Origin of the sequence: Micromonospora sp. NPDC047793 (assembly GCF_040642635.1) — a bacterium.
Taxonomy (GTDB): Bacteria; Actinomycetota; Actinomycetes; order Mycobacteriales; family Micromonosporaceae; genus Micromonospora.
In genome coordinates, this window is record NZ_JBEYSG010000002.1 from 680,082 (window position 1) to 734,332 (window position 54,251).

General features: G+C 72.7%; 47 protein-coding genes and 1 tRNA gene (1 of these 48 only partly in view). 31 read left to right on the top strand and 17 right to left on the bottom strand.

The window, feature by feature from the left end:
• A protein-coding gene (locus ABZ738_RS07495) for a nucleoside triphosphate pyrophosphohydrolase (RefSeq protein WP_131051953.1) crosses the window boundary here: on the top strand, positions 1-830 show its 3' portion. The gene continues 151 nt to the left of window position 1, outside the view; 830 of the gene's 981 nt are visible here — the last part of the coding sequence; its start codon lies beyond the left edge, outside the window; the stop codon is at positions 828-830.
• 272 nt (positions 831-1,102) lie between these two features.
• Positions 1,103-2,722, top strand: coding sequence for a DUF885 domain-containing protein (locus ABZ738_RS07500; protein ID WP_357211724.1), 1,620 nt, complete (start codon positions 1,103-1,105; stop codon positions 2,720-2,722).
• 66 nt (positions 2,723-2,788) lie between these two features.
• Here the strand turns inward: ABZ738_RS07500 and ABZ738_RS07505 are convergent, their stop codons facing one another.
• Both ABZ738_RS07505 and ABZ738_RS07510 read right to left on the bottom strand, forming a co-directional pair.
• A complete protein-coding gene (locus ABZ738_RS07505) occupies positions 2,789-3,145 on the bottom strand; it encodes a hypothetical protein (protein ID WP_357211726.1) in 357 nt (118 codons plus the stop codon).
• An 83-nt stretch (positions 3,146-3,228) separates the two neighbouring features.
• Entirely contained in the window at positions 3,229-3,921 is a 693-nt protein-coding gene (locus tag ABZ738_RS07510) for a hypothetical protein (protein WP_357211727.1), read from the bottom strand.
• 221 nt (positions 3,922-4,142) lie between these two features.
• Between ABZ738_RS07510 and eno the strand changes: the two genes are divergently transcribed.
• The 13 genes from eno to ABZ738_RS07575 all read left to right on the top strand — a co-directional run bounded on the left by eno (position 4,143) and on the right by ABZ738_RS07575 (position 15,636).
• Entirely contained in the window at positions 4,143-5,426 is a 1,284-nt protein-coding gene (gene eno / locus ABZ738_RS07515; RefSeq protein WP_131056616.1) for a phosphopyruvate hydratase, read from the top strand.
• Positions 5,427-5,455: 29 nt separating this feature from the next.
• Positions 5,456-6,073: a septum formation initiator family protein gene (locus tag ABZ738_RS07520; protein WP_176092581.1), complete on the top strand. Its 618-nt coding sequence runs from the start codon at positions 5,456-5,458 to the stop codon at positions 6,071-6,073.
• A gap of 37 nt (positions 6,074-6,110) precedes the next feature.
• Complete coding sequence (locus ABZ738_RS07525) at positions 6,111-6,668, top strand: DUF501 domain-containing protein (RefSeq protein WP_176092582.1); 558 nt, start codon at positions 6,111-6,113, stop codon at positions 6,666-6,668.
• Positions 6,665-7,198: an amino-acid N-acetyltransferase gene (locus ABZ738_RS07530; RefSeq protein ID WP_176092583.1), complete on the top strand. Its 534-nt coding sequence runs from the start codon at positions 6,665-6,667 to the stop codon at positions 7,196-7,198. The genes ABZ738_RS07525 and ABZ738_RS07530 overlap by 4 nt, the downstream gene beginning before the upstream one ends.
• A 53-nt stretch (positions 7,199-7,251) precedes the next feature.
• Positions 7,252-8,193 (top strand): Ppx/GppA phosphatase family protein, encoded by a 942-nt coding sequence (locus ABZ738_RS07535; RefSeq protein ID WP_131055444.1) that lies wholly within the window; start codon positions 7,252-7,254, stop codon positions 8,191-8,193.
• A 131-nt stretch (positions 8,194-8,324) separates the two neighbouring features.
• Positions 8,325-9,011: a dienelactone hydrolase family protein gene (locus ABZ738_RS07540; RefSeq protein WP_131055438.1), complete on the top strand. Its 687-nt coding sequence runs from the start codon at positions 8,325-8,327 to the stop codon at positions 9,009-9,011.
• 19 nt (positions 9,012-9,030) lie between these two features.
• Positions 9,031-9,744, top strand: coding sequence for a uracil-DNA glycosylase (locus ABZ738_RS07545; RefSeq protein ID WP_131055446.1), 714 nt, complete (start codon positions 9,031-9,033; stop codon positions 9,742-9,744).
• Positions 9,745-9,828: 84 nt separating this feature from the next.
• On the top strand, positions 9,829-10,554 hold the full coding sequence (locus ABZ738_RS07550) for a DUF4129 domain-containing protein (RefSeq protein WP_357211795.1): 726 nt from the start codon (positions 9,829-9,831) through the stop codon (positions 10,552-10,554).
• Positions 10,555-10,630: 76 nt separating this feature from the next.
• Complete coding sequence (locus ABZ738_RS07555; RefSeq protein ID WP_131055440.1) at positions 10,631-11,221, top strand: hypothetical protein; 591 nt, start codon at positions 10,631-10,633, stop codon at positions 11,219-11,221.
• Positions 11,221-12,228, top strand: coding sequence for a MoxR family ATPase (locus ABZ738_RS07560; RefSeq protein WP_131055442.1), 1,008 nt, complete (start codon positions 11,221-11,223; stop codon positions 12,226-12,228). Before ABZ738_RS07555 ends, ABZ738_RS07560 begins: the two co-directional genes overlap by 1 nt.
• Positions 12,229-12,234: 6 nt before the next feature.
• The gene (locus ABZ738_RS07565; RefSeq protein WP_357211731.1) at positions 12,235-13,605 is read left to right on the top strand and encodes a DUF58 domain-containing protein; all 1,371 of its coding nucleotides are present in this window, start codon (positions 12,235-12,237) and stop codon (positions 13,603-13,605) included.
• Complete coding sequence (locus ABZ738_RS07570; protein ID WP_131056743.1) at positions 13,602-14,156, top strand: hypothetical protein; 555 nt, start codon at positions 13,602-13,604, stop codon at positions 14,154-14,156. Before ABZ738_RS07565 ends, ABZ738_RS07570 begins: the two co-directional genes overlap by 4 nt.
• Before the next feature lie 154 nt (positions 14,157-14,310).
• The gene (locus tag ABZ738_RS07575) at positions 14,311-15,636 is read left to right on the top strand and encodes an NAD(P)/FAD-dependent oxidoreductase (RefSeq protein ID WP_357211733.1); all 1,326 of its coding nucleotides are present in this window, start codon (positions 14,311-14,313) and stop codon (positions 15,634-15,636) included.
• Between the two features lie 36 nt (positions 15,637-15,672).
• Here ABZ738_RS07575 and ABZ738_RS07580 read toward each other — a convergent pair whose 3' ends face one another.
• The gene (locus tag ABZ738_RS07580) at positions 15,673-17,499 is read right to left on the bottom strand and encodes a hypothetical protein (protein ID WP_357211735.1); all 1,827 of its coding nucleotides are present in this window, start codon (positions 17,497-17,499) and stop codon (positions 15,673-15,675) included.
• 101 nt (positions 17,500-17,600) lie between these two features.
• On the opposite strand from ABZ738_RS07580, the gene ABZ738_RS07585 reads away from it, so the two are divergent.
• From ABZ738_RS07585 to ABZ738_RS07595, 3 genes are all read left to right on the top strand, one after another.
• A tRNA-Leu gene (locus tag ABZ738_RS07585) sits at positions 17,601-17,681 on the top strand.
• A gap of 103 nt (positions 17,682-17,784) precedes the next feature.
• On the top strand, positions 17,785-18,621 hold the full coding sequence (locus ABZ738_RS07590; protein WP_131055973.1) for a Bax inhibitor-1/YccA family protein: 837 nt from the start codon (positions 17,785-17,787) through the stop codon (positions 18,619-18,621).
• A 122-nt stretch (positions 18,622-18,743) separates the two neighbouring features.
• Positions 18,744-19,076, top strand: coding sequence for a hypothetical protein (locus ABZ738_RS07595; RefSeq protein ID WP_357211738.1), 333 nt, complete (start codon positions 18,744-18,746; stop codon positions 19,074-19,076).
• Positions 19,077-19,084: 8 nt separating this feature from the next.
• On the opposite strand, the gene ABZ738_RS07600 is transcribed toward ABZ738_RS07595, so the two are convergent.
• The 3 genes from ABZ738_RS07600 to ABZ738_RS07610 all read right to left on the bottom strand — a co-directional run bounded on the left by ABZ738_RS07600 (position 19,085) and on the right by ABZ738_RS07610 (position 22,339).
• Positions 19,085-20,344 (bottom strand): acetyl-CoA C-acetyltransferase, encoded by a 1,260-nt coding sequence (locus ABZ738_RS07600; RefSeq protein WP_357211739.1) that lies wholly within the window; start codon positions 20,342-20,344, stop codon positions 19,085-19,087.
• 89 nt (positions 20,345-20,433) lie between these two features.
• Positions 20,434-21,225, bottom strand: coding sequence for an SGNH/GDSL hydrolase family protein (locus ABZ738_RS07605; RefSeq protein ID WP_131055979.1), 792 nt, complete (start codon positions 21,223-21,225; stop codon positions 20,434-20,436).
• Between the two features lie 61 nt (positions 21,226-21,286).
• Positions 21,287-22,339: an SGNH/GDSL hydrolase family protein gene (locus ABZ738_RS07610; RefSeq protein ID WP_176092589.1), complete on the bottom strand. Its 1,053-nt coding sequence runs from the start codon at positions 22,337-22,339 to the stop codon at positions 21,287-21,289.
• A gap of 162 nt (positions 22,340-22,501) precedes the next feature.
• Between ABZ738_RS07610 and ABZ738_RS07615 the strand changes: the two genes are divergently transcribed.
• Entirely contained in the window at positions 22,502-22,858 is a 357-nt protein-coding gene (locus tag ABZ738_RS07615; protein WP_131053540.1) for a YkvA family protein, read from the top strand.
• A gap of 82 nt (positions 22,859-22,940) precedes the next feature.
• A complete protein-coding gene (locus ABZ738_RS07620) occupies positions 22,941-24,311 on the top strand; it encodes a cystathionine beta-synthase (protein WP_131053541.1) in 1,371 nt (456 codons plus the stop codon).
• Positions 24,312-24,483: 172 nt separating this feature from the next.
• On the opposite strand, the gene ABZ738_RS07625 is transcribed toward ABZ738_RS07620, so the two are convergent.
• The 7 genes from ABZ738_RS07625 to ABZ738_RS07655 all read right to left on the bottom strand — a co-directional run bounded on the left by ABZ738_RS07625 (position 24,484) and on the right by ABZ738_RS07655 (position 32,538).
• Positions 24,484-24,993, bottom strand: a complete 510-nt coding sequence (locus ABZ738_RS07625) for a GNAT family N-acetyltransferase (protein WP_357211742.1) — start codon at positions 24,991-24,993, stop codon at positions 24,484-24,486.
• Entirely contained in the window at positions 24,990-25,919 is a 930-nt protein-coding gene (locus ABZ738_RS07630) for a ribonuclease Z (RefSeq protein WP_176092591.1), read from the bottom strand. The genes ABZ738_RS07625 and ABZ738_RS07630 overlap by 4 nt, the downstream gene beginning before the upstream one ends.
• 333 nt (positions 25,920-26,252) lie before the next feature.
• Positions 26,253-27,443 (bottom strand): osmoprotectant NAGGN system M42 family peptidase, encoded by a 1,191-nt coding sequence (locus tag ABZ738_RS07635; protein ID WP_131053544.1) that lies wholly within the window; start codon positions 27,441-27,443, stop codon positions 26,253-26,255.
• Positions 27,440-29,335: an N-acetylglutaminylglutamine synthetase gene (ngg, locus tag ABZ738_RS07640; RefSeq protein ID WP_131053545.1), complete on the bottom strand. Its 1,896-nt coding sequence runs from the start codon at positions 29,333-29,335 to the stop codon at positions 27,440-27,442. The genes ABZ738_RS07635 and ngg overlap by 4 nt, the downstream gene beginning before the upstream one ends.
• A 2-nt stretch (positions 29,336-29,337) precedes the next feature.
• On the bottom strand, positions 29,338-31,122 hold the full coding sequence (locus tag ABZ738_RS07645) for an N-acetylglutaminylglutamine amidotransferase (RefSeq protein WP_131053546.1): 1,785 nt from the start codon (positions 31,120-31,122) through the stop codon (positions 29,338-29,340).
• A gap of 258 nt (positions 31,123-31,380) precedes the next feature.
• Positions 31,381-32,043, bottom strand: coding sequence for a peptide-methionine (S)-S-oxide reductase MsrA (gene msrA, locus ABZ738_RS07650; RefSeq protein WP_131053547.1), 663 nt, complete (start codon positions 32,041-32,043; stop codon positions 31,381-31,383).
• Between the two features lie 72 nt (positions 32,044-32,115).
• Positions 32,116-32,538 carry an HIT family protein gene (locus ABZ738_RS07655; RefSeq protein WP_131053548.1) on the bottom strand — a complete coding sequence of 141 codons (423 nt, stop codon included), beginning with the start codon at positions 32,536-32,538 and terminating at the stop codon, positions 32,116-32,118.
• A gap of 157 nt (positions 32,539-32,695) precedes the next feature.
• Here ABZ738_RS07655 and ABZ738_RS07660 point away from each other — a divergent pair, with 157 nt between their 5' ends.
• Genes ABZ738_RS07660 through ilvA form a run of 4 tightly spaced genes read left to right on the top strand, consistent with a single transcriptional unit; the run spans position 32,696 to position 36,651 of the window.
• Positions 32,696-33,838, top strand: a complete 1,143-nt coding sequence (locus tag ABZ738_RS07660; RefSeq protein ID WP_357211746.1) for a cystathionine gamma-synthase — start codon at positions 32,696-32,698, stop codon at positions 33,836-33,838.
• A 16-nt stretch (positions 33,839-33,854) separates the two neighbouring features.
• Entirely contained in the window at positions 33,855-35,264 is a 1,410-nt protein-coding gene (locus tag ABZ738_RS07665) for an amidase family protein (protein WP_357211748.1), read from the top strand.
• Positions 35,261-35,434 carry a hypothetical protein gene (locus ABZ738_RS07670; protein WP_161594964.1) on the top strand — a complete coding sequence of 58 codons (174 nt, stop codon included), beginning with the start codon at positions 35,261-35,263 and terminating at the stop codon, positions 35,432-35,434. The genes ABZ738_RS07665 and ABZ738_RS07670 overlap by 4 nt, the downstream gene beginning before the upstream one ends.
• On the top strand, positions 35,431-36,651 hold the full coding sequence (gene ilvA / locus ABZ738_RS07675) for a threonine ammonia-lyase (RefSeq protein WP_357211750.1): 1,221 nt from the start codon (positions 35,431-35,433) through the stop codon (positions 36,649-36,651). Before ABZ738_RS07670 ends, ilvA begins: the two co-directional genes overlap by 4 nt.
• Positions 36,652-36,714: 63 nt before the next feature.
• Here the strand turns inward: ilvA and greA are convergent, their stop codons facing one another.
• Both greA and ABZ738_RS07685 read right to left on the bottom strand, forming a co-directional pair.
• Positions 36,715-37,212, bottom strand: a complete 498-nt coding sequence (gene greA, locus ABZ738_RS07680) for a transcription elongation factor GreA (protein WP_131053387.1) — start codon at positions 37,210-37,212, stop codon at positions 36,715-36,717.
• A gap of 235 nt (positions 37,213-37,447) precedes the next feature.
• Positions 37,448-37,882 carry a DUF4307 domain-containing protein gene (locus tag ABZ738_RS07685; RefSeq protein ID WP_131053388.1) on the bottom strand — a complete coding sequence of 145 codons (435 nt, stop codon included), beginning with the start codon at positions 37,880-37,882 and terminating at the stop codon, positions 37,448-37,450.
• Between the two features lie 271 nt (positions 37,883-38,153).
• On the opposite strand from ABZ738_RS07685, the gene mca reads away from it, so the two are divergent.
• From mca to purE, 6 genes are all read left to right on the top strand, one after another.
• Positions 38,154-39,038, top strand: a complete 885-nt coding sequence (gene mca / locus ABZ738_RS07690) for a mycothiol conjugate amidase Mca (RefSeq protein WP_131053389.1) — start codon at positions 38,154-38,156, stop codon at positions 39,036-39,038.
• A 48-nt stretch (positions 39,039-39,086) separates the two neighbouring features.
• The gene (locus tag ABZ738_RS07695) at positions 39,087-39,380 is read left to right on the top strand and encodes a hypothetical protein (RefSeq protein ID WP_131053390.1); all 294 of its coding nucleotides are present in this window, start codon (positions 39,087-39,089) and stop codon (positions 39,378-39,380) included.
• A gap of 179 nt (positions 39,381-39,559) precedes the next feature.
• Entirely contained in the window at positions 39,560-42,100 is a 2,541-nt protein-coding gene (locus ABZ738_RS07700) for an EAL domain-containing protein (RefSeq protein ID WP_357211754.1), read from the top strand.
• Between the two features lie 36 nt (positions 42,101-42,136).
• A complete protein-coding gene (locus ABZ738_RS07705; RefSeq protein WP_357211756.1) occupies positions 42,137-44,176 on the top strand; it encodes a thioredoxin domain-containing protein in 2,040 nt (679 codons plus the stop codon).
• Positions 44,177-44,229: 53 nt separating this feature from the next.
• On the top strand, positions 44,230-45,411 hold the full coding sequence (locus tag ABZ738_RS07710) for a 5-(carboxyamino)imidazole ribonucleotide synthase (protein WP_131053393.1): 1,182 nt from the start codon (positions 44,230-44,232) through the stop codon (positions 45,409-45,411).
• A gap of 40 nt (positions 45,412-45,451) precedes the next feature.
• Positions 45,452-45,940, top strand: a complete 489-nt coding sequence (gene purE, locus ABZ738_RS07715; protein WP_131053394.1) for a 5-(carboxyamino)imidazole ribonucleotide mutase — start codon at positions 45,452-45,454, stop codon at positions 45,938-45,940.
• Positions 45,941-46,018: 78 nt separating this feature from the next.
• Here purE and ABZ738_RS07720 read toward each other — a convergent pair whose 3' ends face one another.
• Complete coding sequence (locus tag ABZ738_RS07720) at positions 46,019-51,268, bottom strand: permease (protein ID WP_357211758.1); 5,250 nt, start codon at positions 51,266-51,268, stop codon at positions 46,019-46,021.
• A gap of 526 nt (positions 51,269-51,794) precedes the next feature.
• Complete coding sequence (locus ABZ738_RS07725) at positions 51,795-53,222, bottom strand: UDP-glucose/GDP-mannose dehydrogenase family protein (protein ID WP_131057222.1); 1,428 nt, start codon at positions 53,220-53,222, stop codon at positions 51,795-51,797.
• A gap of 253 nt (positions 53,223-53,475) precedes the next feature.
• Here ABZ738_RS07725 and ABZ738_RS07730 point away from each other — a divergent pair.
• Positions 53,476-54,251 (top strand): acyl-CoA dehydrogenase family protein (locus ABZ738_RS07730; RefSeq protein ID WP_357211761.1); only part of this gene is annotated, 776 nt, incomplete at its 3' end.

Sequence of the window (54,251 nt, forward strand, 5' to 3'; positions counted from 1 at the left end):
GGGTCCTCGACGGGCCGGCGGTGCCCGCGTTGCTGGAGGCGTCGGCGACGCACGAGACCGTGGTGTGGTTGGCCGGTCCGGCCGGCGACGAGTCGCTTGCCCGGGAGCTGGGGTTGCGGCTGGCCCGCGAGCCGGGGCTGGCGGAGCTGGAGCTGATGTACGGCTCGTGGGATCCGCCGGGTGCCCGGCTGCTCGACGCGGTCGCGGTGCTGGACCGGCTGCTCTCGCCGGGCGGCGATCCGTGGAAGCGGGCGCAGACCCATCAGAGTCTGGCCGGTTTCCTGCTGGAGGAGTGCTACGAGGCGTACGACGCGATCGGCGCCGGGGACACCGACGCGCTGCGCGAGGAACTGGGTGACGTGCTGCTCCAGGTGGTGCTGCACGCCCGGTTGGCCGAGGAACTGCCCGAGGGTGAGCGGTGGACCGTCGACGACGTGGCCGGTGGCCTGGTCGACAAGATGGTCCGGCGTAACCCGCACGTCTTCGCGGACGCCCAGGCGGGCAGCCTGGAGGAGATCACCGCGAGCTGGGAGCGGATCAAGCAGGCCGAAAAGTCCCGCGACTCGGTGCTCGACGGCATCGCGGTGAGTCAGCCCGCGCTGGCGCTGGCCGCCCAGATCCTGGAACGCGCCGCCCGAGCCGGGCTCGGTGTCGCGCTGCCGTCGCCGGACGCCCAGCCGGATGCCGAGGCCGCCCTGGGTGCCGCCCTGCTGACCGCCGTCGCCGAGGCCCGTGACGCCGGGCTGGACCCGGAGACCGCCCTGCGTCGCGTCACCCTCGCCCACGCCGAGGTCATCCGCGACACCGAGTCCCCCTCCCGCCCGAGCTGACGCACCGCCCGAGCTGGCGCATGGCCGGATCGTGGCAGTGTGGCTGGCGCTGCCCCGGCGTGTCGAACAGCTACGCTGCCACCCCCACCCCCACCCCCACCGGTGGCATGGCTTTGTGATCAAGAGGTTTGCGTCCGAGAGACCGTGTCGACACGATGCAAACTCCTTGATCACCGGGGTGGGGTGGGGCCCGTGCGCGGTGGGCGGGGCTCACCGGTTGGGGCGGGGCGGCTCCAGCGGCGGGGGGTGGGTCGGGTGGTTAGGGTCGGGGGGTGGAGAAGTTCGAGGTGGTGGCGGAGCGGATCGTCGAGGCGTTGCTGGTCAGTCGGCCGGGGGTGGCCACCTCGGTCGGGGACCACCGGTACGACGACCGGTTGCCGGATCTCTCCGCCGACGCGGTGGCGGCCGACCGGGCCATGCTCGTGGACGCGGCCAGCGTGCTGTGCGAGATCGACCCGGACCCGGGTGACGTCGAGGAGCAGGTGGATCACGGACTGCTCGCGGCGGCTGTCGACCGGGAACTCTTCGAGCTGACCGAGATCCGGGCGCACGAGTGGGACCCGCTCGCGCACAATCCCGGTCCGTTGCTGCACGCCCTCGTCGCCCGGCCGTACGCGCCGATCGAGGAGCGGCTGACCGCGCTCGCCGGCCGGCTCGGCGCCGTACCGGACGCGTTGGCGACCGCGCGGGCGACGCTGCGCGACATGCCCCGGATCCACGCCGAGACGGCGGTCGGGCAGTTCACCGGTGCCGCCGCGCTGGTCCGGGACGAGGTGCCGGAACTGCTCGCGCAGGCTCCGGCACTGGCCGACCGGATCGAGCCGGCGGCGACTGCGGCGATCGCCGCGCTGGAGGAGTTCGTCGCCTGGCTGCGTCTCGGGTTGGCCGCCGACGACGGGTCGGGGCGGGATCCCCGGTTGGGGCGGCGGCGCTGGGAGGCGCGCCTGTGGCACACGCTCGACACCGAGTTGGGCGCGGCCGAGATCCAGCGGCGGGCCTGGGCAAACCTGGACCGGGTCGGCGAGGAGATCCGCGCGGCGGCGGTCGAGCTAGTCGGTGGTCCGGCCGACGACGAGACGGTACGCCGCGCGTTGGACCTGCTCGCCGCCGAGCACCCGGACGACCACACCATCGTCGACCTGGCCTCGATCACGATGGACGAGGCGAGTGACTTCGTCCGCGCGTACGACCTGGTGAGCGTGCCGGAGGACCCCTGCGTGATCCAGGTGATGCCGCAGTTCGCGCGCGGCGTGGCGGTGGCCTACTGCGACGCGCCGGGCGCGCTGGAGATCGCCGACCTGCCCACGTTCTACTGCATCGCGCCGGCTCCGACGGACTGGTCGGCGCACCGGGTGGAGTCGTTCTACCGCGAGTACAACGATCACATGATCAGGAACCTGACCGTGCACGAGGCGATGCCGGGTCACTTCCTCCAGCTCGCCCACGCCCGTCGGCACCGGGGCACGACCCGGGTCCGGGCGCTGACCCGGTCGGGTCCGTTCGTCGAGGGTTGGGCGGTCTACGCCGAGGAGCTGATGGCCGGGCACGGGTTCGGCGGGCTACCGGTGCGGTTGCAGCAGCTCAAGATGCAGTTGCGGATGACCCTCAACGCGTTGCTGGACCAGTTGGTGCACGCCGAGGAGGTGCCCGAGGCGGAGGCGATGGCGCTGCTGACCGGGCGGGGCTTCCAGGAGGAGGGTGAGGCGGCCGGCAAGTGGCGCCGCTCGCTGCTCACCTCGGCCCAGCTCTCCACCTACTTCGTCGGGTACGCGGAGGTCGCCGACATCGCCGGGGCCCGCCCGTCCGAGGTGCCCCTGCGGGACTGGCACGACGAGATGCTGGCGCACAACTGCCCGCCGCCGCGCCACCTGCGTACCCTCCTGGGGGTGTGAGGCCGCCGTGGTGGGACCAGCCGAGCTGTCACCGCTCAGCCCGTCCGCAGCAGCCCACCCGGCGGATCATCGATCCAGGAGCCGGATGGCCAGGGCGACCAGGGCGCAGCCGGCCAGCCCGATCAACGCGGCGACGGTACCGGAGAGGATCGGGCCGGCGGTCCACGCGGCGCTGCGTGCCCGGATCGCCATGGTCCCCATGCCGATCGCGCTGCTCAGGACGAACACGAGCGCCCCGAAAGCGATGGCGGCGAAGAGGATCAGGTCTTCCCAACCGTCCACGCCGGTTCGGGACTGCCAGGCGACCCAGCCGACGAAGGCGATGTAGAGCACCGCGTACCACGCTGGCACGGTGACGATCGCGACGACCCGGTCGCGGCGGCTGCGGAGCTGGCCGGGGGCCGGACGCTGAGTTTCGGTCATGGTGTCACTGTGGCCACCGCGGGCCGGTCGGCGCGTGAGTAGCACTACTCAGGCGCGCTTCTGGGGTGAGAAGTGCGAAATGCTTAGGAATCGCTCGGTCGGCGGTCCACCACGCCGGCGCCCGGCGGCAGCTCGAACGCCGCGCCGTCGACCTGCTCCTGGTAGCGGCTCAACGCCAGCTCCACCGGTACGCCGTCGATCTGGCCGGTGAAGCTGCCGAGCACGCCCTCTCCGGTCACGCAGGCGGTGAAGCTCCCGGCCGTCTGGCGGACGTCGACGCAGGTGGCGTGGTGTCCGGCGACGGTGGTCTCGCTCTGGGTGATGACCGCTCCGGGGTCCAGCGCGGCACTGGTCAGCAGGCCCATCACCAGCGGCGGCGTGACCAGGCCCTCGCGTTCGGCGGCGGCGAAGACGACCACCGGCGGCTTGCTGTTCGGGGCGGGCGGCGCTTCGAGCGTGCAGACCGTGCGCCCGTCGTCGGCCTCGCAGCGGGTGGTCGCCTCGGCGGTGGCGGTCAGCTTGCCGTCCGGCCACTCGTACGCGGACCGGGCCGGGTCCTGGGACTGGTTGATCGACGCGGTGCGTCCGCCCGCGAGTTGGTACTGCGCCGAGTAGGTCAACTCCAGCGCCCGGTCGATCCGGGCGGCGAGGTCGTTGACCACGTCGGCCCGTCCCATGGCCCGTCCGGCGTCGTCCAGAGCCTGACAGCCGGTGACGGTGAGCAACGCAATGACCGACACGGCGAGCGTACGGAGGGTGGTCGAAGCGGCGGGCATGGCGCCAAGCCTGATCGATCAGGTCCCGCTCGTGCAAACCCGTTGCCGGTTGACGCACGAGAATTCGGGAATGTCCGACCCGTCGGCGCTCACGGAGCGGGTCGCGGCCCGCCCGGTCGCGGTGCGGCGGAACGGGGACCGATACGCTGCGTTCAACACCTGCCTCAGCCGCACCGTCGCGGCCCATACCGCACGAGACGACACGAACGAGGAGCGACTCAGTGGCAACCATCGAGGTAATCGAGGCTCGGGAGATCCTGGACTCGCGGGGTAACCCGACGGTCGAGGTCGAGGTCGGGCTGGACGACGGCACGATCTCCCGAGCGGCGGTGCCCTCCGGCGCCTCCACCGGCGCCTTCGAGGCGGTCGAGCTGCGCGACGGTGACAAGGGCCGCTACCTGGGCAAGGGAGTGGAAAAGGCGGTCGCCAACATCGAGGACCGCATCGTCGACCAGCTCATCGGGTACGACGCCAGCGAACAGCGGGTGATCGACCAGAAGATGCTGGACATCGACGGCTCCGACAACAAGGGCGAGCTGGGCGCGAACGCCATCCTCGGCGTCTCGCTGGCGGTGGCCAAGGCGGCGGCCGGCAGTGCCGGGCTGAGCCTCTTCCGTTACCTGGGCGGGCCGAACGCGCACCTGCTCCCGGTGCCGATGATGAACATCCTCAACGGCGGGGCGCACGCCGACAGCAACGTCGACATCCAGGAGTTCATGATCGCGCCGATCGGCGCGCCGAGCTTCCGGGAGGCGCTGCGCTCGGGTGCCGAGGTCTACCACGCGCTCAAGACCGTGCTGAAGAAGAAGGACCTGTCGACCGGGCTCGGTGACGAGGGCGGCTTCGCCCCGAACCTGCCCACCAACGCCGCCGCGCTCGACCTGATCGCCGAGGCGGTGGAGAAGGCCGGCTACACGCTCGGCACCGACATCGTCTTCGCCCTGGACGTGGCCGCCACCGAGTTCTTCTCCGACGGGCGGTACACGTTCGAGGGTGTCGCCAAGAGCGCCGAGGAGATGAGCGAGTACTACACCAAGCTCGCCGACGCGTACCCGATCGTGTCGATCGAGGACCCGCTGGCCGAGGACGACTGGACCGGCTGGCAGACGCTGACCACCGCGATCGGTGACCGGGTCCAGATCGTCGGCGACGACCTGTTCGTCACCAACCCGCAGCGCATCGCCCGGGGCATCGCCGAGCGGGCGGCGAACGCGGTGCTGGTGAAGGTCAACCAGATCGGCTCGCTGACCGAGACCCTGGACGCGGTCGACCTGGCCCACCGGGCCGGCTTCATGTGCATGATGAGCCACCGGTCCGGCGAGACCGAGGACACCACCATCGCCGACCTCGCGGTGGCCACCGGCTGCGGCCAGATCAAGACCGGTGCCCCGGCCCGCTCCGACCGGGTGGCCAAGTACAACCAGCTCCTGCGCATCGAGGAGGAGCTGGGCGACGCGGCGCGGTACGCCGGTGCGGGCGCCTTCCCGCGTTACCGTTCCGCCTGACGGGTGGTGAACCTCGGGGGAGGGGTGTGATGCAGCAGCGCCGCACGCCGGGTGGTCAACGTCCGGCCCGCCGGCCGGGACGCACCGGTCGGCCCGGCGTCGGCCGGGAGGGCGGAGGAGTCCGCGCCGAGTCGCGTACCACCGCCGGCCGGTCGCCGTCGGCTGCCCGCGGTGCCGAGGGCGTACGCTCCGCGAAGCGGCCCGCCGCCGCCCGGCGTACCGCCGCAGGCGGCGTCACCCGGCTCTCCGCACCCCGATCCCGAGGTCTCACCGGCCGGGCCACCGTGCTCGTCGCGGTGCTGATCGCGCTCGCCCTCGCCTACACGTATCCGGTCCGGGTCTACCTCGACCAGCAGGCCGACATCGAGCGGATGGAGTCCTCGCAGGACGCCCAGCGCAAGCTGATCGCCGAGCTGACCGAGGAGGCCGAGAAGTGGCAGGACGACGCGTTCATCGAGGCCAAGGCGCGGGAGCGGTTCTTCATGACCCGGCCCGGTGAGAAATTGGTGGTGCTGCTCGACGACCCGGCCGGCGCCGCCCGGGACGCCGGCACCGCCGAGCCCGGCACCCCGTCCGTGCCGGACCGCTGGTACGACACGCTCTGGTCGAGCGTGCGCGCCGCCGACGCGACCCCGACCGCCGACTGAGCACCGACCCACCCCGCACGAACGAGAGATGGCACCCGTGACTGTCGTACCACCGCAGGAGCCGGCGGCGGCCTCCGTACCCCCACCGAAGCGGGAACCGGCCACGGAGGCCGACCTCGCCGCGGTGGCCGCGCAGCTCGGACGCCCGCCGCGCGGCACCCGGGCGGTGGCGCACCGCTGCCCGTGCGGCCTGCCCGACGTGGTGGAGACGACGCCCCGACTGGCCGACGGCACTCCCTTCCCGACGCTGTACTACCTCACCTGCCCCCGCGCGACCGCAGCGTGCAGCCGGCTGGAGTCGGCCGGGTTGATGCGGGAGATGGCCGACCGGCTGGCCGACGACCCGGAGCTGGCCGACCGCTACCGGGCCGCGCACGAGGACTACCTCGCCCGGCGGGAGTCGATCGGCCAGGTCCCCGAGATCGCCGGCATCTCGGCCGGCGGGATGCCCGGCCGGGTGAAGTGCCTGCACGTCCATCTCGGTCACGCGCTCGGCGCCGGGTCCGGCGTGAACCCGTTCGGTGACGAGACGCTGGACCTGGTCGAGCCCTGGTGGGCGGCCGGCCGGTGCGTCGACGTGCCGGACGCCGAGTGAGCGGCGCGCCCGCTCCGGACGGGTCCGACGACATCCTGGTCCGGCCCGCCCGCACCGCCGACGTACGCGCCATCCGCCGGCTGGTGGACACCTACACCGACGACCGGCGGCTGCTCAGCAAGGCCACCGTCACGCTCTACGAACACGTGCAGGAGTTCCGGGTCGCCAGCCGGGTCGCCGACGGCGCGGTGGTGGGCTGCGGCGCGCTGCACGTGATGTGGGAGGACCTGGCCGAGATCCGGACGGTGGCGGTCGACCCGACCTGTCGGGGCCGCCGGATCGGGCACCGGATCGTGGCCGAGCTGATCGAGGCGGCGCGGGACCTGGGCATCGCCCGGATCTTCGTCCTCACCTTCGAGACCCGGTTCTTCGGCTCGTTCGGCTTCACCGAGATCGACGGCGCCCCGGTGCCGAACCCGGTCTACGAGCAGTTGCTGCGCTCGTACGACGAGGGGGTCGCCGAGTTCCTCGACCTGGAACGGGTCAAGCCGAACACGCTGGGCAACACCCGGATGCTGCTGCGCCTCTGAGGCCGGGTGCCCGGTCGGCACGCCACTGTAGGGTGACCGTCGTGACGACGCGTGTGGCCGCCATCGACTGTGGCACCAACTCGATCCGGTTGCTGGTCGCCGACCTGCCTGACCCGTCGGACGGGTCGTCCGCGCCGCTGCGCGACGTGTCCCGGCGGATGGAGATCGTCCGGCTGGGTCAGGGTGTCGACGCCATCGGCCGGCTCGCCCCCGAGGCGATCGAGCGGACCCGGGTCGCGCTCGCCGACTACGCCGCCGAGATCGAGAAGCTCGGTGTGGAGCGGGTGCGGATGTGCGCCACCTCGGCCAGTCGGGACGCGGAGAACGCCGCCGAGTTCCGGGACATGGTGCAGCAGACGCTGGGCGTGGCGCCGGAGGTGGTCAGCGGCGACGAGGAGGCCCGGCTCTCCTTCACCGGCGCGGTACGCGGCCTGCCCTCCGACGCCCGGTCGCCGTTCCTCGTGGTGGACATCGGCGGCGGCTCCACCGAGTTCGTGGTGGGCAGCCGGGAGGGCGGCGTCGACGCGGCGATCTCGATGGATATCGGCTGCGTCCGGATGACCGAGCGGCACCTGCACGGTGACCCGCCCGGGCTGGACGAGATCGCCGCCGCGCAGGCCGACATCGCGGTGGCGGTCGACCGCGCGCTGACGGTGGTGCCGGGACGTGGGGCGGCCACGCTGGTCGGGCTCGCCGGGTCGGTCACCACCGTGGTCGCGATCGCCCAGGGCCTCACCGGGTACGACCCGACCCGCATCCACCACGCCCGGGTGTCCTACGACCGGGTGGCGCAGGTGACCGCCGAGCTGCTGGCGGCGGATCGGGAGCAGCGGTTGGCGATCCCGGTGATGCATCCGGGCCGGGCCGACGTGATCGGTGCGGGCGCGCTCGTCCTCCGAGTGATCATGGAACGGGCCGGCATGGACTCGGTCGTCGCCTCCGAGCACGACATCCTCGACGGCATCGCGTGGAGCCTGGCGCAGCCCACGACCTGAGGCACGCGAACGGGAGGTGAACACCACTGCTCCCGCATCTTCCTAGCGACGGTCACCGCGTGGCAGGCTACCGACACGTACGACCACTGGGCGACCAGCCAGCGTTGACTGACCGCTAGGAGGATGGGCCGATGGGCGAGATGGTTACTTATCGTGGCGACGGAGGTACCGGCGAGGGGTACCTCGCGGTGCCCGCCAGTGGCACGGCCAGCCCTGCGGTCATCGTCATCCAGGACTGGTGGGGCCTGGTGCCGCAGATCCGGTCGGTGGTGGACCGCTTCGCCGAGGCGGGTTTCGTCGCGCTGGCGCCGGACTTCCGGCACGGCGAGCCGGCGGGCAAGCCGAGCGAGCCCCGACGGCTGTTGAACGGCCCGCAGATGGACGAGGCGGCACGCGAGATCGCGGTGGCCGCCGAGTACCTCGCCGGGCGTTCCGAGGTGACCGGGAAGGTCGGCTGCGCGGGTTTCTGCGCCGGGGCGAGCCTTGCGCTCTGGGCGGCCAGCCACTCCGAGCGGATCGTCGCCGCCGCCGCGTTCTATCCCCGGCTGCCCTGGGAGGGCATGCGTCCGGAGTGGACCGACTACGCCGGCAAGGACGCCCTCGTGCACTGCTCCGAGGCGGACGGCACCTCCACCGACCCGGGGGTCCAGACGGTACGCCGGGCGATCGAGAACGCCGGTGGCACCTGCCAGTTGCACGACTACCCGGGCACCGCGCACGCCTTCTTCAACGAGGACCGGCCGGAGAAGTTCGACCTGCGTGCCGCCACCAGCGCCTGGGCCCGCACCCTCGAACTGTTCCGGGCCAAGCTTGGCTGAGTCGCGTACCCCGGCGGACGTGGTCGCCCGCGCCGCGCGGGCGACCGATCTCGCCGACCTCGACGCGGCCGTCGCCGACTGCTTCGCCTGCCCCCGGCTGGTCGACTGGCGGGAGGAGGTGGCGCGGACCAGACGTGCCGCCTTCCGCGACCAGGAGTACTGGGGTCGACCGGTGCCCGGTTTCGGCGCCCCCGAGGCCCGGATCGCCGTGCTCGGGCTCGCGCCGGCGGCGCACGGCGGCAACCGCACCGGCCGGGTCTTCACCGGCGACCGCTCCGGCGACGTGCTCTTCGCCGCGCTGCACCGCGCCGGCCTGGCCAACCAGCCGACCAGCGTGTCCGCCGACGACGGACTGACCCTGCGGGACACCCGGATCTTCGCGGCGGTGCGGTGCGCCCCGCCGGAGAACAAGCCGCTCCCGGCCGAGCGGGACACCTGCGCGCCCTGGTCGTACCGGGAGGTCGACCTGATCCGGCCGACGCTGCGGGTGGTGGTCGCGTTGGGTGCCTTCGCCTGGGCCGCGTGGTGGCCGATGTTGCGCCACGTGTACGGCGTCCGTCCGCCCAGCCCGCGACCGTCGTTCGGCCATGGGGCACACTGGTCCGGCACGGCCGTACCGGAACTGCTCGGTTGCTACCACGTCAGCCAGCAGAACACCTTCACCGGACGGCTGACACCAGGAATGCTTGACGATGTGTTCGCCCGGGCGAGACAACTGGCCGGGCTGGACTGACGCTGCGGGGTGGTGGAGATGGCGGACGTGACGCAGACGAGCCCGCCGTACGCCCTGGTGGAGCGAAGGTAGGTCGGAGTGGACCTGCTGCGCAAGTGGTGGCCCGTCACCGCGGTGATCGGCCTGCTCGCCCTCGTCACGCTGGCCGCCGCGCACTCGTCGATCGGCGCGAGCCGCGTCCCGCCGGCCGTGCAGGACGCCCCGTTCGTCCTGGAGTACCCGACCGACGACCCACGCCCCTCGATCCCGGCCGAGCCGCGCGAGGTCGCCGAGCAGACCCGGACCGAGATCCCGCCCTGGCTCGGCACGGTGGCGTTGGCGCTGCTCGGCGTCGTCCTGCTCGTGGTCATCGGCTATCTCGCCTGGACGGTGATCCGTGGCATGGCGCACCGGGTCACCCGGCGACTGCCCGCCCGTCCGGCTCGCCGCAGCGCCGCAGGCACCGCCCGCGAGGTGGTCGCCGCAGTCGACGCCGGCCTGGTCGACCTGGACGACCGCGCCACCGACCCGAGGACCGCGGTGATCGCCTGTTGGGTCCGCCTCGAAGAGGCCGCCGCCGGTGTCGGGGTGCCCCGGCTGGCCGGCGACACCCCGACCGACCTGGTCACCCGGCTGCTGCGCGGCGACTCCGCGAACGGGGTGCCGGCTATCGTCAGCGCCGACGTGCTGGCCGAGTTGGCACACGTCTACCGCGAGGCGCGGTACGCGACCCGCCCGGTCGACGAGCGCACCCGCGACCAGGCCCGCGCCGCCCTGCGCCGGTTGCGCGGCGAACTCGCGGCCACCGTCGAGCGGGACGTGATGGCATGAGTGAGCGGAGCGAGCGAATCGTCAGGCGCAGTGTGGTGGTGCCTCATGTCGGCGCGCAGCGAAGCGGAGCGCCGGCATGAGCAAGACCAGTATCGACGACCTGCTCAGTTTCGAGGAGGAACGGCCGGTCCAGCAGGAGGCGCCCCGGGGTGGGCGGCTGCGGAGCGTCGTCGGGTTCCTCGCCGTCACCGCCGCCGCGACCGTGGTCCTGATCGCCGGGCTACGGGCGGTCGGGTTGCGGGTGTCCCTGGTGGTGCTGGTCGCCGGAGTCGTCACCGTGTTCGCGGTACGCCGTATCGTCGCCACGCTCGCCCCGCCGTCGCGCTCCGGACAGACGGGGGCGCGACCGCAGCAGCACGGGGAGGAGGACGGGATGTACAACTGGGACGCCCGGGACGCGTTGCGGACCGCGATCAACGGTTGGGAGATTCCGCTGGAGTGGTCCAAGGGCCAGCCGGAACGCTTCTCCCACATGATCCTGCCCCGCCTCGCCGAGCTGGCCGACGAGCGGCTCCGGCTCAAGCACGGCATGACCCGCGAGTCGGATCCGGGCCGGGCCCGGGCCCTGCTGGGTGAGCGACTGTCGACGTTCCTGGACACCCCGCCCCGCCGTACCCCTTCGCCGCGCGATCTCGCGGCGATCGTCGCCGAACTGGAGAAGATCTGATGAACGACGCCGGCCAGACGATGCCCCCTGCCGAGGTCGGCCGCCTCGCCCGGGCGGTGCTGGACGCGGTGGGCCAGGTCGTCGTCGGCAAGCGGGATTCGCTGGAACTGGTCCTCGCCGGCATCCTCGCCGGTGGACACGTGCTGCTGGAGGATCTGCCCGGCCTGGGCAAGACGCTCACCGCGCGGTCCTTCGCCCAGGCGCTCGGGCTGGACTTCCGTCGTCTCCAGTTCACCCCGGACCTGCTGCCCGCCGACGTCACCGGCTCGTTCCTCTACGACCAGCGCAGCGGCGACTTCACCTTCCGGGCCGGCCCGGTCTTCACCAACCTGCTGCTGGCCGACGAGATCAACCGGACGCCGCCGAAGACCCAGTCCGCCCTGCTGGAGGCGATGCAGGAGAAGCAGGTCTCGGTGGAGGGGGTCACCTACCGTCTGGACGAGCCCTTCCACGTGCTCGCCACCGCCAACCCGATCGAGTACGAGGGCACCTACCCGCTGCCGGAGGCGCAGCTGGACCGTTTCCTGCTGCGCGTGTCGTTCGGGTATCCCGATCACGAGGAGGAGTGGGAGGTGCTGCGTCGGCGGATGGCCCGCCGCCGCGAGGAGGCCGAGATCAAACCGGTCGTGGACGCCGCCACCCTGCGCTCCATGCAGGCGGCGTTGGAGGACGTGGTGGTGGAGGACTCGGTCGGCCGGTACATCGTGTCGCTGACGGCGGCCACCCGGGAGCACCCGTCGGTGCTGGTCGGTGCCTCGCCGCGTGGTTCGTTGGCACTGCTGCTGCTGGCCCGGGTACGGGCCGTGCTCTCCGGCCGGGACTACGTGGTGCCGGAGGACGTCAAGGACGTCGCGGCACCGGCGCTCTCGCACCGGATCACGTTGCGGCCGGAGATGTGGCTGCGGCGGGTCGACCCGTCCTTCGTGGTCGGCGAGGTCCTGGACGCCACCCCCGCCCCGGCCAGTGGTGCGCTGCCCAGTTACGCCGCCGGTGGACCGGGACACTGACCCGTCGTGACCGCTCCGGACCGACCGGCCCCGCCCAGCTGGACGCCCACCGCGGCGCTCGGCCGAGCGGTGCTGCTCACCGGCCTGCTGCTGGCCGCCGCAGTGCTGTTGGGCCGGGTCGACCTGGTCGTGCTGGCTGTGCCGTTCGCGCTCGGCACCGCGTACGCGTTGCGCCGCCGACCGACCGAGCTGCCGCAGGTGTGGATCAGTGCCGACGAGGCGCACCTGGTGGAGGGCGGTGAGGTGAGCGGCACGGTCAGCGTCGGTAACCCGGGCACCGTGCCGTACGACGTGGCGGTGCTGCGTACCCGGGTCTCGCCGTGGTTGCGGGTGACCCGCGCGGGCCTCGCCGGTGGCGACGCGCCCACCGGCCGCCGCGCCTCGCCGACCGACCGGCCCTTCGTCACCTCGGTCAGCCCGGACACCGCAGTCGACCTGGAACTCTCCGGCACCGCGCTGCGGTGGGGGCGGCACCGGATCGGGCCGGCCGGTGCCCGGGTCGCCGCCGGGCAGGGTCTGCTGACGTCCCGCGCGGTGTACGCCGAGCCGATCAGGTCCAGGGTGTACCCGAAGACCGAGCCGTTCGACGCCGTCGAGGCGATGCCCCGGGCCGCAGGCCTGGTCGGCGCGCACCATTCGCGCCGGCCCGGCGAGGGCGGCGAGCTGGCCGGTGTCCGTGTGTTCGCCCCCGGTGACCGGCTGCGTCGCATCGACTGGCGGGTGTCGCTGCGGGCCCGGCAACTGCACGTGGCGTCCACCCTCTCCGACCGGGACGCCGAGGTGGTCGTGCTGCTCGACGTGCTCGCCGAGGCGGGACGTTCCGGCGGGGTCGCCGGCACCGCCTCGGTGCTGGACACCACGGTGCGGGCCGCCGCCGCCATCGCCGAGCACTACCTGCACCGGGGCGACCGGGTGGCGTTGCTGGAGTACGGCCCGAGCGCCCGGCGCCTGCGTCCGGCCACCGGACGCCGCCAGTACCTGACGGTCCTGGAGTGGCTGCTGGACGTGAAGGCGCAGTCCTCTCCGCACGAGCCCTACGACCAGGTGTTCGGGCCGCAGGTGCTCTCCGCCGACGCACTGGTGGTGGTGCTCACGCCGCTGCTGGAGGAGCGGTCGGCGCAGATGCTGGCCCGGCTGGCCCGCTCGGGCCGGTTCGTGGTCGCGGTGGACACCCTGCCGTCCGACCTCACCCCGCCGACCGACCGGGGCTGGGCCGAGGTGGCGTACCGGCTGTGGCGGCTGGACCGGGACACGATGATCGCCCAGCTTCGCGAGCACGGGGTGCCGGTGGTGCCCTGGGCGGGTGCGGGCAGCCTCGACCAGGTGCTGCGGGACGTGGCCCGGCTGGCCACCGCACCCCGGGTGGGTGGCCGGTGATCGCACGGCTCAAGGCGGTACGAACGGCGGCCGTCCGGATCACCCTGGCCCCCGTCCTGGTGCGTCTCGGCGTCTTCCTCGTCACCTTCGCCGGACTGCTGCTGTCGTACCCCGTCCAGATGCTCCAGGGGCCGACGCTCGGTGCGTTGGCCGTGGTCGCGGTGGCGCCCGCGCTCTCGCCGCACCGGTTCTGGCCGAGCTTCGCCGCGCTGGTCACGGTCGCCGGCTGGGTGCTCGCCACCGACCTGCACGAGCGACCGATCGCGTTGTGGCGGCTGCTGACCGTGGCGGCGCTGCTCTACCTCGCGCACACGGTGACCGCCCTGGCGGCGCTGCTGCCGTACGACGCCGCGGTGGACCCGGACCTGATCGTGCGTTGGCTCACACGGGCGGGCGTAGTGGTGCTCGCCACGTCGGTCCTCGGGGTGCTGCTCGTCGAATTGGCCCGGGTCGGCGGCGACGGCACCGGCCGGATTCCCGTCACCATCGCCGGTCTGCTGGTGGTCACCGGGTTGACCGCGATGCTGGCCTGGCTGCTGCGACGCAGGTGAACGGCGGTTCTGCCGGGGCCGCCGGGGCTTGCGGGGCCGCAGTGATACGTCCGGTTTCGTCCCTGCGGTAGCGCGGGTCACACTCAGGTTGTGCTCGGTCACAGAAGGGTGCCGCGAGCGGGGTTACCGGGGCTGGCGCGGGAAAGATGTAAGTGTGAATCCGAAGCGGATCCTTGTGGTGGGTGCCGGGCACGTCGGGCTCTACGCGGCCCTGCGCCTGTCGAAGAAGCTCAGCTCTCGTGAGGCCGAGGTCATCGTCGTCGACCCGCAGCCGCACATGACCTACCAGCCGTTCCTCCCCGAGGCGTCGGGAGGGAACATCTCTCCGCGGCACTCCGTGGTGCCGCTGCGTCGCGAGTTGCGCAAGTGCACGGTGGTGGCCGGTGCGGTGACCCGTATCGAGCACGACCGCAAGACCGCCACCGTGCAGCCGATCATCGGCCCGCCGCGCGAGATCGCGTACGACCACGTCGTGGTCGCACCGGGTTCGGTCTCCCGGACCCTGCCCATCCCGGGCCTGCACGAGCACGGCATCGGGTTCAAGACCATCGGTGAGGCCATCTATCTGCGCAACCACGTGTTGGAGCAGTTGGACGTGGCGGCCGCGACGACCGACCCGGAGGTACGGCGCCGCGCCCTCACCTTCGTCTTCGTCGGTGGCGGGTACGCCGGCATCGAGGCGCTCGCCGAGATGGAGGACATGGCCCGGCACGCGCTGAAGTACTACCCGGAGCTGACGGCGTCGGACATGCGGTGGGTGCTGGTTGAGGCCACCCAACGGGTGCTTCCCGAGGTCGACCGGGACATGGGTGCCTACACCGTGCAGCAGTTGCTGAAGCGGGACATGGACATCCGGCTGGACACCCGCCTGGAGTCCTGCGTCGACGGGGTGGTCGTGCTCTCCGACGGGGACAGCTTCCCCTCGGACACCATCGTCTGGACGGCGGGCGTGAAGCCGGCACCGATGCTGGACGCCACCGACTTCCCCCGCGACGAGCGGCGTCGGGTCACCTGCCGACCCACCCTCCAGGTGGTCGACGGGGACCGGGTCCTCGATGGCGCCTGGAGCGCCGGTGACTGCGCCGCCGTACCGGACCTGACCAAGCCGCCGGGCAACTTCTGCTCGCCCAGCGCCCAGCACGCGGTACGCCAGGCCCAGCGGATGGCCGACAACATCGTCGCCGTGGTCCGTGGCGAGCAGCCGGTCGACTACAAGCACAAGCACGCCGGCAGCGTGGCGAGCCTCGGCCTGCACAAGGGCGTGGCCCAGGTCTACGGCATCAAGATGACCGGCTGGCCGGCGTGGTTCATGCACCGGACGTACCACATGAGCCGGATCCCCTCGTTCAACCGCAAGGTCCGGGTGGTGGTCGACTGGACGTTGGCGTTCTTCCTCAAGCGTGAGGTGGTCGCCCTCGGTCAGTTGCACGACCCGCGCGAGGAGTTCGCCGAGGCGTCCTACCCGGGCTCCAAGGCGTAGTGGTCCGAGCCCGCGCGGCCCACCGGCCGCGCGGGCTCAGACCCGCCAGATCCAGGCGTCGGCCACCCGGCTGGACGGCCCGTAGAGCGCCTCCAGGGTCAGCCGCAGACTGTCCGCGTGCGCCGTGGCGACCGCCAGCACCACGCAGGAGACACCCCAGTGCCGCACGTCCTCGGCGGCCCGGCGGCGCTGGTTCGCACCGACCACCGGCCGTAGACCGCTCCGGGCCACCTCGGCGAGCAGCGTGGAGGTGGGCCGTGGGGCCACTCCCATCGCGGCGCTGCCGCCCCGGCCGTGCGGGCCGATGAAGAACCCCTCCGGCATGCCGAAGGCGGCGTCGGCGGCCGTCGACCACCGCATCGGCCAGGGGTCCTTCGGCGTCGCCAACGGCACCGGCATCAGCACCCCGCCCGGTTCGACGCAGGTCCGCCAGTGCCCGGCGGTGACGAACTCGGGCACCGGCGTGCGCGCGGCGGTGGGCAGCGGCGTCGGCACCAGTGGCAGGAGCACCACACCGGCCGTCACCAGCGCCAGTCGTCGGGCGCGCCGGCCCGCGCGCAGCGCCCGGTCCAGCGCGAGCACCAGGATCGTCGCCGCCAGCGGCGGCACCGCCAGGGCGAAGCGCATCGGCAACGCACCGTCCACCACCGGCAGCCCGGCCAGCAGCGCGTACGGTCCGGGAAGGCCGGTGCCCTCGCCCCGGTGGACCACCTCGGGGCCGAGCGAGAGCGTCCCCATCACCAGGATGCCGGCGAGGCAGGCCAGCGCCAGCGGGCGCCGCCGCAGCCAGAGCGCACACCCCGCGGTGACCACCAGCAGGGGCCAGCCCAGGAAGGTGTTGTACTCCGCCGGCCCGGTGGTCAGCGCGGCCGAGCGCTCGTCACCGAGCAGGGTCAGCGGCGAGACGGCCCACCAGCTGCGCAGGTCGGCCGAGAAGTAGTGCGGGCTGAACATGCCGTCGGCGACGCCGAGCGGCCCGGCGAACTGGAGCCACAGCGGCCGGGCGAGCACCAGCAGGGCCAGCCCGGTGGCGAGCGCCATCCCGCCGACGAAGGCGGGCAGCGCGCGGCGGGTCAGGTCCCGGTCCACGACCGCCATGGTCGCGGCCATCACCAGCAGGGTGACGGCGGCGAGGAAGAGCACCTCCTCGCCGACGAACACCTGGGCGCAGACCACGGCGGCGAGCCCCACGGCGGAGGTCACCAGCCGCCGCCGGTCCGGCCCGGCCCGCCCGGTGTCGGCGGCCCGGAGCAGGCGCACCACCAGCCAGACCACGACCGGCAGCAGCCACTGGGCGGTCATGTGCAGGTGGCTGTTGGTCTGCGAGACCATCCCGGGGCCGAAGCCGCACAGCGCGCCGCCCAGGACGGCGGCCAGGCGGTGCACGCGCAGCAACCGGGCGAACAGCAGGTACCAGGCGGTCGCGGTGGCGGCCAGGTTGCCGGCGGCGAGCAGGGCGAAGGTGACCGGCGCGCCGAACACCAGAGTGACCGGTGCGAACAGCAGGCCGAGGGCGACGACCGAGGTGTTGGCCATCAGGTTCACCCCGTCCGGGGCGTTCATCCGGTCGGTGTGCAGCCCGAAATCGCCCAGCAGGGCCCGCGCGTCCACGGTCAGGAACCACTCGTAGAGGACCTGGTCCTCGGGGTTGAGGGCGAGCACCCGCCCCGTGGGGTCTGGCCAGAGCCCGTGTGTGAGCCAGCCCGCCAGCATCACGAACACCAGCCCCACCAGCAGGTCGGCCCGGTGCCGTGAGACGGCCGCCACCAGCCGGGCCCGGCGTGGCAGGCGTACCCGATCGGTGGTGCGGATCGCCCGCTCGGACACGCCGTTTTCGCGTGCGGTGGGTGCGGCGCTGCTCACGGCCTCGACCCTAGTGCGGGTGCTCCGCGCGGGACGCCGCAGCGGGCGGGAACCCGCTACCGTGGCACTGCACCACGCGTGTCGTCGCGTCGGGGTCACCCGCCCGGGTGGTGGAACGGCAGACACGGCCGCCTTAAAAGCGGCTGCCGCAAGGCGTGCGGGTTCGACCCCCGCCCCGGGCACTCTCAGGGTTCCCTCAGCATTCCGATCGACATCGCGCTGCTCCGGCCGTCTACTCTTGTAGCGCGCGTTGACGTGCCACGACCCCCTTAGGGAGGCCAGAGAGTGAAGACTTCGAACCCGGTGCTCGCCCGGCTCGGCCAGGCGGCCGAGCGGGAGCGTGCCGCCGGGTACGCCCCGACCGGGCCGTACGGACAGCCCGGATACCCCCAGCAGCAGTACCCGCCGCAGGCCGGTTACCCCGGTGCGCCGGGTTACCCGTCCGCGCCGCCGGCGGTCACCCCCATGTCGATCGACGACGTGGTGGTCAAGACCGTCATGCTCCTGGCCATCGTCGGTGTGACCGGCGCGGCGGCCTGGGTGATGGTGCCCGACGCGCTGCTCGGCGTCGCCTGGATCGGTGCCGCCGTCGTGGGCCTTGTGCTCGGCATGATCATCTCGTTCTCCAAGATGGCGAACCCGGCTCTGGTCATCGCGTACGCGGTGGTCCAGGGCGTGCTCGTCGGCGCGGTGAGCAAGTTCTTCGAGTCGCTGTACGACGGCATCGTGATCCAGGCGGTGACCGCCACCTTCGGTGTCTTCTTCGTGATGACCATGCTCTACCGGGCGAAGGTCATCCGGGCGACGCCGAAGTTCGTCAAGGGCATGGTCGCCGTGATGGCGGGTCTCTTCGCCGTCATGCTGATCAACCTGGTGCTGGCGATGTTCGGTGTGAACACCGGTCTGCGTGACGGCAGCCCGCTGGCCATCGGGTTCAGCATCGTCTGCATCGTGGTCGCCTCGCTGAGCTTCATCCTCAGCTTCAAGGAGGTCGAGGACGGCGTCCGGATGGGCCTGCCGCAGCGCTACTCCTGGGTCGCCGCCTTCGGCATCCTGGTCAGCCTGATCTGGCTCTACATCGAGATGCTGCGCCTGCTGAGCTACTTCCAAGGCGACGACTGATCATCGCCGCCCAGCGACCGACCGGCGCCCGCCCCACCGTGGGGCGGGCGCCGTCGTTCGTAGTCGGACCCGTCGGCGGCGGGCATGATCGCCGGTTCCCGGGCGGTGCGTACAGTGCGGGGATGGGTGATTCGCCGGGGCGGGACGAGGTGGGGCGAGGAGTCGAACTGCTGGTGCGGCAGGTCGGGCACTGGCAGCACCCCCGCTGGGCGGCCACCGCCTCCCGGGGCGACGTGTCCCGGGCGGACCTGGTGCACCGGTTGGTGCAGGAGATCGCCGACCTGGCCGCCGACGCGGAGGGGCAACCCCGGCGTACCGTGCCCCGGCTCGGCAACGACCTCGTCCTGCCCGACCAGCTCCGGGTGGTCGCCGCCGACCTGCTGGCCGCCGGCCCCACCGAGCAAGCGCTGGCGCGGGCCGCCGCCGAGGTGGCCGCGACCCGCACCGCGCTCTAGGAACCGCCTCAGTTCAGGCGTTCGAGGACCATTGCCATGCCCTGCCCGCCGCCGACGCACATGGTCTCCAGGCCGATGGTCCCGTCGTGCCACTGCAACGCGTTGAGCAGGGTGCCGGTGATCCGGGCGCCGGTCATCCCGAACGGGTGACCGACCGCGATCGCGCCGCCGGCCACGTTCAGCTTCTCCTCGGGGATGCCGAGCTGCCGGTACGACGGGATCACCTGCGCCGCGAACGCCTCGTTGATCTCCACCAGGTCGACGTCGTCGATGGTCATACCGGCACGTGCCAGCGCCTGCCGGCTGGCCTCGACCGGACCGAGCCCCATGATCTCCGGCGACAGCGCGGTGACGCCGGTCGAGACGATCCGGGCCAGCGGGGTGACACCCAACTCCTCGGCCCGTTGGGCACTCATCACGACCACGGCGGCGGCGCCGTCGTTGAGCGGGCAGCAGTTGCCGGCGGTGATCCGCCCGTCCGGTCGGAACACCGGCTTGAGCGCGGAGACCGCCTCCAGCGTCACCCCGGCACGCGGGCCGTCGTCGGCGGTGACCACGGTGCCGTCCGGAGTGGTGACCGGGGTGATCTCGCGGGCCCAGAAGCCGTCGGCGATCGCCTTCTCCGCCAGGTTCTGGCTGCGGACGCCGAAGGCGTCCATGTCGGCACGGCTGACGTCGTGCACCTGGGCCAGGTTCTCGGCGGTCTGCCCCATGGCCAGGTAGACGTCGGGCAGCGCGCCCTGCTCGCGCGGGTCGGTCCAGACCGGAGCACCGGCTTCCGTGCGGCTCCTGGAGCGGTCCCGCGCCTCGGCGAACCGGGGGTTCTCCCAGCGTCCCAGCAGGGCCTGTGCCTCCGGGGGCAGGACGTCGGAGTTGCCCCGGGCATAGCGGGAGACGGTCTCGACCCCGGCGGAGACGAAGACGTCCCCCTCACCGGCGCGGATCGCGTGCATCGCCATCCGGGTGGTCTGCAGGGACGAGGCGCAGTAGCGGGTGGTCGTGGCACCGGGCAGGCCGTCCAGGCCCATCAGGACGGCGACCACCCGGGCCATGTTGAAGCCCTGCTCACCACCGGGCAGACCGCACCCCAGGTAGAGGTCGTCGATCTCGCGTGGGTCGAGTTGGGGGATCTTGTCCAGGGCGGCCTGCACGATGGTGGCGGCGAGGTCGTCCGGCCGGACATCGCGGAGCGAACCCTTGTGGGCCCGGCCGATGGGGGAGCGGGCGGTGGCGACGATCACGGCGTCGCGGGACGACTCAATCGGCATGCGCTCACGCTAACTCGGCGGTAACTTGCAGCGGAAGTTTTCCGCCGTCGGGAAATGTCACCCCGCCACGTCGGCCTGATCGACCCAGGTCAGCGACGAGGCGTGACCGCCGCTGCGGCGACCACGGCCGGCAGCAGGGCGTGCGCCCAGACCCGGTAGCCGTCGGCGGAGGGGTGGTAGCCGTCGTGGCAGAACGTGCCCGCGTCGGCCCGGAACACCGGACCGGTCTCGGTGCCCAGGTCGACGACCGTGCCACCGGCGTCCAGGACCGCGCCGGTCTGCGCCCGCGCCACCCAGCGCCCCACCAGGCCGACGACCTGACGCAGGGGCGGGGCGATCGCGCGGACCGCCCCCAGGTCCGGGCAGGTGCCGACGACGACCTCGACGCCCGCCTGGCGCAGCCGGTGCACGGCGGCACCGAGGTAGGCAGCGGCGTCGGCCGGGCGGCGCATGCTGGTCACGTCGTTCGCGCCGACCAGGATGACCGCGACGTCCGGCCGCTCGCCGAGCAGTGCCCGCGCCACCTGGGTGGCCAGGTCGGTCGAGCGGGAACCGGAGACGCCGACGCTGGACAGCTGCACCTGCCGCCCGGCGGGTCCCTCGGCGAGCAGCTCGGCCAGTTGACCGCCGATGGTGTCGCCCAGACGGTCGACCCCGACGCCGAGCGCCGAGGAGTCGCCGAGCAGCACCAGACGCAGCACCGGCGCGTCGCTGCGACCGACCGTGGCCCGCAGCGCCAGCCCCAGCTCCGGCTGGGCGTACCGGCGGTTGCGTGCCGCCACGGCCTGACCGGCCAGGACGGCGGCACCGCCGAGCGTGCTGGCGAGCAGGGAGACGGCGGCCGTGCGGGCGACCCGAGCGCCGGGCGACCGCCCGGTCATCGTGTCGCTCCCAGGCGCGTGCCGGTACACCGTGGCCCGTGCTGCTGCCTGATCCGCTCAGTCATCTGAGTCCCTCCACTGCGGGTGAGTCGATCGCGGAGGTCGGCTGTGGCGTCGTGCCGCCCCCGAAGAAACCCCGGCGGCGAAGCTGTGCCCACCGGCCGGCCGGCCCGCTCTCGCTGCCACGGACCTGCGTTCCGCTGACCTCCGTCCCCGGGTGCTGGGCCGCTTCCTGAGCGGCCCTCGGCAATGACCGTACGCCTTCCGGGCGCATGCGCGAAGGCCCGCGTTCGGCTCCCTGCCCGAGCGCGGAGACCACCGTGGGCAACAGGGCGGCGGCGGCTGCCGCATAACCCTCGGCGGACGGATGGAACCGGTCCCAGGCGAACATCCGTCCCGGCTCGGCGTCGAACCGGGGACCGAGCAGGTCACCGAGGGAGACCGTCCAACCGCCCGCCGACACGACGGCGACGGTCTGGGCGGCGGCGAGCTGCCGACTCCACCGACGGGCCAGCCAGCGCAGCGGCGGCTGGATCGGCCGGATCGCCCCCAGGTCGGGACAGGTGCCGACGACGACCTCGGCCCCGGCCGCCCGCAACGCGCGAACCCCCTCGGCGAGATGGCGGATGGCCAGGGCGGGTGGCGTCCGGTTGGTCACGTCGTTGGCGCCGATCAGGATGACCGCGACGTCGGGATCGCAGTCCACGGCCGCCTCGACCTGGAAGCGCAGGCCCGCCGAGATGGCGCCGACCACGGCGAAGCGGTGCAGCCGGACCGGCCGTCGCAGCCGCCGGGACAGACCGGTCGCCAACAGGGCACCAGGCGTCTCGCGGCGGCGGTGCACGCCGTAGCCGGCGGCCGAGGAGTCGCCGAGCACGACCACGGTGATCGGCGTACCCGGGAACTTCGCACCGTAGACCCCGTCGCAGCGCGGCGGTGGTGCCTCGGCCATCGGGATGGTCCGTCGGGCCTGCCGGGCCTGGCCGAACAGCACCCCGGTGGTGGCCGCCGCGGCGGCCACCGTGGCACCCGTGCCGATCGCGGCGGCAAGGGCCACCCGCCGCGCGTGCTGCCAGCGCGGACGATCCGAGACGACGGAATCAACCACCCCCATGAAGCGACACTAGCGCGCGGGTACGACGGCTCGCTGTCGTCGAGCACTCTGCGCTGATGCCTGGAAAACGACCGATCCGGGTACTTGGCGCTGTGGCGTCGTGTGACGGATCGTGGAGGTTGCGCCGGGTCGTCACGCTGCACGGTGGAGAGGAGCACGACGATGGCTAAGACGTTGAAACGGGGTGCGGCGTTCGTCGCCCTGGCCCGGGCGCTGACGGCCGGTGCCCGGGGCGGTCCGTCGATCGGCGCACGGGTCGGGGCGCTGCCCAGGATGATCGGGGCCACCGCCCGCGGACAGTACGACGGCGGCCTGCGGCTGGCGATGATGACGGCGGCCACGGCCTACATCGTCTCGCCGATCGACGCCGTGCCGGAGATGTTCCTGACGGTGTTCGGGCTGATCGACGACGCGGTGATGGTGACCTGGTTGGCCGGTGCCGTGCTGGCCGAGACCGAGCGTTTCCTGGAGTGGGAGGCGCGGGGCGGCTCCGTGATCCCGGGGCACGTGGTGCCCTGACCCGACGTACCCTGGGCGCGGGAATCACGCGAGTCACCCGCCCGGCCTCCGGCGCCGGCGCCGGAGGAAAGGGCACAACGAGGTGCAGTACTACGACAACGTCGTCGAGATGATCGGCAACACCCCGCTGGTACGACTGCGTACCGTCGCCGAGGGCATCCAGGCGACCGTGCTGGCGAAGGTGGAGTACCTCAACCCCGGCGGCTCGGTCAAGGACCGGATCGCGGTGCGGATGGTCGAGGATGCCGAGGCCGCCGGCATCCTCCGGCCCGGTGGCACCATCGTCGAGCCGACCAGCGGCAACACCGGTGTCGGGCTGGCCCTGGTGGCGCAGCTCAAGGGCTACCGGTGCGTGTTCGTCTGCCCCGACAAGGTCAGCCAGGACAAGCAGGACGTGCTGCGGGCGTACGGCGCCGAGGTGGTCGTCTGCCCGACCGCCGTCGCGCCCGAGGACCCGCGCTCCTACTACAACGTCTCCGACCGGCTGGCCCGGGAGATCCCCGGCGCCTGGAAGCCCAACCAGTACGCCAACCCGGCCAACCCCCGCTCGCACTACGAGACCACCGGTCCGGAGTTGTGGAAGCAGACCGAGGGCCGGATCACGCACTTCGTCGCGGGCGTGGGCACCGGCGGCACCATCTCCGGGATCGGGCGCTACCTGAAGGAGGCGTCCGGCGGCAAGGTCAAGGTCATCGGCGCGGACCCGGAGGGCTCGGTCTACTCCGGCGGCACTGGCCGGCCGTACCTGGTCGAGGGGGTCGGTGAGGACTTCTGGCCGGAGACCTACGACCGGGACGTGGCCGACGAGATCATCGAGGTGTCGGACAAGCAGTCCTTCGAGATGACCCGGCGGCTGGCCCGCGAGGAGGGGCTACTGGTCGGCGGCTCCTGCGGGATGGCGGCGGTGGCGGCACTGGAGGTGGCCCGCGCCGCCGGGCCGGACGACGTGATCGTGGTGCTGCTGCCGGACGGCGGCCGGGGCTACCTGTCCAAGATCTTCAACGATGCCTGGATGGCCCGGTACGGCTTCCTGGACAACTCCGGCTCCGAGCCGACGGTGGCACAGGCGCTGGCCGCCAAGCCGGGCCAGCTCCCCGAGCTGGTCCACGTGCACCCCACCGAGACGGTCCGCGACGCGGTCGACTACATGCGCGAGTACGGCGTCTCGCAGCTCCCGGTGCTCAAGGCCGAGCCGCCGGTGGTGACCGGCGAGGTGGCCGGCTCGATCGCCGAGAGGGACCTGCTGGACGCGCTCTTCACCGGCCAGGCCCAGCTGCACGACACGATCGAGCGGCACATGGGGCCGGCGCTGCCGATGATCGGTGGTGGCCAGCCGGTCAGCGAGGCGGTCAACCTGCTGGAGAAGTCCGACGCCGCGCTGGTGCTGATCGACGGCAAGCCCAAGGGCGTCCTCACCCGCCAGGACCTGCTCGCCCACCTGGGCGCCCGCTGAGGTCTAGCGAAGCCCGGGTGTAAGGAAGGGCACCTTCTTAACGCCTCGTGCATAGCAGGGGTCCCCTACTAACGCCGAACGCGGCTCCGCGATGTCGACATCGGGAAGCTGTGAGATCGACTGTTAGCAGGGGACCCCTGCTCTACCGCAGGCGTTAAGAAGGTGCCCTTCCTTACACCGCACGGGTGTAGCGCAGTTGGGGAGTCCGGGTCGTGCCGATTACTTCGACGCTTTCGACTCCGGTGGGGGACCAGCCGCCCCGCTCGTAGAAGCGGCGGGCGGGCGCGTTCTCGCGCAGCACCCAGAGCGCCGCGCGGCGCCAGCCCCGCGTCCGCATGCTCGCCAGGGCGTCGACCATCAGCGCCCGACCGACGCCCCTACCGCGCTCGGCGGGAGCGAGGTGGATCGCGCACAGCAGCCCGGTGTCCGGGTCGTCCTCGTCGTCCGGGCCGGAGTAGCTGAAGCCGGCGAGGGCGTCGCCCCGCATGGCCAGGATCATCCGGTGGCTGTCACGCTCCCAGATCCATCGCTCGGCCCAGTACTCACCCATGGCCTCCGGGCTCGGGTCGGCCAACGCCTCCGGCGGCAGGAACGACGAGTAGGCGGCGACGCGCGAGCTCTGGTGGAGCCGGCCCACCGCCATCAGGTCCTCGGCGGTTGCGGCACGCAGCGTGACAGTCACTCCGCCGAGGGTACCCGGCGGGGCGGCACCTGAATCGTGGTCAGATCCTCGGCGATCACCAGGTCCCCGTCGTAGTGCCGGCGGGCCTCCTCGGCGAAGCGGAACGGGTCGGCGTAGCGCTGGGAGAAGTGGGTCAGCACGAGTCGGCGCACCCCCGACTCGGCCGCCACCCGCGCGGCCTGGCCGGCGGTCAGGTGCCCGACCTCGGCGGCGAGTGCCGCCTCCGACTCCAGGAACGTCGACTCGATGACCAGCAGGTCGGCCTGCTCGGCCAGCGCGTACACCCCGTCGCAGAGGCCGGTGTCCATCACGAAGGCGAACCGCTGCCCGGGGCGGGGCACGCTCACCTCCTCCCGGGTGACGCGCCGCCCGTCCCGGTCGAGGTGGCCGACGCGCTGCAGCTCGCCGACCGCCGGCCCGTCGACGCCGTACGCGGCCAGCTTCTCCGGCAGCATCCGGTAGCCGTCCGGCTCCACCAGCCGATAGCCGTACGTGTCGACGGGGTGCCGTAGTCGACGTGCCTCCAGCGTGCCGCAACGCAGCGCGATGCGCTGGCCGTCCGCCTCGATCGGTGTGACGGCCAGCTCGGCGGTCTCGTGGAAGGAGCTGGCGTGCCGCAGCCGGGCGAAGTACTCGGCGCCCTCGGCCGGGAAGTGCACCGCCACCGGTCGCGGCACCCGGTCCAGCGAGAGCCGCTGGATGGTGCCGGGCAGGCCGAGGCAGTGGTCGCCGTGGAAGTGGGTGACGCAGATCCGGGTCAGGTCGGTGGCGGTGACCGTGGTGTGCAGCAGTTGCCGCTGGCTGCCCTCGCCCGGGTCGAAGAGGATCACCTCGTCGTCCCAGCGGAGCACGTACCCGTTGTGGTTGCGGGCCCGGGTCGGTGTCTGGCTGGCCGTTCCCAGCACCACCAGCTCGCGCATGGACACGGCGACCTCCAGGGGACCCGGACAAAGGGCGACCCCCGGGGTTTCCGCGCTGGCGCGGACCGACTGGACTGAGTCGGCACCCCGGGGGTCGGGTGGCTTGTCGTGGATTCGCCGCACCGCTGCCACACGGTCTCGACGCTTGTTACTGCCCGCCTGCGGAACAGACGGTCACTGTCGAGGACAGCGGCTAGCGGACAGCCACCTCACGAGTCCGATTGCTATACAAGTCTGGACCACCTCCTTTCACGTGTACCGCCACGTTATCCAGCGACGGCCGCACCGGCAACGGATTTCGATCACATCTGTCGGGGCGGCCCGTGCCGGGCGTACCGGTCAGTCCTGGGCGATGCCGATCGGGCCCTTGCGGGGGCCGTCCGCGCTGGCCGGCTGCACCGCCAGCGACGGGAAGTCGGCCAGGTCGCCCTCCGGCTCGGCGTCCCACTCGGGGAACACCAGGTCGCTCTGGAGATAGAGGCAGAGCAACTGGGCCAGGTGGTGCAGCCCGTCCAGGTGGGTGCGTTCGTGCCCGTGGGTGGCGTCGACACCGAAGCCGAGCAGGGCCACCCGGGCGTGCGCGCCCGCCTCGACCGCCGCCGCCACGTCCGAGCGGTAGTAGTCGAAGACGTCGCGGACCAGGTCGACGTCGTGTTCGCGGGCGATCGCCGCGAGGTTCCGGGTCAGGTGGTAGTCGAACGGTCCCACCCCGTCGCCCATCGCCAGCGTGGCGGCGTTCTCCCGGGACTGCTGCCCGGGGGCGACCACCGCCGCGTCCACCGAGACGATCTCGGCCACGTCCGGGTCGAGCCCGTGCGACGCGCCGTGGCCGATCTCCTCGGTCACGGTGACCAGCAGGTGCGCGGTGACGGCGGGCTTCACGCCCGCGTCGACCATCGCCTTCATCGCGGCCAGCACCGCCGCCACGCCGGCCTTGTCGTCCAGGTGCCGGGACTTGACGTAGCCGCTGGGCGTGACCGTCGGGTTGGGCAGGAACGCCACGAAGTCGCCCGCGTCGATGCCGAGCGCCCGCAGGCCGGCGATGTCCTCTACCGGCTCGTCGATGCGTACCTCGACCTGGTCCCAGCCGATGCCCTGCTCGTCCACCGCCTCGTTGTAGCGGTGCCCGCTGGCCTTGAGCGGAAGGACCTGACCGGTGACCACCCGGTCCAGGTCGTCGGTGAAGACCCGGACGTGGGCGCCCTCGGCGAACCGCGCGCTGTGCGTGCCGATCGGGTTCAACTCCAGCCGACCGTTCTCCTTCAGGCGCTTGACCATCCCGCCGATGGTGTCGGTGTGTACCACGATCGCCCTGTCTGCCCCGGTTTCCCGAGGACCGGGCAGGCAGGCGCTGAGCGCGCCCCGGCGGGTCAGCGTCGACGGGATGCCGAGCGCCGACAGGCGCTCACCGACGTACTGCTGCACGTGGTCGGTGCGCCCCGACGGGCTCGGGATGTCCAACAACTCCACCATCACCTGACGCAGATAGTCCAGGTCGATGGGGAGCGGAGTGGTCTTGCGTACGGTCATGCCCCAGATGGTGCCGCACCGGCCGGGGTCCACAACCGTTGCGGTGCCCGAGTCCCGGGGAAAAGTAGATCCACGAAGCGTTCGGCGGTGGGCTGGGGCTCGTGGTTGGCCAGCCCCGGCCGCTCGTTGGCCTCGATGAAGACGTGCTCGGGTCGGTCCGGGGCGGGAACCAACAGGTCGAGGCCGGTGACCGGGATGTCGAGGGCCCGGCTGGCGGCCACGCACGCCTCCGCGATCACCGGGTGCAGCTCGCCGGTGACGTCGTGGATGGTGCCGCCGGTGTGCAGGTTCGCGGTCCGCCGCACGGCCAGCACCTGGCCCTCGGGCAGGATGTCGGAGAGCGCGTACCCGGCCTCGGTGACCACGTCCCGGGTCATCTCGTCGAGCGGGATGCGGGACTCGCCACCGGTGGCGGCGGCCCGACGGCGACTCTGCCGCGCGATCAGCTCGGTGATGTCGTGCACGCCGTCACCCGTGATCGAGGCGGGGCGGCGTACGGCGGCGGCCACCACCTCGTGGTCGATCATGACGACCCGCAGGTCCTCACCGGTGCACAGTTCCTCCAGCAGCACCTCGGGGCAGAACCGGGCGGCCAGTTCGACGGCGGCGGCCAGCGCCTCGTCGGTGCGGACGCCGACGGTGATGCCGTTGCCCTGTTCGCCCCGGGCCGGCTTGACCACCAGTTGGCCCACCTCGGCCAGGAACTCCGCGTCGGCGGCGTCACCGGTGGCGGTCCGCCCGCGCGGCACCGAGAGGCCGGCCTCGGTCAGGATGCGGCGGGTGACCCGCTTGTCGTCGCAGCGGCTCATGGCCACCGCCGAGGTCAGCTCGGAGAGCGACTCCCGGGTGAGGATGGTCCGACCGCCGCTGGTCAGCCGCAGCTCACCCCAGGCCGCGTCGGTCACCTCCACCCGGATGCCCCGGCGCATCGCCTCGTCGGCGACGATCTTCGCGTACGGGTTGAGCTCGTCGTAACCGGCTGGCATGGCCGGCAGGAACAGCCGCTCGTTGATCGGGTTCTTCCGCTTCACGCAGAGCGTGGCGGTGCGATAGAAGCCGAGCCGCTCGTACAGCCGGATCGCCCCGGCGTTCTCGGCGAGCACGGAGAGGTCGACGTACGCGCGGCCCCGCGCCACCAGCCGGGTGGCCAGCTCGGTGATCAGCGCCTGGCCGGTGCCGGGGGGCGCCTGGTTGAAGTCGACCGTCAGGCACCAGAGGCTGGCCCCGTTGTCCGGGTCGTCGAAGACCGCCACGTGGTCGACGCCGGTGATGGTGCCGACGATCTCGCCGGTCACCGCCTCGGCCACGAGGTGCAGGAAACGGTCCGTGGCGGCGTTGTCGACCAGGATGTCCACCGGGGCGGTGACCATGCCGTTGGCCGCGTAGATCCTGTTGACGGCGTCCGCGTCGGCGGCGTCGCGCAGCCGGCGGATGCGTACCCCGGGCAGTTCGCCGCGCCCGTTCACGGCGGCCGGGGTGTCGGCGTTGCCGGCCTCCTCGGTCGTGCCGTCGGCCCGACGCGGACCCGAGCGGGCCCCGCCCAGCGGCAGCCGGAAGGTCAGCGACGGGTCGATGAACAACTCGTCGGGCAGCCGGGAGACCAGCACGTGCGGGTCCCGCAGATAGATGCAGATGTCCCGCGCGCCGGCCGCCTCGGAGCGCAGCACGTCGGCGACGGCGGCCTGGTCGGTGAAGGTCTGGCCGAAGACCAGCCGCCCCCACCCGCAGTCGAGGATGACGCCCTCGTCGCCGCCGGCACGGTCGTCGTCGGTGGCGTCCCCGCCGGGGCTCGCGGCGATCGGATCACCGCCCGGCCCGACCCGCTCGTAGCGACGTCCCGCGCCTCGACCTCGGTCGGTCCGGGCCACCCCGGTCGCCAGGGTGTCGGTCACGGTCAGTCGATTCCGTGGCTCTGGAGCCACATTTCCAGGAGTCCGAGTTGCCACAGCTTGTTTCCGTTCAACGGGGTCAGTTCGGCGTTGGGAGCGTCGAGCAGGGCGTTGACGTAATCGGTGCGGAACAGGTCGCGGCGTCGGGCCTCGGGCGCGGAGAGCGCGTCCCGTACCCGGTCGAGGAGCTTGCCCTCCAGGTGGGTGAGGCCGGGGACCGGGAAGTAGCCCTTCGGCCGGTCGATGACCTCGTGCGGCAGGACCCGGCGGCCGATCTCCTTGAGCACCCCCTTGCCACCCTGAGCCAGCTTCAGCTCCGGGGGGCAGGCGGCGGCCAGTTCGACGAACTCGTGATCCAGGAAGGGCACCCGGGCCTCCAGCCCGTGCGCCATGGTCATGTTGTCGACCCGCTTGACCGGGTCGTCGGTGAGCATGATCTGCGTGTCGAGGCGCAGCCCGGCGTCGACCGCGGTCTGCGCGCCGGCCCGCGCCAGGTGCGCGGCGACGAACTCCCGCGCCGGGTCGGTGCCGGTCAGCCAGTCCCGGTTGAGCACCTGGGCCAGGCCGCTGGCGTCGCGGTCGAAGAAGGCCTTGGCGTACGTGTCGAGCGCCTGCTCGCGGCCGACCTCCGCCAGCGGCGGGTACCAGTGGTAGCCGCCCAGGATCTCGTCGGCGCCCTGGCCGGACTGGACCACCTTGACGTGTCGGGAGACTTCCTGGCTGAGCAGGTAGAACGCGACGCAGTCGTGGCTGACCATGGGTTCACTCATGGCCGCCACGGCGGCCTCCAGCGGCGGCACCAGGTCCTGGGCGGCGACCCGGAGCTGGTGGTGGTCGGTGTCGAAGGTCTTGGCGACCACGTCGGAGTAGCGGAACTCGTCGCCCTCCCGGCCGCCGACCGCGTCGAAGCCGATCGAGAAGGTGGCGAGCCCGCGCTGCCCCTCACCGGCGAGCAGGGCCACCACCAGGCTGGAGTCCAGGCCGCCGGAGAGCAGCACGCCCACCGGCACGTCGGCGACCATGCGCCGCCGTACGGCGGTGGTCAGCGACTCCAGCAGCGCGTCCTGCCAGTCCTTCTCCGACCAGCCGGAGTACTCGTCCCGACGCAGGAAGGACGGGTCCCAGTAGACGCGCTCGTGGGTGGCGCCGTCGGGCTCGTAGACCCGGACGGTGGCCGGGGGCAGCTTGGTGACGCCGCGCAGGATGGTGCGCGGCGGCGGCACGATGCTGTGGAAGCTGAGGTAGTGGGCCAGCGCGACCGGGTCGATGGTGGTGTCCACGCCGCCACCCGCCACCAGGGCGGGCAGGGTGCTGGCGAAGCGCACCACGCCGGGCGTCTCGGCGAGGTAGAGCGGCTTGATGCCGAGCCGGTCCCGGGCGAGCACCAGACGGCCGGTGTCGCGTTCGGTGATCGCCACGGCGAACATGCCGACCAGGTGGTCGACGAAGTCGAGCCCCCACTCGGCGTACGCCTTGATGACGACCTCGCTGTCACCGCTGGAGAAGAAGTGGTGGCCCTTGGCCGCCAACTCGGCGCGCAACTCGCGGTAGTTGTAGATGCAGCCGTTGAAGACGCCGGTCAGGCCGGCGGCCGAGTCGACGATGGGTTGGCCGCTGGCGGCCGACAGGTCGATGATCTTCAGACGACGATGGCCGAGAGCGACCGGTCCCTGGGCCCACACACCGCCACCGTCAGGCCCCCGGTCGCACATCGTGGCGGCCATTCGCTCCACCGTCCCGACGTCGGCACGCGACGCGTCCCGTCGGAACTCCCCAGCTAGTCCGCACATGCGAGCCAATGCTGCCAGAGGTTGTTGCGATTCGCCTGTTGAGACCATGACGGTCGTGTAACAGCATTGCTATCATCCGCGCCCGCGCGATCAACCGGGTGCCATCTCCCGGCGAGCGCGGGCGATCGGGGCCTGCCTGTAGCGGTTTGTCCTACTTGCCCTACCTGCCCGACTGTGACGAGCGCCGCAATTTGGATCATCGGCGATCTCCGGGCACCTGCCGGCCCGCCCGGGTGGGCGAGCCGGCACGCGAGACGGTCAGCCGGCGGTACGCGCCACGCCGACCGGGCAGCTCAGCCCGTTCGGGCCGTGGTTGCAGTAGCCGTTGGGGTTCTTGGTGGGTGCCAAGTACTGCTGGTGATAGTCCTCGGCCAGGAAGTAGTCGCCGAGGCGGTCGATCTCCGTGGTGATCTCGCCCTTGCCGGCCCGGGCCACGATCGGCGCGAACGCCTCCCGGGACGCCTCGGCGGTGGCGAACTGCTCGTCGGTGGTGGTGTAGATCGTCGAGCGGTACTGCGTGCCGACGTCGTTGCCCTGGCGCATGCCCTGGGTCGGGTCGTGGTTCTCCCAGAAGACCTTCAGCAGGTCCTCGAAACTGATCGTCGCGGGGTCGTACACGACCTGGACCACCTCGGCGTGCCCTGTCCCGCCGGAGCAGACCTCCTCGTAGGTCGGATTCGGGGTGTACCCACCCGCGTATCCGACGGAGGTGGTGTAGACGCCCGGGAGGGTCCAGAACAACCGCTCGGCACCCCAGAAACACCCCATGCCGAAGACGGCGACCTGCGAGCCCTCGGGAAACGGCCCCTTGAGGGGGGTCCCGAGCACCTCGTGCCGGTCGGCGACCGGCATCGCGATCGCGCGGCCGGGCAGGGCACGGTCAGGAGAGATCATCTCGGCCTTCATGCTGCGGAGGAACACGGTGGAACTCCTTTCGTCCTTCCCCGCGTGCAACACCGGCGGACCCCACTTCCTTACCCGCCCCGCGCGCGGTCAGGCGCCGCCCGGCACGGCGTCCCGCACACGCTCGGCGTACGCGGTCGCCTCGGCGTCGTCGGCGTAGCGGGTACGCGGCCAGAAGAAGCCCCGCAGACCGTCGCCCTTGGTCCGGGGAACCACGTGGGTGTGCAGGTGCGGCACCGACTGGGACACCTTGTTGTTCATCGCCACGAACGTGCCGCCCGCGCCCAGCCCGGTCTCCACCGCGACGGTGAGTCGCCGGACCAGCCCGAAATAGCCGGCCAGCGACTCCGGCGGCAGGTCGGCGAGGGTGACCAGATGCGTACGGGGCACCACCAGGACGTGCCCCTTGAACACCGGACGGGTGTCCAGGAACGCCACGCCGTCGGCGGTGTCGACCACCCGGAACGCCGGCACCTCGCCCGCCACGATCCCGCAGAACACACATCCCGCCATCGGCTCAGGTTATGGCCGGCGGCGAAACTCCGCCTGTCGGCCCGCCAGCAGCGTCAGGCCCGCCCAGCACCGCTCGCAGGACCGACATGGTGGGCCGGGCGACTCGGTGAGTCGGCTCCCACACGATGGGACGCGGGGGAGGACTAACGTCTGCGTCATGACCCACGGCTTCGAGACGCTCGCGATTCACGCCGGCCAGGACCCGGAGGCCCGCACCGGCGCGGTGATCCCACCGATATACCAGACCAGCACGTACGCCCAGGACGCCGTCGGTGCGCCCCGGCTCGGATACGAGTACAGCCGTTCCGGCAACCCCACCCGGGACGCGCTCCAGGAGTGCCTGGCCGCGCTGGAGGGCGGGCCGGTCGGTTTCGCCTTCGCCAGCGGTCTGGCCGCCGAGGACACGCTGCTGCGGACCGTCTGCGGCCCCGGCGACCACGTGGTGATCCCGGACGACGCGTACGGCGGCACGTACCGTCTGTTCGCCAAGGTGGCCCAGCGGTGGGGGCTGTCGTACACCCCGGCGAAGGTCTCCGACCCGGACGCCGTCCGGGCCGCGATCCGGCCCGGCACCACCAAGGTGGTCTGGTTGGAGACGCCGACCAACCCGCTGCTCGGCATCGCGGACATCGCCACCCTCGCCGCCGTCGCCCACGACGCCGGGGCGCTGCTGGTGGTGGACAACACGTTCGCCTCGCCGTACCTGCAACAGCCGATCGCCCTCGGCGCGGACGTGGTCGTGCACTCCACCACCAAGTACGTCGGCGGTCACTCCGACGTGGTCGGTGGGGCGCTGGTGGCGGCCGACGCCGGGCTCGGCGAGGAACTGCGCTACCACCAGAACGCCATGGGCGCGGTCAACGGCCCGTTCGACGCCTGGTTGACGCTGCGCGGCATCAAGACCCTCGGGGTACGGATGGACCGGCACTGCGACAACGCCGAACGGATCGTCGGCTACCTGGACGGGCACGCCAAGGTGCGCGAGGTCCTCTACCCGGGTCTGCCGTCGCACCCCGGTCACGAGGTGGCCGCCAAGCAGATGCGCCGGTTCGGCGGCATGATCTCGTTCCGGGCGGCCGGGGGTGAGGAGCACGCCGTCGAGATCTGCAACCGGGCCCGACTCTTCGTGCTCGCGGAGTCCCTCGGCGGGGTGGAATCCCTGATCGAGCACCCGGGCCGGATGACACACGCCAGCGCTGCCGGCTCGCCGCTTGAAGTTCCCTCCGATCTCGTGCGACTGTCTGTCGGCATCGAGACGGTCGAAGACCTGCTCGCCGATCTGGAGCAGGCGCTGGGCTGACCGCTGGCTGGGGAGGGTGGCCGTGCAGGACATCATGCCGACCTGGGTCGGGGCGACCGCCAAACAGATCGCCCGGGGCGTACGGCGGGGCGACGTCTCCGCCACCCAGGTTCTGGCCGACCATCTCGACCACGTCGCGAAGGCCGACGTCGACCTCGCCGCGTTCCGCACGGTACGCGGCGGGGAGGCGGTCGCCGAGGCGGAGAAGGTCGACGAGCAGGAGGACCTGGGCAACCTGCCGCTGGCCGGGGTGCCGGTGGCGGTCAAGGAGAACACCCCGGTGGCCGGGGTGCCCACCTGGAACGGGTCGGCTGCGGCGCGTACCCCGGTGGCCGAGGCCGACCACGAGGTGGTCCGCCGGCTGCGCGGCGCGGGCGCGGTGATCCTCGGCGTCACCCGGATGCCCGAGCTGGGCCTCTGGGGGGTGACCGACGACGGCACCGCGGTCACCCGCAACCCCTGGGACCTGGGGCGTACCCCGGGTGGCTCGTCGGGCGGCGCGGCGGCGGCGGTCGCCGCCGGGCTGGTGCCGATCGCGCACGGCAACGACGGTCTCGGCTCGATCCGCATCCCGGCGGCCTGTTGCGGCCTGGTCGGCCTGAAGCCCGGCCGGGGCGTGGTGCCCTGCCAGCTCGGCGCGGAGGACTGGTTCGGGCTGACCGAGCACGGCATGCTCGCCACCACGGTCGCCGACGCGGCGGTCGGCTTCCAGGTGCTCGCCGGCCGGGCCCAGGAGAAGCTGGTCCCGCCGCAGCGGCTGCGGGTCGGGCTGTCGCTGCGCTCGCCGGTGCGCGGGGTCTCGCCGGACGCGCCGAACCGCGACGCGGTCACCGCCGCCGGTCGGCTGCTCGCCGCCGCCGGGCACGACGCCGTCCCGGCCGACCCGGTCTATCCGACCGCCCTCGGCCTACAGGGCATCGCGACCTGGTTCGCCGCCGCCGCCGCTGACGTGCGGGCCGCCGGGATCGACCGGCGCGACCTGCAACCGCGCAGCCGTCGGCACGTCACGTTCGGGGACTGGGCGTGGCGGCGCGGGTACGTCCGGGAGGCCGACCGGACGGCCTGGCGTGCGCGCTCCATCGGCTTCTTCGCCGACCACTCGGTCGACCTGCTGCTCACCCCGGCGCTGGCCAGCGCCCCGCCCCCGGCCACGAGCTGGTCGGCCCGGTCCTGGCGGGCCAACATGCTGGTGAACATCAGGTACGCCCCGTACGCGGCACCGTGGAACATCGCCGGCCTGCCCGCCCTGGTGGTCCCGGTGGGCCGTCGCCCGGACGGGTTGCCGCTGGCCGTGCAACTGGTCGGGCCGCCCGGGTCGGAACTGCTGCTGCTCGGCGTCGCCGGACAGTTCGAGATGGCGGCACCGTGGACTCGGCACGCTCCCGGTTACCCGCGCGTCGGAACGGGGTCACCGGCCAGCGCGTGATCGTGCGTACCGACGCGGGTGGCTCGGCCGACGAGAGCGGCCCGGTCGACGTGGCCCGCGTCGTCGGGTGTCCGCCGGCCGCCGCCGTACCGGACGTGCCGCGCTCGGCGTCCACGCCGGTCCGGGCCCCGGGGAACGCCGGTGGGGCGGGTGGCACGATCGGGGCATGACGGAACTGGTCAGCCTGGACGACGTGCGGGCGGCGCGGGAACTGCTCGCCGAGGTCACCCGCACCACCCCGCTGGAACCCTTCCGCCCGCTGAGCGCGGCGCTCGGCGGGCCGGTCTGGCTCAAGTGCGAGAACTTCCAGCGCGCGGGGTCGTACAAGGTGCGTGGCGCGTACGTGCGGATCTCCCGGCTGTCGGCGGCGGAGCGGGAGCGGGGGGTGGTGGCGGCCAGCGCCGGCAACCACGCGCAGGGGGTGGCTCTCGCCGCCGGCCTGGTCGGCGCGCACTCCACCGTCTTCATGCCGGTCAACGCGCCGCTGCCGAAGGTGGTGGCCACCAAGGGGTACGGCGCCCGGGTGGAGTTGGTCGGTGCCACGGTGGACGAATCTCTGGTGGCCGCGCAGACGTACGCGGAGCGCACCGGCGCGGTGCTGATCCACCCGTTCGACCATCGGGACGTGATCGCCGGTCAGGGCACCGTGGCACTGGAGATCCTGGAGCAGTGTCCCGAGGTCAGGACGATCGTCACCGGGGTGGGCGGCGGCGGGCTGGTCTCCGGGATGGCGGTGGCCGCCAAGGCGCTCCGGCCCGACGTGCGGGTGATCGGGGTGCAGGCGGCGGGCGCGGCGGCCTTCCCGCCGTCACTGGTGGCCGGCGAGCCGGTACGCCTGCCCGACTTCTCCACCATCGCCGACGGCATCGCGGTCGGTCGGCCCGGTGACGTCACCTTCACCCACGTCCGCAAACTCGTCGACGAGATCGTCACGGTCACCGAGGAGGACATCTCCCGGGCGCTGCTGATGCTGTTGGAGCGCGGCAAGCAGGTGGTGGAGCCGGCCGGCGCGGTGGGGGTGGCCGCGTTGCTGGCTGGTGCGGTCGATGTGGAGCCGCCGGTGGTGGCGGTCCTCTCCGGGGGCAACATCGATCCGCTGCTGATGCTGCGGGTGATCGAGCACGGGCTGGCGGCGGCCGGACGATACCTGCGGGTGACGGTGCGCTGCTCCGACCGGCCAGGGCAGCTCGCCTCGCTGCTGCGGCAGATCGCCGAACACCGGGCCAACGTGGTGGACGTGGAGCACCAGCGGGCCCACCCGCACCTGCGCCTCGGTGAGGTCGAGGTGGCGCTGTCGGTGGAGACCCGGGGTGTGGAGCACTCGGACACACTGATCAGTGCGTTGCGGGCCAGCGGCTACCAGGTCTCGATCGCGCCAGAGGCGTGACACCGCCAGGTGTCACGCCTCTGGGTTGGTGGAACGGCCGACCTCTGTCGGTCGGCGGGTGGCTCAGCCGGAGAAGGGCTCGAAGCTGACCACGGTCACCTTGATGTCCGCGCCGCTGGGCGCGGTGTAGGTGCAGGCCTGACCCGCCTTGCCGCCCAGGATCGCCTGGCCGAGGGCCGACTCGGGGCTGTAGACGGTGAGATCGGTGGTCGAGGAGATCTCACGGGACCCGAGCAGGAAGGTCTCTGTGTCGTCGGCGTCGTCGTCGAAGTAGATCGTCACGACCATCCCGGGAGCCACGGCGTCGACGGTCGGTGCCTCACCGACCTGGGCCGTGCGGAGCAGCTCCTTCAGGTAGAGGATGCGCCCCTCGGCCTTGCCCTGCTCCTCACGGGCGGCGTGGTAGCCGCCGTTCTCGCGTAGGTCACCTTCCTCGCGCCGCGCGTTGATCTCGGCGGCGATGACCGGCCGGTTGGCGATCAACTCGTCGAGCTCGGCCTTCAGGCGGTCGTAGGCGTCCTGGGACAGCCAGGTGGCGGGCGCCTCGTTGCCATTGGACACAGGCGGTCCTCCTCGGTTGTGCGGGCTGGCTGACAGGTGAACCTCCAAGTTACCAGTGCCCTACGACAAGGAGTGTCGGTGATCACGCTGGTGCGGCCGGCGACCCCGGGTCGCCCGGTGACCTTCCCGCCGCAGGCCGGGTGCGTACGGCCTGCCGTCGGACCGGGTCCGGCCCGTCGTCAGGAGCGGGTCCGGGCCGCCGTTCCGGGTGGGTCCGGTGCCGCTTCCGGTGGGCTCAGGCCGCCGGGCGGCAGCGGACGACCTCGCCGATGAAGGGGCGGGCACTGGTGGCGAGGGAGTGCCGGACGGTGACGCTGCGCTGCCCGTCGGCTGCGGTCACCGGGACCTCCTCGCGGGCCACCTCCGCCCCGGCGTGGTCCCGGGCCCGCAGGGCACAGACCGCCGAGCCGCCCGCCGGCAGGTTCACCCGGAAGTTGACCACCACCTGCTGGTCGGTGATCTCGCCGTAGGTGATCACCTGGGCGTCGTAGGCCGGGTCGCCGTACTGCCGGTAGAGCCGGAACGAGACGGCGGTGAGCGCCACCAGCACGGTGACCACCAGCAGCGTGGTCAGCAGCCGCCGACGTCGGCCGGGCGTACGACGGCGGCCGTACCGGCCGGGCGGGAACACCGGCGCGGTCGATGCAGATGTGGCGTGCGTCTCGGTCACCGGCGGGTATCTCCTGGCGTCGTTGTCGGGCCCATCGGCAAGAATGGCAGAGCGCCGTCGTTCCTGTCCGACTGGGCATTGCTGCAACTGGCACTGCTTGTCCATGGGGCACTGCCTCCGACCGAGGCACTGCTTCTCGACCGGGCACTGCTGGTTCCTGGGGTCAAATATGACAGGCCGGCACGGGCCGGGACCGCGACGGGGGAGGATTCCGGCAGTTCAACGGTGTGGCCGGTGGCCCACCGGTGGGCAGAGACGAGGAGCGCCGACCGTGGCAGAACAACTCCGGCTCATGGCCGTGCACGCGCACCCAGACGACGAGTCGAGCAAGGGCGCCGCGACCACGGCCAAGTACGTCGCCGAGGGGGTGGACGTGCTCGTCGTGACCTGCACCGGCGGCGAGCGGGGCAGCGTGCTCAACCCCAAGTTGGACCGGCCCGAGGTGTGGGCCAACATCGCCGACATCCGTCGGGCGGAGATGGACGCGGCCCGCGCCATCCTCGGCGTCGAGCAGGCATGGCTGGGCTTCGTCGACTCGGGCCTGCCCGAGGGTGACCCGTTGCCGCCGTTGCCCGAGGGCTGCTTCGCCCTCCAGGACGTCGAGGTGGCTGCCGGTCCGCTGGTACGCCTGATGCGGCAGTTCCGTCCGCACGTGGTCACCACGTACGACGAGGAGGGCGGTTACCCGCACCCGGACCACATCATGTGCCACCGGATCAGCGTGGCGGCCTTCGAGGCGGCCGGTGACCCGGAGCGCTACCCCGAGTTGGGCGAGCCGTGGCAGCCGCTCAAGCTCTACTACGACATCGGGTTCTCCAAGGGCAAGATCCTCGCCCTGCACGAGGCGATCCTGGCCACCGGCGTCGCCGAGTCGCCGTACGCGGAGTGGATCAACCGTTGGGAGGACCGGCCGGACAAGGGCCCCCGGATCACCACCCGGGTGGAGTGCGCCGAGTACTTCCCGGTCCGTGACGACGCGCTGCGCGCCCACGCCACCCAGGTCGACCCGGACGGCTTCTGGTTCCAGGTGCCGATGGACCTGCAACGGCGGGCCTGGCCGACGGAGGACTTCCAACTCGTACGCTCGCTGGTCGACTCCCCGCTGCCCGAGTCGGACCTGTTCGCGGGCATCCGGGAGACGGCCCATGCCCGCTGATCCGGCGGCGGGCTACGCTGGTCGGACATCGCACTCCGGAGGAATCCCATGTTGACCGCTGCTCAGGTGCTCGCCCAGAACAATTTCGGGGACACCCGCACGGGGGGCCTCGCCGGTCCGATGGGCCTGTTCCTCATCCTCGTCCTGGGCACCGCCACCGTGCTGCTGATCCGCAACATGAACGCCCGGCTGCGCCGGTTGCCCGACCATTTCCCCGGTCAGGAGCCCGCCGCCGAGTCGGGCACCACGCAGCGAACGGTCGGTGATCCGACAGATGAGAACGTGATGCTGGATTCATCCGGTGACGCTCCCAACCGGCGCCAGCAGCGTCGCGACGGCTGATCGGGGCATGATTCACGCTTAACCGGATGGTCGCCCCCTGTTGCGACCATCCGGTTTGGCTTAGCCTTCCGCCGGGAGGACCAGACGTCCTCATGCCGTGCGCGGGAGGGGGCGCCGATGACCATCGCAGTCGTTGACACCCTCCGTGCGCCCTGTTCCCGCCCGACGGGAGTGGGTCGGTGACCTCCGGCAGGGCCGGTCATCCGATCGATCGGCCCGAAGGCCGTCGCACCCCGCTCAGGGTGCACCTGCTGACGGCCGCGGTCGTCCTCACCGCCGTGGTGGCCGCCGTGGTGGGGCTGCGCGTGCCGGTCGGGCTGCCGGCCGACGACCCGTTCGGGCCGTACGGCGGGCTGACCCGTTTCGGTATCGCGGTCGCACTCTTCGCACTGTCGCAGTTGGCCCGGCTACGGTTCCGGGCCGCCGCCGGGGTGGTCTCGCTCACCTGGGCCGAGGCCGCACTGATCGTCTGCCTCTATCTGGTGCCGCCCGGATGGCTGCCGGGCGCGGCCCTGATCGGCATGCTGCTGGCCTGGACGATCCTGTCCGTGGTGGACGAGGGCAGGTCCACCTGGGACGTCGTGCGCATCGCCGCGTCGCAGACCGCCGCCGTCGCCCTCGCCGTGTCGGTCACCACCTCGCTGGCCGAGCCGCTGCTGGCCGCCCCGACCCCGGCCCTCGCCCTCGTCCTCGCCGCCGGCGCCCTCACGTACCTGCTGGCCGGTGCCGGGCTGGGCGGCGTGACGCTGGCGCTGCGGCACGACATGTCGATCGGGCGCCCGCTGCTGGCCGCGTTGCGGGGCAAGCTGCTGATGTTCGTCGGCAACGTGGTGGCCGCTCTGCTCGTGGTGGCCCTGATCGAGTTCGATCCACGGTGGCTGGTGCTGCTGCCCGCGCCGCTGTGGCTGCTCCACCAGACCTATCGGCAACGGCTGCGCGACGAGCGCGAACGGCGTACGTGGCGGTCGTTGGCGGAGGCGACGGCGGCGCTCAACCAGCTCGACGAGCGCGGCGTGGCGACCGCCGGGGTGACCGGTGCGCTCACCGTGTTCGAGGCGGAACTCGTGGACGTGGAGGTGGTCCGGGGCGACGGCCGCTGGCGCCGCTACCGGGGCGATCCCAGCGGTCAGGTGGTCGACCGGGAGATCGCGCCCCCCGGCGACGACGAGCCCGGTCCGGACGAACTGCTCCGAGAGCTGTCGGTCGGCGAGCACCGGGTCGGTCGACTACGGGTCCGGTTGCCCCGGACGGCTCCGGCCTCCGGCCGGGAACGGTACGCGCTGGTCACCTTCGCCGAGGCGCTGTCCGCCGCCCTGCACGACGCGGCCACCCACCGTGAGCTGCGGGTGGTCACCGCGCGTTCCTCGTACGAGGCGGTGCACGATCCGCTGACCGGGCTGGCCAACCGCACGGCCATGCTGGGCCAGGGCGACCATGCGCTGCGGAAACTCGGGCACGACCACCCGGTGGCACTGCTGTTGCTCGACATCGACCAGTTCAAGGAGGTCAACGACACGCTCGGGCACGCCGCCGGCGACCAGCTCCTGCGGTTGACCGCCAACCGGCTGGGCACCCTGACCCGCAGCGGCGACCTGCTCGCCCGGCTCGGCGGCGACGAGTTCGCGTTGCTGCTGACCTCGGTTCCGGTGCTCGGCGACCGCACCGCCCCGATGGCGTACGCGTTGCGCCAGGCCCGGGAGATCACCGAGCGGCTGGCCGCGCCGACCGAGGTGGCCGGGGTACGGATGTCGGTCGAGGTGTCCGTGGGAGTGGTGGTGGCGTCGGCCGGCGCCGCCGACCTGACCGAGCTGATGCGCCGGGCCGACATAGCGATGTACCAGGCCAAGGCCGGTGGCGGCAGCGTGGCGGCGTATGACAGCTCCCGGGACGGGGCCAGCACCGACCAGCTCGCCCTGCTCGCCGAGCTGCGTGAGGCGTTGCTGACCGACGATCAGCTCGTGCTGGTGTTGCAGCCGGCCGTGGACCTGGCCACCGGCGCACCGACCGGAGTGGAGGCACTGATCCGCTGGCGGCACCCGCGCCGGGGCTGGCTCGGTCCGGCCGACTTCATCCGGCCGGTGGAGAACAGCGAGCAGTTGGGCACCTTCACCCGGTACGTGCTGGACAAGGCGCTCGGGGTGGCGGCCGGCTGGGCCCGCGAGGGCCTGGACATCCCGATCTCGGTCAACCTCTCCGCCCGCAGCCTGCTCGACCACCGCCTGCCGGCGGAGATCGCCGACGCGCTACGCCGGCACCAGGTCCCGGCCGACCGGCTGGTGCTGGAGATCACCGAGACCGTGGTGATGAGCGAGCTGGAGATCATCGACCAGGTGCTCACCACGCTGCGGTCGATGGGCGTGCAACTGGCCGTGGACGACTTCGGCACCGGCTTCTCCTCGCTGGCCTTCCTCACCCGGATCCCGGTCGACGAGTTGAAGGTGGACCGCTCGTTCGTGCTCCGGATGGCGGATTCGCCGGAGGCGGCGGCGATCGTCCGCAGCACCGTCGGGCTCGCCCACGAGCTGGGGCTACGGGTGGTGGCCGAGGGCGTGGAGACCGCCGCCCAGCGGTCGGCCCTGGCCGAGTTGGGCTGCACCGCCGCCCAGGGCTACCACTTCTTCAAGCCGATGCCCGCCGACAAGATCGGTGCGGTCCTCGGCTCCCTGTCCCGACAGAGCCCCACCAACGTCCTGCCGCTGCGCGCCGACGGCGCCTCCTGACCCCGACCCGGCCGCCCGGCTGGATATGGTCGTCGGGTGAACCGACTCGCGGATGCCACCAGCCCGTACCTCCTCCAGCACGCGGACAACCCGGTCGACTGGTGGCCCTGGTGCGAGGAGGCGTTCACCGAGGCGAAGCGACGTGACGTGCCGGTGCTCATCTCGGTCGGTTACTCCGCCTGTCACTGGTGTCACGTCATGGCGCACGAGTCGTTCGAGGACGCGGGCGTCGGCACGCTGCTGAACGAGGGTTTCGTGTCGATCAAGGTGGACCGCGAGGAGCGGCCCGACGTCGACGCCGTCTACATGACCGCTACCCAGGCGATGACCGGCCAGGGTGGCTGGCCGATGACGGTCTTCGCCACCCCGGACGGCACCCCGTTCTTCTGCGGGACGTACTTCCCCCGCGCGAACTTCGTCCGGCTGCTGGAGTCGATCGGCACCGCCTGGCGGGACCAGCGCGACGCCGTACTGCGTCAGGGTGCCGCGGTGGTGGAGGCGATCGGCGGCGCCCAGGCCGTCGGCGGGCCCACCGCCCCGCTCACCGCCGACCTGCTCGACGCCGCCGCCGACCAACTGGCCGACGAGTACGACGAGCGGCACGGTGGCTTCGGCGGCGCCCCCAAGTTCCCGCCGCACATGAACCTGCTCTTCCTGCTGCGGCACCACCAGCGCACCGGCTCGGCGCGGAGCCTGGAGATCGTCCGGCACACCTGCGAGGCGATGGCCCGGGGCGGTCTCCACGACCAGCTCGCCGGCGGCTTCGCCCGGTACGCGGTGGACGAGCACTGGACCGTGCCGCACTTCGAGAAGATGCTCTACGACAACGCCCTGCTGCTGCGGGTCTACACGCAGCTCTGGCGGCTCACCGGTGACGCGTTGGCGCTGCGGGTGGCCCGGGACGTCGCCCGGTTCCTCGCCGACGAGCTGCACCGCCCCGGCCAGGGCTTCGCCTCGGCGCTGGACGCGGACACCGAGGGCGTCGAAGGGCTCACGTACGCCTGGACCCCGGCCCAACTGGTCGAGGCGCTCGGCGAGGAGGACGGCCGCTGGGCCGCCGACCTCTTCGCGGTCACCGAGACCGGCACCTTCGAACACGGCAAGAGCGTGCTCCGGCTGGCCCGGGACGTCGACGACGCCGACCCGGAGGTCCGCGCCCGCTGGCAGGACGTGATCCGCCGGCTGCTGGCCGTGCGCGACACCCGACCGCAGCCGGCCCGCGACGACAAGGTGGTGGCCGCCTGGAACGGGCTGGCCGTCACCGCGCTCGCCGAGTTCGTCCGGCTCGTCGAGACCTCCGGCCGGATCGGCACCGAGGGGGAGGCGAACCTGCTCGACGGCGTCGTCATCGTCGCCGACGGCGCGATGCGGCAGACCGCCGAGCACCTGGCCCGGGTGCACGTGGTGGACGGGCGACTGCGCCGCGCCTCCCGGGACGGCCGCGTGGGGGAGCCGGCCGGCGTACTGGAGGACTACGGCTGTGTGGCCGAGGCGTTCTGCGCCATGCACCAGGTCACCGGCGAGGGGCGGTGGCTGGAGCTGGCCGGCGAGCTGCTCGACGCCGCCCTGACGCACTTCGCCGCACCCGGGGGTGCGTTCTACGACACCGCCGACGACGCGGAGCGGCTGGTGGCCCGGCCCGCCGACCCGACCGACAACGCCACCCCCTCCGGCCGTTCCGCCATCGTCGCCGCCCTGGTCAGCTACGCGGCGTTGACCGGGGAGAACCGGTACCGGGAGGCGGCCGAGGCGGCGTTGGCCACCGTCGCGCCGATCGTCGGGCGGCACGCCCGGTTCACCGGGTACGCGGCCACCGTGGGCGAGGCGCTGCTCGCCGGCCCGTCCGAGATCGCGGTGGTGACCGGGGACCCGACGAACGATCCGCTGGTCGCGGCGGCGTACCGGCACGCCCCACCCGGTGCGGTGATCGTCGCCGGGCAGCCCGACCAGCCGGGGGTGCCGCTGCTGGCCGGCCGGCCGCTGCTCGACGGCGGGCCCGCCGCGTACGTCTGCCGGGGTTTCGTCTGCCAACGGCCGGTGAGCGGCGTCGACGACCTGGTGGCGCAACTGCGGTGACACCGGTGTCCGCCGACCGGCACTCCGGTCGGCCCGGATAGGCTGGCGCCGCTATGGATTCCCGTACCGGTCTGCCTGTTGTCGGCATGGTGGGTGGCGGCCAGTTGGCCCGGATGACCCACCAGGCCGCGATCGCCCTCGGCCAGTCGCTGCGCGTGCTCGCCCTCACCCCGGACGACGGCGCGGCGCTGGTCGCCGCCGACGTTCAGTACGGCGACCACACCGACCTGGCCGCCCTGCGCATGTTCGCCAAGAGCTGTGACGTGGTCACCTTCGACCACGAGCACGTGCCCACCGAGCACATCCGCACCCTCACCGCCGAGGGGGTGAAGCTGTTCCCGCCCGCCGACGCACTCGTGCACGCCCAGGACAAGCAGGTCATGCGGGAGCGGCTCGGCGGGCTCGGCGCGCCCAATCCGGCGTGGCGACCCGTCACCGTCCCGGCCGACGTGGTGGCCTTCGGCGACGAGGTGGGCTGGCCGGTGATGCTCAAGGCGGCCCGGGGCGGGTACGACGGCCGGGGCGTGTGGCCGGTGGCCGACGCCGCCGTCGCCGACGACCTGGTGCGGACCCTGCTCGACGGCGGGACGACGCTGATCGTCGAGGAGCGGGTGGCGTTGCGCCGGGAGTTGGCGGTGCAGGTGGCCCGCTCGCCGTTCGGGCAGGTCGCGGTCTATCCGGTGGTGGAGACGGTGCAGCGGGACGGCATCTGCGTCGAGGTGCTGGCACCCGCGCCCGACCTCGACGAGGAGCTGGCGGTCTCGGCCCAGCAGCTCGCCATCGACCTGGCCACCGCGCTCGGAGTGGTCGGCCTGCTCGCGGTGGAGCTGTTCGAGGTGGCCGATCCGGCGGCCCCGGGCGGCAGCCGCGTCGTGGTCAACGAACTGGCGATGCGCCCGCACAACTCCGGGCACTGGACCATCGAGGGCGCCCGGACGTCGCAGTTCGAGCAGCACCTGCGGGCCGTGCTCGACTACCCGATGGGCGACACCGGGCTGACCGCGCCGGTGGTCGTGATGGCGAACGTGCTCGGTGGCGAGCCGGGCGGCATGTCCATCGACGAGCGGCTGCACCACCTCTTCGCCGCCGTACCGACCGCCCGGGTGCACCTGTACGGCAAGCAGGTCCGTCCCGGTCGCAAGATCGGGCACGTCACGGTGCTCGGCGACGACCTGGACGAGGTACGCGCCCGGGCCGCCCGCGCCGCCCGCTGGCTCCGCGACGGCGTGGAGTGACCGTGCGGGACCCGCAGGTGGAAACGAGAGGGAGAACAGCGTGAGCACGGTCGGTGTGATCATGGGCAGCGACTCGGACTGGCCGACCATGAAGGCGGCTGCCGACGTGCTCGCCGAGTTCGAGGTGTCGTACGAGGTCGAGGTGGTCTCGGCCCACCGCACCCCGGTGAAGATGATCGACTACGGTCGGGCCGCCGCCGGCCGGGGCATGAAGGTGATCATCGCGGGCGCCGGTGGTGCCGCCCACCTGCCCGGCATGATCGCCTCGGTCACGCCGTTGCCGGTGATCGGCGTACCGGTGCCGTTGAAGCACCTCGACGGACTGGACTCGCTGCTGTCCATCGTGCAGATGCCGGCGGGCGTGCCGGTGGCCACGGTGTCGATCGGCAACGCGCGCAACGCGGCGCTGCTCGCCGTCCGCATCCTGGGCACCGGTGAGCCGGCGTTGCTCGATCGGATGTCGGCGTACCAGGCCGATCTGGAGCAGCTCGTCGCCGAGAAGGACGCGGCCCTGCGCGCTTCGCTGTAGGCGCATGTAAGGAGGGGTCCCCTGCTAACGCCTGGTGCATAGCAGGGGACCCCTCCTAACAACTCCCACCAGAGCGGATCAGCGCATCCCGCGCAGCGCGGTCTGGAGGCGCTCCTGGGCGCGGCGACGCCGTTCGTTGCTGGCGCCGAGCACGAGCAGCAGGAGACCGACCGGGATCAGCACCAGCCACGGCCCGAGGCTGAACAGAGCGTGTACGGCGGCGATGGCGGTGACCACCGCGCCGACGATCACCGGTGCCTGCTGACGGGTCATGGAGCCGAAGACCAGCACCGCCACCGCGCCGAGCAGCAGCAGCACCTGCCGCAGCGTGCTGGAGTCGGTGGCCAGCACGATCGCCAGGGTGGGCAGGAACGCGGCGACCAGCGCCGGCCCGTACGCCACCCAACTGCTCAGGTCGGCCCGCTGCCGCAACTCCAGCACACCGACCAGCAGCGCCAGCGCCGCGAACGGCAGCGTGTACGCCTCGGGCAGCGCCACGTCGGCGACCCACATCAGGATCCACCAGGCGGTGATCTCGCAGATCACCACGCCCCAGAACAGGATGCGGCGTTCCACCGGTCGGCGCCCCGGTCGGGTGGCGGCGAGCCCGAGGACCGCACCCCAGGCGGCCAGCAGGGCGGCGATGTGCCGGGGCGAGTCGAAGGCCAGCGCCAGCGCGATGAGTGCGGCGGCGTACCCGCTCCACTCCACCGTCGCCGCCTCGCGCCGCGCCTCCGGGCGACGGAACCGGGGCAGGGTGGCCGCGAAGACCTGTAGGGCCGCGCCGACCGCGAGTACGCCGAACGCCGACCAGACCGGGGCGAGCCCGGCCACCAGTCCGGCGGTGAGCACCAGGAGTTGTGCCTTGAGCGAGGCGAACAGCCACCCGAGGATGCGCGCCCGGGAGGTGGTGCCGTACAGGGCGGCGACCACCCCGACGGCGACCCCACCGGAGAGCGTGAAGAGGGTGAGTTCCCGGGTGGCGAGGCTGCCGGCGAGCCCCGCCCCACCGGCGGCCAGTCCGATCACGAAGACCAGGACCCGGGCCAGCCGGATCGAGCGGGCCCGCTCCTCCAGCGGGGGCGGTGGGGTCAGCGCCAGCCCCAGCATCGAGATGGCGAACACGGTCAACGCCGAGAGGGTGCTCGCCGGCCAACCGCTGCCCAGCGCGATCGGTGCGATCAGCAGGGTCACCGCGGCACCGGGCAGCACGACCGGCACCGCCCGGGTCCGCCGGCCGCCGCTGAACCCGGTGGCGGCCAGCGCTGCGGTCACGGTGAGCAGCAACGCGGTGAGCACATGGGTGGGGTTCGCCGCGGCCGGTGGCGGGTTCAGCAGCTCCGGTGGTGGCCCCTGCCAGATGCGGTTGAGCGTGCGGTGCGGGTCGACGAGTGCGGCCAGCAGCGCGGGGGCGATCGAGACCAGCGCCAGGACGACCGGCAGGGTGGCGGCGGCCAGCGCCCCGGCGGCGGGGCTGACCCGCCACCGACGCTGTCCGCCGTCGTCGGGCAGCCGGCGCAGGGCGCCGTCCAGCAGGACCGTCCACCGGCGGACCGGCTGCGCCGCGCCGACCGGTGGCTCGGTGGCGCCCCGGATCAGTTCGGCGAGCACCCCGAGCAAAGCTGCGGCGGCGGCGTACACACCGATCGGCAGGTGCACGGGAACGGCGGCAAGCGCGGTCACGCTCGCCCCGCCGACCACTCCGGCGCTCGCCCAGGGCAGGTACTGCGGGACCTGGCGGCGGACGGCGGCGATCGCGGCCAGTCCGAGACTGGACGCGGCCAGGCCGGCGGTCAGCACCACTTCGGGCGGGTGCCCGAACTCGACGGCCAGGGCGGCGGTGGCGCCGGGCAACGCCAGCAGCGCGGCACCGGTGCCCGCGCCGCCGATCTGCGCCAGGTGCGGCGGCATCCCCTCGACGTGGATGTCGTCGACCAGCGGTTCCGCCATCGACCGGGCGAGCGTCGCCACCGCCGCACCGATCAGCACCACGCTGGCCAGCGCCAGCGCGGTCGTCCACGGCCGGACCAGACCGGCGCCGGTGGCGTGCAGCGCCACCACCCCGGCGGCGGTGATCCGGGACAGCCCGGCCCGGGGGTCGACGGAGGCGACCGCCGCCATGCCGAGGACGGCGGCGACCATCGCACCGAGCACCACCGGCGACCACCAGCTCAGGGTGAACGCGGCGGCTGCGCCGATGGTGGCGAGCACCACCGCCGCGTTGGCGACGTCGTAGCGCCAGGGCGGCGGCAGCAGGATGCCGGCGGCAAGCGCGAGCAGCAGCAGCGCGATCGGCCCCTGCCACGTCGTACCGCCGGTCGGTGCGGCGGGCCAGCCGCTGAGGTCGCCGTTCCAGATCGGCCCGGGGGTGGCCAGCACGCCCACGCCGCCGCGCAGCGCCATCCATCCGGCCAGCAGCCCGATCAGCACCCCACCGACGGCGAGACCGAGCACCGGCCCGCGCCGCCACTGCTCGGGCATGGCCCGCGCGGCCACGGAGACCACCAGGACCAGTGCGGCGGCGACCGCGAGCTGCCCGCCCGGTGCCAGCACCGTGCCGATCCGCAGCAGGGTGGCGACCAGCGCTGCGGTGACCGCTGCGGCGGCCAGGTCGGAGCCGTCCAGCCGGGCGTCGGCGCGACGGCCGCTGTCGATCGACGGGGCCAGGAAGAGCAACACGGCGGAGACCAGCAGCAGCGCACCCACCCAGGCGTCGGCCACGGTGGCGCCCGGCGCGCCGAAGCCGGCGGCGGCGACCACCAGCGCGCCGAGACCGGTACCCACCGACAACGGCGCCGGGAGATGGCGCTGGGACACCTGCACGATGGCCGCGTAGCCGAGGGTGACGCAGACGGCGAGGAAGCTGGCCGCCAGCACCGGCACGGTCACCTCCCGCAGCGCTGCCGGGGTGAGGATCGGGTCGGTGGGCAGGATCGCCGCGACGAAGGCGGCGACCGCTCCGGGCAGGGCGAAGGCCGCCCCTCCGGCGGCCCAGGCGGAGACGGTGTCGGCCGCCGCCGGGGCGAGCCGGATCCGGGGAGCGGCGGCGACGAGGATGCCGGCCAGCACGAGGGCGAGCAGCACGGCGGCGGTCGACGCCGGGCGGGCCAGGGCCGCGCCGGCACCGGCCAGACCGACGCCGGTGGCGGCGATCGCGTGCGCCAGGGCGGCCCGAGGGGTACGCGCGGAGAGGCCGACCGCCCCGATCCCGATCGCGGTCACCACCATCGGCCAGGGTGCCAACGCCCAGGACAGCCCGAAGGAGGCGGGTACGGCGAGCGCGGTCAACGCGGCACCGGTCACCGCGAACTCACGACGGATCTCCGGTGGCAGGGCGAGCACGGCGGCCACGGTCAACAGGAAGGCACTGGTGGCGAGCTGCCAGGACGCCGGTCCCACCGCAGCCGCCAGTTCGGCCGGGTACCGGTCCAGGTCCGCCGCCCAGGCCGGCAGGGCGGCCTGGAGGGGGGCGAGTCCGGCCCGGAGGGCACTGCCGGCGACGAGCACCCCGGTGACCGTCAACGCGATCGCGGAGGCGAGCTGCGGGCCACGACGCGCGGATTCCGGCACCGCCCGGACGGCCAGGCCGGTGACCGTGATGACGGCCGCGATCACCAGCAGGGCGCGCCCCGGCAGGGCCACCGAGGCGATCCGGCCGAGCGCGCCGATGACGGCCAGGGTGAGGACGCCCGCGCCGAGGTCGGGCAGCGGCGGACGCCGCAGCACCAGCGTCCCGGCCAGACAGACGGCGGCGGCCAGCAGCAGCACCAGGCCGGCCACGGTGGCGCCCGGCACGGTGGTGGCCCGCACCAGGGCGGTCACCGCGTACGCGACGGCGACCGCGACCGCGACGCCGTGCAGGGCCCAGGTCAGTTCCCGCAGCCCGGGTACCGGTCGCGTCGGCGGGGCGGCCCGCCCGGTGCCGGTGAGGTCCAGCAGCTCACCGGCCTCTTCCGGCGCTCCTTCGGGCCGTCCCTCGGCCTGTCGCTGTCGGGGCGGCTTCGTCCGGCCGAGCGGGACCGGGGTCGGCTCGTCGGGGTTCGACTGCTCCACGGTGACCGGCGAGCGGGCCAGCCAGAGGTCGAGCAGGGCCACCACGGTCAGCACCAACGCCCAGCCGACCGGTCCACTGATCCGGTCGTACGCCAGCAGCGGCACCACCGGTTGCGCGGCCAGCACGGTCGCGAAGCGGGGAGCGCGCAGCCGGGTCCAGCCGGCGTAGCCGACGGAGACGGCGGCGGCGACCGCGAAGATCACTCCGGCGAAGACCGCGCCGGAGGCACCGCCGGCACCGATGGCGTCGACGGTCCAGAGTGCGTACCCGGCCAGCGGCACCAGGAGCAGGCCCACCGCGGCGATGGTCTCGGCGGTGGAGGTGAGTCCACGCCGGACCAGCACCGGCGGGGCGAGCAGCATGAGCACGGTGGCGAGCAGCAGGATGCCGAGCCGGGACAGCGCGTCCATCGAACTGGTCGCGACCACCGCGAAGACCACCGCGGCCACCCCGAGCAGCAGCGCCCCGAGCCCGAGCGGGATGTTCTGCACCTCGCGTGAGGAGGCTTCCGGCGGGTGCTCCGGGTCGTCGGCGTCCAGCCAGACCGGCGCGTCCGGTGGCGGGTCGCCCGCCCCGAAACCGGCACCCTGCCGGGGTACCCGTGGTGACGCGTCACCGCCGCCCGGCCCGTGCGCCGCCCGTGCGCTGCCGTCGACGGGTTGCTTGCGGGCCGACGTGGCTCCGCCGCCGGGTGGTCTCCGCGTCGGCCCGTCGGCGTCGCCGCCGCCGAAGCGTGTCGGCCCGTCGGCATCGCCGCCGCCGACGCGCGTCGGCCCGGTGGCGTCGTCGCCGACGGGCACGCGCGTCGCGCCGGTGGTGCCGTCGCCGGGGGGCATGCGGGCCGTCGAGGTGGCACCGTCGCCCGGTGACGTCCGCGTCGGTCCGGTGTCGCCGTCGGCGGGTTGTCGTCGTGGCGGCGGGGTGGTGCGGTCGGCCGTGGGAGTCGAGGCCGTTGCGGCGGTGCCGTCGCCGGAAGGGGTGCGCGGCGGTCGGCGACGGAGTACGCGGCGCCCCCGGCCGGACTGCTTGAGACGTTCGTCACCCGAGTTGCCGGCGTGCGCGAGGATGTCCCGCTGGAAGATCGCGGCCTGCATCTTGGATGCGAGTTGCCGTTGTTCGCTGGCGATGGCGGCCTCGCGGGCCTTCATCTCCGCGATGGACCGCTCGATGTCCGCCAGGTGCTCGGCCCATTGTGGCTGGTGGGCGCCGCAGCGCGGGCAGCGGACGGCCGGCTTGATCTCCTGGCCGCACGAGGAGCACTGAAAGGTCGCCACGACACCCCTCCACCCGCAGTGTGGATTCCCACTGTCGCAGCATGCCCAATGCGGCCCAGGAATTCGACCGTTGTCGGCGGGTCACACCCGTCCAAGATCAGCAACCCCGAACCGATCCCGCCCAGTCGAGCCCTCCGAGTCAGCCCGCCGTACCCCCCCGACGACCCGCCGACCAAAGCGAAGGCCCAGCTCCCACCCCCGCCGGATGGGCCGCCCACGCAGGCTGCGGAACGTCAGGTTCCCGCGAATCCAGATCCCACCCCCGCCGGGGATGGGCCGCCTCACGCAGGCTGCGGGACGTCAGGTTCCCGCGAATCCAGATCCCACCCCCGCCGGGGATGGGCCATCTCACGCAGGCTGCGGGAAGTCAGGTTCCCGCGAATCCAGATCCCACCCCCGCCGGGGATGGGCCATCTCACGCAGGCTGCGGGACGTCAGGTTTTCCGGGGGAGCCCACCCGCGCAGGGATCAAGCCTGACCGCCCGGAGCGGGTGGGTTCCCCCGGAAAACCCCACCGCAACCAAAATCAGGGCCGCCCCATCCCCCGATACTCCCAGCCAGCCTGCGTCCACAGTGCCGAGTCGAGGCAGTTGCGGGCGTCGACCACGCGCCGCCCGGTGACCAGTTCGCCGAGCGCGCTCGGGTCGGCGTTGCGGAAGTCCGCCCACTCGGTGAGGACGCAGACCAGGTCGGCGCCGGTGACCGCCGCGTTGACGTCCGGCTCGTAGCGCAGTTCCGGCACCGCCCGGCGGGCGTTCTCCATGCCCTGCGGGTCGAAGACGTGCACCTCGGCGCCGGCCTTGTGCAGCAGCGCGGCGACGGCGAGAGCGGGTGCGTCGCGTACGTCGTCGGTGTTGGGTTTGAAGGTCGCCCCGAGGACGGCGATGCGGGTGCCGGAGAGGTCCGGGCCGGCCGGGCCGGACCGGCGACCGAGCAGGTCGGCGGCGAGGTGGAGCACGCGGGTCCGGCGACGCAGGTTGATCAGGTCGACCTCGTGCAGGAAGCGCAGCGCCTCACCGGCGCCCAGTTCCTGCGCCCGGGCCTGGAAGGCGCGGATGTCCTTCGGCAGGCAGGCGCCGCCGAAGCCGAGCCCGGACTGGAGGAAACGGTTGCCGATGCGAGGGTCGTACCCGATGGCCTTGGCGAGCTGGGTGACGTCGCCGCCGGCAGCCTCGCACACCTCGGCCATCGCGTTGATGAAGGAGATCTTGGTCGCCAGGAAGGCGTTGGCGGCGACCTTGACCAGCTCGGCGGTCGCGAAGTCGGTGACCACCAGGGGTACCTCGCGGTCCTCCGTGGCGGCCAGGTCGAAGACGCCCTTGTGCGCGGCGTAGAGCATGCCGTTGGCCCAGTCGCTCTTGACGCCGACCACGATCCGGTTCGGCCGGAGCACGTCGTCGACGGCGAAGCCCTCCTGGAGGAACTCCGGGCTCCAGGCCACCTCGACACCCAGGTCCGTGGAGGCGTGCTTGCCCACGAGCTGTTCCACCCACTCGGCGGTGCCGACCGGGACGGTGGACTTGCCGACGATCAGGGCCTTGCGGGTCAGGTGCTGGGCCAGACCGGTGACCGACGCCTCGACGTACGACAGGTCGGCGCCCATGCCGTCGGCGCGCTGCGGGGTGCCGACGCAGATGAAGTGCACGTCGCCGAAGTCGGCGGTCTCGGCGATGTCGGTGCTGAACCGCAGCCGACCGGCGGCCAGGTTACGCCGGAGCAGCTCGTCCAGGCCGGGCTCGTGGATCGGCACCTCGCCCGCGTTGAGCTTGGCGATCTTGTCGGCGTCGACGTCGAATCCCAGCACCTCGTAGCCGAGCTCGGCGTAACAGATGGCGTAGGTCGCGCCGAGGTAGCCAGTGCCCAGGAAGGTCACCCGAGGTCGGGATGCACCCGAGGGGGGTGTCACCGAGGCGATGGCGGGCATCGGCTGGGTGTTCGGGTACGGGATGGTCACGCCTGTCTCTCCGCTCGCACTGGCGGCGCGTGGTCGCGTCGCGGGCCGCTGCGGCGCCTCGGCGGGGCACCGGAGGGGGGTGATTCTGCTGTCTGCACTCCATCATCGCCGACCGGCGTCGATGCTCCGTCCCGGCTCAGCCTACGCGCCGGTAACATGGCTCGAACGGTGGTGGCTATCCTTCAGTCTGCGCGATGGCCGTCCAGGTGACGCTACAGACTGCGCATAGTAGCGGTGAAGGGGAGGGGCCGGCATGCCCGCAGAGCACTCGTTCGATGTGTATCGGTTGCCCGAGGAGCACCAGGCGATCCGGGAAGCCGTCCGTGAGGTCTGTGCGGCGAAGGTGGCGCCGCAGGCTGCCGAGGCCGACGAGACCGGTGAGTTCCCCAAGGCTTCGTACGACGCGTTACGGGCTGCCGACTTCCACGCCCCGCACATCCCCGAGGAGTACGGCGGTGCGGGCGCCGACGCGCTGGCCACCGCGATCGTGATCGAGGAGGTCGCCCGGGCCTGCGCCTCGTCGTCGCTGATCCCGGCGGTGAACAAGCTCGGCACCATGCCGCTGCTGCTGGCCGGCTCCGACGACCTCAAGCGCCGCTACCTGACCCCGGTCGCCGCCGGTGAGGCGATGTTCTCGTACTGCCTCTCCGAGCCGGAGGCCGGCAGCGACGCGGCGTCGATGACCACCCGGGCGGTGCGGGACGGCGACCACTGGGTGCTCAACGGCGTGAAGCGGTGGATCACCAACGCCGGGGTGTCCGAGTTCTACACGGTTTTCGCGGTGACCGACCCGACCGCGCGGTCGCGGGGCATCTCCGCCTTCGTGGTCGAGAAGTCCGATCCGGGGGTCAGTTTCGGTGCTCCGGAGAAGAAGTTGGGCATCAAGGGCTCGCCGACCCGCGAGGTCTACCTGGACAACGTCCGGATCCCGGCCGACCGGATCATCGGCGCCGAGGGGACCGGGTTCGGCACCGCGATGAAGACCCTGGACCACACCCGGGTCACCATCGCCGCGCAGGCGCTCGGCAT

Excerpts from the sequence above, each read along its gene's own strand:
- ABZ738_RS07505 (WP_357211726.1), bottom strand. The coding sequence starts at position 3,145 with ATGACCGAAACTCAGCGTCCGGCCCCCGGCCAGCTCCGCAGCCGCCGC.
- ABZ738_RS07510 (WP_357211727.1), bottom strand. The coding sequence starts at position 3,921 with ATGCCCGCCGCTTCGACCACCCTCCGTACGCTCGCCGTGTCGGTCATT.
- ABZ738_RS07520 (WP_176092581.1), top strand. The coding sequence starts at position 5,456 with ATGCAGCAGCGCCGCACGCCGGGTGGTCAACGTCCGGCCCGCCGGCCG.
- ABZ738_RS07540 (WP_131055438.1), top strand. The coding sequence starts at position 8,325 with ATGGGCGAGATGGTTACTTATCGTGGCGACGGAGGTACCGGCGAGGGG.
- ABZ738_RS07555 (WP_131055440.1), top strand. The coding sequence starts at position 10,631 with ATGAGCAAGACCAGTATCGACGACCTGCTCAGTTTCGAGGAGGAACGG.
- ABZ738_RS07560 (WP_131055442.1), top strand. The coding sequence starts at position 11,221 with ATGAACGACGCCGGCCAGACGATGCCCCCTGCCGAGGTCGGCCGCCTC.
- ABZ738_RS07595 (WP_357211738.1), top strand. The coding sequence starts at position 18,744 with ATGGGTGATTCGCCGGGGCGGGACGAGGTGGGGCGAGGAGTCGAACTG.
- ABZ738_RS07600 (WP_357211739.1), bottom strand. The coding sequence starts at position 20,344 with ATGCCGATTGAGTCGTCCCGCGACGCCGTGATCGTCGCCACCGCCCGC.
- ABZ738_RS07605 (WP_131055979.1), bottom strand. The coding sequence starts at position 21,225 with ATGACCGGGCGGTCGCCCGGCGCTCGGGTCGCCCGCACGGCCGCCGTC.
- ABZ738_RS07610 (WP_176092589.1), bottom strand. The coding sequence starts at position 22,339 with ATGGGGGTGGTTGATTCCGTCGTCTCGGATCGTCCGCGCTGGCAGCAC.
- ABZ738_RS07615 (WP_131053540.1), top strand. The coding sequence starts at position 22,502 with ATGGCTAAGACGTTGAAACGGGGTGCGGCGTTCGTCGCCCTGGCCCGG.
- ABZ738_RS07635 (WP_131053544.1), bottom strand. The coding sequence starts at position 27,443 with ATGACCGTACGCAAGACCACTCCGCTCCCCATCGACCTGGACTATCTG.
- ABZ738_RS07645 (WP_131053546.1), bottom strand. The coding sequence starts at position 31,122 with ATGTGCGGACTAGCTGGGGAGTTCCGACGGGACGCGTCGCGTGCCGAC.
- ABZ738_RS07655 (WP_131053548.1), bottom strand. The coding sequence starts at position 32,538 with ATGGCGGGATGTGTGTTCTGCGGGATCGTGGCGGGCGAGGTGCCGGCG.
- ABZ738_RS07660 (WP_357211746.1), top strand. The coding sequence starts at position 32,696 with ATGACCCACGGCTTCGAGACGCTCGCGATTCACGCCGGCCAGGACCCG.
- ilvA (WP_357211750.1), top strand. The coding sequence starts at position 35,431 with ATGACGGAACTGGTCAGCCTGGACGACGTGCGGGCGGCGCGGGAACTG.
- ABZ738_RS07695 (WP_131053390.1), top strand. The coding sequence starts at position 39,087 with ATGTTGACCGCTGCTCAGGTGCTCGCCCAGAACAATTTCGGGGACACC.
- ABZ738_RS07710 (WP_131053393.1), top strand. The coding sequence starts at position 44,230 with ATGGATTCCCGTACCGGTCTGCCTGTTGTCGGCATGGTGGGTGGCGGC.